The organism is Candidatus Eisenbacteria bacterium (assembly GCA_016235265.1).
GTDB lineage: Bacteria > Eisenbacteria > RBG-16-71-46 > RBG-16-71-46 > JACRLI01 > JACRLI01.
Window position 1 is genome coordinate 57,672 of the sequence record JACRLI010000006.1, and the last position, 57,671, is coordinate 115,342.

A 57,671-nucleotide genomic window follows, 5' to 3' on the forward strand; every position below is an offset into this window, starting at 1 on the left:
GCACGCGGAGCACGACGTCGTTGTTCCCGGTGCGGAAGTCGGACCACGCGGCCAGTCGCGCGGTGGGCTCCTGGTCGGTGCCGAAGGCGACGGTACGCGGGTAGTTGCGCCGGACCAGCCCACCGCCCGAGTTCAGGCGCTGGCTGGCGGAAAGCGGCGCCAGGGCGGCGCTCAGCAACCGCTCATGGACCGTCTGGGCCCCTCCCGCGGACTGGGCGGCCAGCCACGAGAACGTCAGGCTGCCGTCGCGGAGGCGGGCCAGAGAGGGCGACGTGGCCCCCAGGCCGGTGGAGTCGCTCACCACCACGCTGGCGGTGGAACCGGCCCCACCTCCGCGCAGCCAGGCGGAGGCGGCGATGCGGCGGGCGCGGATCACGCCGGGCGAGACCAGCGAGTCCACCCACGCCAGGGTGAAGGTCCCCGAGGTGTCTCCGGCCGTCGGCGGCAGCAGCGCCGGGCGGGATGCGGCGCGCACGTCCAGCGAGTCCCCCCGGGCCCGGTCGTCGAGCAGGACCATGTTCAGGTCCAGCGGCGCGCCCTTGGTGGCATGGAAGGTGGTGAACATGCGGCCGAAGATGGAACGCTTGCCGCCGCGGCCCACCAGGTTGCGGGCCTGCCACGCCACCATGAAGCTCGAGTCGCCCGGGATGTTGGTGAAGGCGATCGCCGGCAGGGTGGAGTCGAACGGCTTGTACAGCAGCTTCTCCGGCGTGCCCACCGCCACCGAGACCTGGAACGGGGTGATCTTGACCCGGTTGGCGCTGTCGAAGCGCACGGCGAAGATGTCGGTGGTCACGGAACTGCGGTCGTCCGCCCACGCCACCACGACGTTGCCGACGTCGTCCATGGCCACCGCCGGGCGAGTGTGGGTGAACTTGGCCTCGTCGTCACGGCCCACGTTGCACTTGAGGTTGGGGCCCACCGCGGAGCCGTCGGCCAGGAATCGCTGCATCCACACGTCGCTGGCACCCTGGCGGCTGTCGGACCACACCACCACGAAGTCGCCCTGCGCGTTCATGGCCACCGCGGGACGCTGCTGGTCCACGTACTGGGCGTCGTCGTTCACCAGCCACGCGGGCTCGGTGCGCCCGTGCGGCACGATGGGCTGACCGGAAGGATCGAGCAGCAGCGCGCGCACGTCTCCGTCGCCGAAGCGCACGTCGCGCCACACCACGACGATGTTGCGGCCCGGGTACGAGGCGGCCGCGACCTGGTCCTGGTCGGTGCCCATCGTGCCGGTGGTGTCGTTGATGATGCCCTGCTCGCCGGCGACGGCCGCCGCGGCGGGGCGGGCGAAGGCGCCGGCCGCGTGGACATCGGCGCTGCGGTCCCGGTCCAGGGACTGGCGCCAGCGCCAGGCTTCAAGGGCACGGGGCGTGACGTGGACCGGTTCCACCGCGCCCGCGCGGCCCGCGGCGGGCCCGGCGACGGAGGCGGCGCCGGACACGCGGGGCAGACCGAGGATTACGGCCAGGGCCAGGGCCAGCCGGAAAATGACGGAACGCGACGACATAGTCCCCCTCGCGAGAAACCTGCTTCTCATGCTCGACGTCGTAGAAATCCAGTGCAGGGCGCCCAGTCTACGAATGGCGCAAAACCCTGTCAATCCGCGCGCAAGGTGCCATCGGCACCCGGTGCGCGGGCTGCGAACGTGGAACCTCAGGGAGGGGTAGGAAATCAGGACGCGGAAGCTGGCACGGAGACCTGCGAGAAATCCCAACCGCCCAGCAGCAGCCTCTGGGTGCGGCGCAGCAGCTTCAACCGCCTGTCCCGCACGGCCGGGTCCTCGGCCATCACCAGGACATCCAGGAAGAACTGGTCAATCGGGGCGCGCAGGCGGAGTAGTTCGCCCAGCGCCTCGTCGTAGCGCCGACCACGGTAGCATTCTAGCACCCGCGGGGAGACCTCCTCAAGGGCGTCCCACAGCTTTCGGTCCCCGGGCTCAAGACCGTCCTCGGTGCCGTCGCTTGGGTCTAAGTTGCTTTCTTTCAATATGTTGGAGACTCGCTTGTACAGCGTGGACAGGCCGTAGAGCTCCTCGCGGGCCCGGGCGTCGGCGCCCCCACCGCCCAGGAGGTCGTGCATCACCCGGGCGCGGGCGGCCGCATCCAGCGGATCGAACACCTCGCCTTCCAGGATTCGGCCGGCCTCCAGCGCGGCGTTGACCGCCTCGGTGGAGTAGTCGGCCAGAAACGCGCGAAGCCGCGCGGCGAGGAACGTGAACACCTGCGCGGAGAGCCCGGGCAGCGCATCGGCGGGCACTCGCTCGCCATAGCCGCGCAGGGCCTCCTCCACGTGCGCGCGGGGCAGCGCCATGTGGTCGGCCAGCAGCAGCGCCACCAGCCCGTTGCCCGCGCGGCGCACGCCGAAGGGGTCCTCGGAGCCCTTGGGGATGCGACCGGCGGCGAAGAAGCCGGCCACCGAGTCCAGCTTGTCGAGCAGCGCCAGCGCGCGCGCCTCGCGCGTGGAGTGCAGCTTGCTCCGCACCTCCGCGGCTCCCGCCGCGGCTTCCCCCCCGGTGACCAGGAAGGCGCGGTCCCCGGCTTCGGTCACCGACTCGCGCGGCAGGTAGTGCTCCGCCATGGGCCCGGTCACCTCGGCCGCTTCCCCGCAGCGCTCGGCGTACAGCGCGCCCATGCGGCCCTCGAGGCTGGTGAACTCCTTGCCGTCCTTGATCATCTCGGCGGTCAGGTCGAGCTTCATCAGCCACGCCGCGCGCTCCAGCGCGGCCACCGAGCCCGGCGCCACGCCCGCCGCGGCGCCGATCGAGCGCGCCAGGCGCGACACGCGCCCGGCCTTCTCGTGCACGCTGCCCCAGCCCTCCAGCCACACGATGCCCTTCAGCGGCTCCGCCTGCTCCTCGGCGGGGGCGGCGACGGTCTTGCGCCAGCGCGCGAGGTCGGTGTCCCAGTAGAAGCGCGCGTCGTCGAGGCGCGCCTTGAGCACGCGCTCGTTGCCGCGCGCGATGGGTGAGAGCACCTCGTCCAGCGCCGAGAGCGTGGTCTCGCGCGCCCGCTCGGGGTGGCGCTGCACCTCCCCCAGCGCGCCGGGCTCCGCGGACTCCAGGATGGCGTGCAACCCGCGCGCCAGTCCCCCGGCCACGTCCTGTCCCAGCCGCTCCTCCAGGTACGCGCGGCAGGCGTTGGCCACGCAGAGGAACGCGGGCTTCAGGCTCCCGCCGGCGTCGAGCACCGCGAAGTAGCGCTGGTGCTCGCGCATGGCGGTAACGATGACCTCGCGCGGCAGGTCCAGGTAGGCGGGGTCGAACCCGCCGCACACCACGGCGGGCCACTCCACCAGGTCGGCTGTGATCTCCACCAGTTCCTCGTCCTCGAGCAGCGTCCCGCCGGCGGCGGCCGCCAGGCGGCGCAGCCCGGCGCGGATCTCGCGGCGGCGGTCCGCGGCGCTCACCATCACGCCGCGCTCGCGCAACGCGGCCAGGTAGCCCTCCAGCAGCTTCTCCCCCGCCGCGCCGCGGCCCAGGCCCTTCAGCTCGAAGAAGCCCGGGTGGAAGAAGCGGTGGCCGGCGGTGCGCACCCCCGAGGTCACGTCGGCGAAGGACACTTCCAGCGGCCGGCCGTCCAGCAGCGCCACGATCCAGCGCACCGGCCGCGCGAAGCGCGCGCCCGTGGGCTCCCAGCGCATGGTCTTGGGAAATGACAGCGCCGCCAGGGCCTCGGGGATGGCTTTCTGCAGCGCCTCGCGCACCGAGGCGCCGGTGCGGGTCACACGCGCGGCCACGTACTCGCCCTTGGGCGTCTGCACGAAGTGGATCTGCTCCAGCGACACGCCCTGGCCCTTGAGGAATCCCTCCAGCGCCCGCGTCGGCCTGCCCTCGGCGTCGAAGGCGACCTTGCGGCCCGGGCCGGTGACTTCCAGCTCCTGGTCGGGGTGCTTTTCCGGCACGCCCGCGGCCACGATCGCCAGGCGCCGCGGCGTGTACAGCCCGTGCTCCGCCCCCAGCATGCGGAACGCGCCGGCCCCGCCGAGCGCCTCGGTCAGCGCCCTCGAACGCGCCAGTTCCTGCCACGCGCGCCGCACGTAGTCCGCCGGGAGTTCCTCGACGCCGATTTCCAGCAGGAAGTTCCCGCCGCTCATGCGCCCACCGCCCCTTCCGCCCCGGCCGCGCGCCGCTTCGCCGCCGGCGGGGCCGCCGGGAGTTCCGCCGCGGACCCGCCCCGGCCGTCGGCGCGGCCCAGCGGGAAGCCCATCTCCTCGCGCTGCTTCAGGAACCCCACGGCCGCCTTGCGCGCCACCTTGCGCACGCGCGCGATGTAGCCCACGCGCTCGCTCACCGAGATGGCGCCGCGCGCGTCCAGCATGTTGAAGGCGTGCGAACACTTGATCACGCAGTCATAGCCGGGCATCACCAGGCGCAGGTCCAGCAGCCGCTGCGCCTCCTTCTCGTAGAACTCGAACATGCGGAAGTGCTGTTCCACGTCGGCTTCCTCGAAGTTGTACTTCGAGTACTCCTGCTCGTTCCGCAGCCACAGGTCCTGCCACGTCACCCCCCCGCCGGGCCACGCCGGGTCGCGCGCCATCACCACGTCGTGGACGCGCTCCAGCCCCTGCACCTCCAGCGCGATGCGCTCCAGCCCGTAGGTCAGCTCCGCGGAGATCACGTCCAGGTCAATCCCGCCGCACTGCTGGAAGTAGGTGAACTGGCTGATCTCGGTACCGTCCATCCACACCTGCCAGCCCAGGCCCCAGGCGCCCAGCGTGGGGCTTTCCCAGTCGTCCTCGACGAAGCGGATGTCGTGGAACTCGGTGTCGATGCCCATGGCCTTGAGGCTCTGGAGATAAAGGTCCAGCACGTCCGCCGGCGCCGGCTTGAGCAGCACCTGGTACTGGAAGAACTGCTGGAAGCGGTTGGGGTTCTCCCCGTAGCGGCCGTCCTTGGGGCGGCGCGAGGGCTCCACATAGGCCACCTTCCACGGCTCGGGGCCCAGCGCGCGCAGGAACGAGGCCGGGTTGAACGTGCCGGCGCCCACCTCGCTGCTGTAGGGCTGGGCCAGCACGCAACCGCGCTCCACCCAGAAGCGTTCGAGGCCCAGCAGCATTTCCTGGAACGTGGGCGGCGTGGTGCGGGTCATGGGCTCGGTTCCTCAGGTGTTGGGATCGCTGGCCCCGCCGGCGCGGGGCCCGGTTCGTCCCGGACCTCGAGACGCTTGAGCATCTCGAGCGATTTGAGGCCGCGGAAGTTGTGCAGGTGCGCGGCCAGGAACAGCTGGATCAGGCGCGCCGCCTCGCGCAGCGCGCCGCGGTCCCCGCCCGGCATGGGCGGTTCGGTGGCGGTGTCGCCGTTGAGATATCGCAGCCAGTCGGCCGCGCCGGCGGACACCGTTTCCAGCGGGCCGCGCGAGGCGGCGCACGCGGCACACACCAGCGCGCCGTCCTCCGGGTGGAAGCGCAGCCTCTCGCGCGCGCTCGAGCCGCACCCGGGGCACGCCGCGAAGGCGGCCCGGTAGCCCAGGCACGCCGCCACCTCCAGCTCGAAGGAGGCGAAGATCAGGCCCAGGCGGTCGCGGCCGGCGTGCTCGAGGCGCTCCAGCACCTCCGCCAGCAGCGCGAAGCACTCCGGCCCGGATTCCTCCCCGGTCACGCCCTGGTCGCACAGTTCCAGCGCCGCGCTGCCGAAGGCCAGGTGGGCCGCGTCGGCCCCCAGCCCCGGGTGCACCCGCAGCGGGTCCGCCGATTTGAGCAGCTGCAGCTCGCGGCCGGCCTTGTCGTAGTACACCGCCTGCACCACCGAGAAGAGCTCCAGCTGCGAGCCCATCCGGCTGCGCGGTCCGCGCACGCCCTTGGCCATCACGCGCATCTTGCCGCGGTCACGGGTGAGCAGCACCGCGATGCGGCTGGTGTCGCCGAACGGGTAGGTCCGGAGGACGATGGCTTCGGTCGATAGGATCAAGGGTGGATAGACCTGCGTTCGCGGGATCGGCCGCCTTGTGACTGGCGCGATTCTAACAGGAGGAGCGGCGCGGAGTCCATCGGGGCTGGGGTCGGGAAGGCGCGCGGCGTCCGTGGAAAGCCGGAGCGTCCCGAAATCACGAACGGGAGCGGCTGTGGGGCCGCCCCCGTTCGCATCCTGCAACCTGCGTCCGCGTCGTGGATCGCGCCCCGGCCTACCGTGCGCCCGAGAGGAAGGCCCTCCGGATCCGGCCCCACGTCTGGGCCTTCACCGGGGTCGGCGCGGGCACGTGGACCAGTCCCACGAATCCCGGGTAGAAGTCCGGGTCGCCGTGGACCTGGCAGAAGTAGGGATGGTCCCCGGAGACCAGCATCTTGCTCACCTTGGTCGCGTTGGCCGCGATCAGGCCGGTGTCGAACACCCCGTCCTGGCCGCCGTTGAAGTCGCCGCTCGAAGCCGTGTGGATGAGGGTGGTGCTGTTGGTCCACTTCACCGAATCGCCCAGCTGGGCGGTGACGGTGGCGGGAGTGAACTTGAAGTTCGTCACTCCGTTCTTGAGGATGGAAACAGGGATGGTGGCCGCGGGGGCATGGGCCGCCACCGTGAGCGCGAGGGCCGCGAGGGCCGATGCAGTAGCAACACGACGGTTCATGGATCGGATCTCCACTGGGCACGGGGCGAAGACGGACCGACCCGGCTCGAGGCGGGCGCACGCTCCGTGCTCGGGAGCGGATCGGGCGGCCGTTTCAGGATCATGTTCCGGGCACAGGGGGGAGCCCGGGGACCAGGGGGGTGGAGCATCCGGACTGATTGCGCGGCCCGGAGTCGTGACCTTATGGAGTTGGGATGCTCCCGCGAGTGGTGTGGATGCTGGCTAACTCAAGTAACTTCAGTACCGATAGGCCGTTACCAAGTTCCGGCCCGGGCCTCATATCTTCCCCTCCCGCTCCAGCCGCTCGTGCTGCACCCCGATCTCCAGCAGGTGGAGCTCGTGGGCCAGCTTCCGGGGGGGATGCGGGCCCAGGATGGCCCGGACCTCCCGGCGCAGGGCGTCCATCCCGGAGGTCAGCCCCAGGCCTTCCAGCGCCTCGTTGCGGATCCTCGGGCACTGGTGCGCCCACCGGCGGAACAGCGGGGCGTCCGTGGAGTCCCCGATCCGTCCCAGGGAAAACGCCAGCGCCTGGAGGAGCGCGTAGGGAATCCGGCGGCACGGCCCGCGGGCCATGGCGCGCAGCAGCGGCGCGGCCCGCGAGTCCGTGAGCGCGCCCAGCGCGCGCACCGCCTCGACGCGCGTGGTGAAGTCGGGGTACTTCGTGAGCTCGCTCAGCGGCCGCAGGGCGGCCGTGTCTCCCACGGCCCCCAGCATGCGGATCATCGCGTAGGCCTCGGCGGCCATGTACTCCCGCCCGTCGGCCAGCTCCCCCGCCTCCAGACGCCGCAGCGCCAGGGGAACCGCGGCGGCGAGCCGCCGCCGACCCGCCTCGGCGTAGCCCCACTCGCGGGCCGCGAGCGAGGAGTCGCCTAGGGCCGCCAGGACCGCCGAGTCCGGCGGCTCCGGGACGGTCTGCGCCACCAACGCCCCGGCCTGCGACGTTTTCGCCCCGGTCTGCGCCGCCGCCCCGGCCTGCGCGGGAGGCGCCGGGCCGGCCCGGCCGGTCCCGGCCGCAAGACTGGCCCCCGCGACGAGGCCCGCGCCCACGATCCAACCGGCGCAGCCCCGCGCACGCCCGACCCACCGCAACCCGGCGGTCACCGCGCCTGCACCCGGATCCGTTCCAGCAGGGCGCGGGCCTGGTCGGCGTCCCGGCCCGCGGGAGTTCGGCGGAGCAGCTCGCGCAGCTGCGCCTCGCCCTCGGCCGGGCGGCCGCCCAGGCCCAGCAGCAGCGCGTAGCGAAAACGCAGCCACGAATCGTCCGGGTAGAGCGGCACCACCGTCTCGAGATGTTCCAGGGCCGCGGCGCGGTTGTCGCGGCTCAGCATGCCGGTGACCATGGCCCGGTGCGCCTCGGGGCCGCGGCCCACGATCAGCACGCGGCCTTCGCCGTTGTACAGGAACACGTCGAAATCGCCGTGCTCGGGCAGCCAGCGGTGGGTGAATGAGACGGTATCCAGGGACGGGTACAGCATCCGCAGCGCGCGACCGTCGTCGAAGGCCTCCTGCGCCAGGTCGTAGGTGCGGTGCCCCGGCGCGCCGGCCTGGACTTGCTGTCCCGTCACAGTATCGAATGCCTTCTGCGAACCGCGCGGCACGAAGAACAGCGCCTTCACGTGACCGCCCTTGAGACCCCGGCCCACGTCGGCTGCCATCCGGCGCGCCATCTCGCTCTTGCGGAAGTAGGGATCGGCCGGCAGGTCGATGCCCTGCAGGCGCGCACCCGCGCGCCGGGCCAGCAGCCGGTCGGAAACGATGGCGTGCGCCAGGACCGCCGCCGCGACCGCCGCGTACACCCACGCCTCCCGGGGCACGGCCCCGCGGGCAGGGGACGGCGGCGCGGCCCCCTCCCCGTTCGAACCCTTTGCCCCGCCACGCGCCTCCCTGCCCCCACCACGCCTGCCCTTCCCGCCGGCGCGCTCCGCACCGGCCCCTGCGGCGACGCCCGCACCGCGCGGCGCCGTCACCCACTCCAGCACGCCCGCCGCCGCGAGCGCCGCGCCCGCCAGCGGCGTGTACAGGTAGTACAGGTAGCTGTGGTGCAGCAGCGGCAGCACCGGCGCCAGGGCCAGCAGGAACCACGCGCCGCCCGCGGCCGGCAGCGTGGTGCGCCGCCACGCCAGCGCCGCCACCGCCGCCCACAGGATGGCCACCAACGCCCCGGTGCGCCAGGCGTCGAACGAGATCCGCCCCGCCGCGTCCGGCGCCACGCCCGCGAGGTCCACGATCCACGCGCAGTACGTCATCAGGTTGTGGAACAGGTTCCCGCCGAAGCCCATGGCGTAGGCGCTGCCGGCCAGGCTGCCGGTGCGCACGTGCGTGAGGCCCAGGTAGAGCGCGATCAGCGCCCCCGGCGCGAGCAGCGCCGCCACGCGCAGCCGGGCGAAGGCGGGCGACGGCGCCCCGGAAACCGCGGGCCCGGCCGCGGCCGGCAGCAGCAGCACCAGCGGCAGCAGGAGCACGTTCTCCTTGCACAGCAGCGCCGCGGCGAGGAGCGCCAGGGGTGCCGCCATCCCGGCCCACCCCCGGGCTTTCGCCGCCAGCGTGAGCGAGCCCAGGACCAGCCCCAGCGCCAGCAGCTCGCCCACGCCGGTGGCCGGGTACACCGCCGAGAAGTAGAGCCGGCTGGTCCCGAACAGCCCCGCGGCCAGCGCCGCCGCCGGCACGCCATGCCCGCGCGAGCGCGCGAAGGCGAACAGCAGCGCCACATTCAGCCCGTGCAGCAGCCAGTTCACCAGGTGATAGCCGAAGGGCGCGACGCCGAAGGCCGGAGCGGCGGCGCCGAAGTAGGCCGGCCCGGACAACAGCCGCCACGGCGAGACCGGGTTGGGGAGCAGCCCGCGCGCCTTCTCGAGCATGATGAAGTCGTCGGGCGAGAAGTAGGCGCCGAGCGCGCCGCGGTACACCCACAGCGCCGCCGCCACGCAGGCCAGGACGGCCGCGAGGGCCGCGCCGCGCTCGCGGCTCATCGGGGCGCCGCGCCGCGCACGAAACCGCCGCGCCACGGGCGGACGAGGCTCACGCGCCGCCCTCGGAAGTCTGCCGCAGCCGCACCTGCTTCACCCGGCGCCGGTCGGCGATGGTCACTTCGATCTCCACGCCCGGCAGCGCCAGCCTCTCCCCGCGCCGCGGGATCCGCCCCATCCGCTCGAGCAGCAGCCCGGCCAGCGTCTCGTAGTCGCCTTCCGGCAGGGCCAGGCCCAGCTGCTCGTTCACCTCGTCCACCTTGGACTGCGCGTCGGCCAGGAACACCCCCGGCCCCTCGGAGCGCAGCTCCTGGCCGGTCTCCTCGTGCTCGTCGGCGATCTCGCCCACCAGCTCCTCCACCAGGTCCTCGAAGCCCACGATGCCGGCGGTGCCGCCGTACTCGTCCAGCACCACCGCCATGTGCACGTGCCTGAGCTGCATGTCCTTGAGCAGGTCGTCGCACTTGCGGGCCTCGGGCACGAACAGCACCGGGTGGATGACCGTCTCCACGGTCTGGTCCCAGTCCTCCACGCGGAACAGGTCGAATACGTGCACCATGCCGACGATGCGGTCGGGGTGCTCGTCGTAGACCGGCATGCGGGAGAAGCCGTGGCGCCGGAAGGCGTGCAGCGTCTCGCGCAGCGTCTCGGTCTTCTCCACGGCGGCGATCTCGGTGCGCGGCACCATCACTTCCTCGAGGCGCGTCTCGCCGAAGACGAACACGCTGGAGAGGATCCGCCCCTGCTCGGGCTCCACCGCGCCGGCCCTCTCACTCTCGCTGACCAGGGCCTCCAGCTCGTCGCGCGTGAACAGGAAGCGCGCGCTGCCGCGGCCGGCGCCCAGGGCGCGCAGCACCGCCCGGGCGCTCACCGTCACGGCCCAGGTGAATGCGTACAGCGCGTAGTAGAAGGCGTACAGGACCGGGATGAGGCCCAGGGCCAGCCGGTCGGCGTGCTTGCGGCCGTAGAGCTTGGGCAGGATCTCGGCCAGCACCAGCACCACCGGGGTGAGCACCACTTCCGCGCCCACCGGGCCCCAGCGCCCGAACCGCTCCAGGGACCACAGCGTGGCGGCCGAGGACGCCACCACGATGCCCAGGTTCACGGCCACCAGCGTGGTGCCGGGCATGAGCATGGGATTGCCCAGCGCGTGCACCACCGCCTGCCCGCGCCGGCGGCCCTTCTCGGCGAGGTGCTTCATGCGGTAGCGGTTCACCGAGAGCAGCGCGGTGTCGAGCGCGTCGAAGAGCGCGGTGACCGCCAGCGCCACGACCACGAGCACCAGGATCACGGCTGCCTCGTCACGCGCACCGCGCGCACCTGCCCGCCGACCACCGACTCGAGCGCGAGCTCCACGCCGCCCGCCCGCGCCGACTCGCCCTCCACCGGCGGGCCCGGCAGGAGGTTGCGCACCAGGTCGCCCAGCGTGCGGCCGCGGTCCAGCGGGAGGGCCAGGCCCAGCAGCCGGTTGACGTCGCGCAGGTCCACGCGCGCCTGCACCAGCGCGTCGCCGCCCTCGAGCATCTCCACCGCGGGGGTCTCCCCCGAGTACTCAGCCTGCAGGTCGCCCACCAGCTGCTCCAGCACGTCCTCGAGCGTCACCAGGCCCAGGGCGCGGCCCTCCGGGTCGGTCACGATGGCCACCTGGCTGTGCTGCGCCTGCAGCTGGCGCAGCACGTCGTCCACGGGCATCCCGGCGGGCACGTAGGTGGGCTCGATCATCAGGTCGCGCACCGGGACGGTGTGCGCGTCCCGCTCCAGGTAGGGCAGCAGGTCCTTGGCGCGCACGATCCCGATCACGCGGTCCAGCGTGCCCTGGTACACCGGCAGTCGCGAGTGCCACGTCTCGCGCACCGTGGCCACCACCTCGTCGCCGTCGGCGTCGGCCTCCACCGCCACCATGTCCTCGCGGCGCACCATCACCTCGCCCGCGCGCACCTCCCCGATGCGGATGGCGCCCTGCAGCAGGTCCCGCTCGCCGGCGTCCAGCGCCCCCTCGCGCCCGCCGGCCTCCACGATGGTCTTGAGCTCCTCCACCGTGACCAGCTCGCCCCCGTGACCCACGCGGCCGAACAGCGCGTCCACCGCGAGCCAGCGGGACACCGGGCGCGCCACCGGCCCCAGCAGCCGCGAGATCAGCCGCATGGGCCGCGCCAGCTGCAGCGCCAGCCTCTCGGCGTGCGCCAGCGCGAACATCTTGGGCGCCATCTCGCCCAGCACCAGCAGCACGAAGGTCACGATCAACGACTCGACCACCAGGAAGGTGCGCGGCCCCAGGCGCTCCCCGAACACCGCGTGCAGCAGGATGGCGCCCACCACGGCCACGTTGATATTCACCAGGGTGACGCCCAGCACCACGGTGACCACCAGCTCCTGCGGGCGCGCCAACAGCCCGGCCAGGGCGTCCACCTCGGCGCCGGGGCGGCGCTCGGTGACCTGGCGCAGCCGCACGCGGCTCATCGAGAAGAACGCGGTCTCGAACACCGAGAAGAATGCGGCCAGCGCGAGCAGGGCCGCGAGCGCCACGCATAGGTTCAGGATCACGTCAGTTCTTCCGGCGGGTGAACAGCGGGCGGGCGGGGTCGTACAGCTCGCGCAGCAGCGCACGCTCCCGGGAGCGCATGCGGGCGCGCTCCCCGGCGCGGTGGTGGTCGTGGCCCAGCAGGTGCAGCGTGCCGTGGATCAGGAGGCGGGCCAGCTCCTGCTGCGGGCTCACCCGGTACCGGCGGGCCTGCACCTCCACGCGGTCCATGGACACGTACAGTTCCGCGGGCGCCTCGTCGCCGGGGCCGGGGGGCGGGTCGAAGCTCAGGACGTCGGTGGCGCGATGGATGCCGCGGAAGCGGGAGTTCAGGCCGCGCAGCAATGCGTCGTCGGCCAGCACCAGCGTCACCGGCCGGGCGGGCGCGCCTTCCGCGCGAAGCACGCCGCCCACGAGGCGGCGCAGCGCGGCGGCGTCAGGCTTCGCTGCGGGGCAGCGATTCGCGATCTCGGTGGGCATCGCCTTCGCGACGGCGCGGTTCGATCACGGGGTAGCTGATGCGCGGGTGGTGCACCGCGGTCAGGATCGGGATGAAGGCCTCGCGCACCTGGGCCAGGTCGCGGAACGTCAGGCCGCAGTCGTCCAGCTGCCCGTCGCGGGCGCGCTCGTCGAGGATGCGCGTCACCACGCCGCGGATGCGGCTGGGCGTGGGCTCCACCAGCGAGCGCGACGCCGCCTCCACGCCGTCGGCCAGCATGACGATGGCGGTCTCGCGGCTGCGCGGCCTGGGGCCCGGGTAGCGGAACAGGTGCTCGTCGGCCGAGCCCTCCTGCTCCAGCGCCTTGTGGTAGAAGAACGCCATCAGCCCGGTCCCGTGGTGCTCGGCGATGAACGGGCGCAGCGCCCGCGGCAGGCCGTGCTTGCGGGCCATCTCCAGGCCCTCCTTCACGTGCGAGGCCAGGATGAGCGCGCTCATGGTGGGCGCCAGCTTGTCGTGCGGGCTGCGCGAGCTGCCCTGGTTCTCGCGGAAGTACTCGGCCCGCGAGATCTTGCCGATGTCGTGGTACAGCGAGCCCACGCGCGAGAGCAGGTCCTTGGCGCCGATGGCCTTGGCGGCGGCGTCCGCCAGCTGGCTCACCACCACGCTGTGGTGGTGCGTGCCGGGCGCCTCCAGCAGCAGGCGGCGGAGCATGGGCCGGTTGAGGTCGGTCAGTTCCAGCAGGGTCACGTCGGTGGTCACGCCGAAGAGGTTCTCCAGCAGCGGCAGCACCAGGATGGCGATGGCGGTGGACAGCACGCCGTTCATCACGCCCCAGCCGATGTCGGTGAGCAGTCCCTGGCCGGGGCCCTGCGTGCCCAGGCCCAGGGCGGTGACCGAGAGGACGTAGGCCACCGAGACGCCGGCCATCACCCGGTAGAAGTCGGAACGCCGCTGCAGGCGGGCCACCGAGGCCACCGAGGCCAGCACGCTCACCGCCGAGACCGCCACGAACGGCAGCCCCAGGTCCGCCACCGAGGCCACCAGCACGCACAGCAGCAGCCCGGTGAACAGCGCCAGCTGGTGCTCGAAGAGCAGCGTGACCAGGATCGGCAGCACCGCGGTGGGGATCAGGTACTCGGAGATGTAGAAGACCCGCACCGCCAGCGAGGCCACCGCCAGCACGAACAGCGTGATCACCGCCAGCAGCGCCAGCAGCGAGGTGTCGCGGTAGATGGTGGGCCGGTACAGCTTGAGGTACAGCACGAACACCACCAGCAGCAGCAGCGTGGTGAGGGCGCGCCCCAGGCGCGGCCACCAGCCGGCCAGCGCCGGCGCGGACATGGGCCGTTCCTGGCTCAGGGCGTAGTCCAGCGAGCGCAGCTTGAGATAGGTCTCCTCGGTGACGCGCTCGTGGGCGTCAATGACCTTCTCGTCCTGCAGCACGCTGCTGGTGAACTGGCCCACGCGCGCGGCCGCCTCGGCCCGGCGGGACTCCAGCTCGCGCAGGTCCACCGCGGCGTTGGGGCTCACGAAGGCGCGGACCACGTCGGCCACCGCCTCGGCCGCCGCGGAGCCTTCCCCCCAGACCTGCCCGCCGGCCACCCGGGCCTCGGACACCGCGTCGTCCTCGTCCATGAACCGGTTGCTGGGCTGGTGCCGCTCGGCCTGGCCGGGAACCAGCACCGCGGCCTCGGGCGCGCGGCGGACCTGCCTCAGGTCCTGCCCGTTGAGGATGCCGTGGGCGTAACTCTCCGCCAGGGAGCGGCGCGCGGTCTCGGTGACCGCCGCGGCCAGCCGCGGCGAGGCCAGCACCTGGCGCGAGGCCGGCGAGAGGCGCGGGCCGAGGTTCTGCAGCGCGGCGGCGCGCGCCTCGGTGGTCAGGCCCGGGGTGCGGCCCAGCGCCCTCACCTGCGAGGCGTAGGCGGCCAGGCGGCCCAGCGCGCCGTCTGCCGCGGCGGAATCCAGCGACACCACCGCGGGCACCGCGTTCTCCGCGGCGCGGCGCTCGGCCTCGAGCTGCTCGGAGGACTTGAACACCCGGAAGGACACCGGGGCCACGATCTTGCGCGGGGACACCTGTCCCACGCGCATCCGCAGCAGCGAGTTGGGCCCGTTGCCGGGGAACAGCAGCATCACCCCGGCGAACGTGGCGAGCGAAAGCAGCGCCCGCACCAGGTGGTAGCGGCCGATGTCCGAACGGGGCGACCAGCGCCCCGTGGCAGCCTTCAAGCCCCCGCTCACGCCGTGCTCACTCCCCCCGCTTCGCGTCGCCGTTGGAGGCGGCCGCGTCCGCGGCGGCCTTCTCCACGCGCTCGAACGCCAGCACGATGTCGCGCACCAGGCGGTGGCGCACCACGTCCCGCTCGTGGAAGTGCAGGAACCGGATGCCCTCCACGTCGCCCAGCACGCCCTCGATCTGGAGCAGTCCCGAGGACGCCTTGTTGGGCAGGTCAATCTGGGTGATGTCGCCGGTGATCACCGCCCGCGAGTGCTGGCCCAGGCGCGTGAGGAACATCTTCATCTGGTTGATGGTGGTGTTCTGCGCCTCGTCCAGGATCACGAAGGCGTCGGAGAGGGTGCGGCCCCGCATGTAGGCCAGCGGCGCGATCTCCACCACGCCGAGGTCGATGTAGCGGCGCAGCTTCTCCATGCTCATCATGTCCTGCAGCGCGTCGTAGAGGGGCCGCAGGTAGGGATCCACCTTCTCCTGCATGTCGCCGGGCAGGAAACCCAGGCTCTCGCCGGCCTCCACCGCCGGGCGCACCAGCACGATGCGCTCGATCAGCCGCCGCTTGAGCGCCTGCACCGCCGCGGCCACCGCCAGGTAGGTCTTGCCGGTGCCCGCGGGGCCGATGGCGAAGCAGATGTCGTGATCTTCCATCGCGCGCAGGTACGCCACCTGGTTGGGGGTGCGCGGCTTGATGGTGCGCTTGTCGAAGGCGTAGGTGATGGGCCGCTCGGCCAGCTCGCTCATGGCGGACTCGGCGGAGGCGGGATCCAGGAGCTGCTCCACGTCCATGGGCTCGATGAGCTTGCCGCGCCGCACCAGCTCGATGAGCTGCTCCAGGAGCCGGACGACCTCGTCCACGGGCTCCCGGTCGCCTTCGACCTTGATGTGGCTGTCGCGCAGGACGATGCTGACCGGCCGCCGCCGCTCGATCACGCGCAGGTTGGCGTCCGCGTTTCCCAGGAGACTCAGCGGATCAATGGTGCCGAGGGCGAGTCGCTGTGTGTAACGTTCCACGGCAGTTCCCCGAACCGGCCGTCAGGCCGAAAAAGCGCAAAACTCTTGGCCCCTCCCGGTGAAACCCGGGCAACCAAGAGCTAAAATCTGCAGGCCCAGAGGGTTGCGAATACGATGTCCGTTTCGATTCACTCCCTTTCCTACGGGCGACGGGCACGCCCTGCTATAGTGGACGCTATCAGGGCCGACAGAGGGGGTCAAGGTGGATTTGATGCGGTTATCGGCGGCGCGGTGCCCCCGGATCAGGGCTTTTGCGCCAGGTCGGAAGCCATTGTGAATCAATCAACTAGCCGGCCGGTCGTGCACCCGGGGCCGCGGGCCGCGCACCTCGGGGCCGCGGCCCTGCTGGCGCTGGGGGCGGGCCTGGGCTCGGCGGCCCTGTTCGACCCGGACGAGCCCGTCTACGCGCAGGCCGGCCTCGAGATGCTGCGCCGGGGGGAATGGCTGGCGCCCTTCTACGGCGGGCAGCCGTGGTTCGACAAGCCGGTGCTGTTCTACGCCCTGGAGGCCGCCTCGCAGGCCGTCCTCGGGCCCACCGAGACGGCCGCCCGGCTGCCCTCGGCCCTGGCCGCCGCGGCGCTGGCCGGGCTGCTGGCGTGGGGGGGCCGCCGCTGGTACGGGCCCGGCACCGGCGGCTGGGCGGCGTGGATCTCGCTCACCGCCGTCTACTCCGCCGTGGTGGCTCGGGCGGCGGTGACCGACTCGGTGCTGACGCTGTTCCTGGCCGCGGCGCTGCTGGGTTTCGGGGAGCTGCTGGCCGGCCGCATCCGGATCGGCTTCCCGCTCGCGTGCCTGGGCCTGGCGCTGGCCACGCTCACCAAGGGCCCGGTGGCGCCGGCGCTGCTCGCGCTGCAGGTCGCCGCCTACGCGGGGGCGGCGCGCACCTGGGCGCCGCTGCGCAACCGGGCCGCGTGGCTCGCGGGGCTGGCGGGCGTGGGACTGGCCGCGCCCTGGTACGCCTACATGGAGTGGCGGTTTCCGGGGCACTTCCTGGACGCCTTCCTGGGCCAGCAGAACCTGGTGCGCTTCCTCCAGCCGGAGCACGCGGGGCGGCCGCTGGCCTACTACCTGCCGCGGCTGCCGCTCATGTTCCTGCCCTGGACCCTCTTCGTGCCCCTGTGGCTGCGGCGGACGGGGTCAACTCCGGCGGGCGGCTCCTTTCGCCCGGGCGCCTACCTGTGGACGTGGGTGGCGGTGGTGACGGTGTTCTTCTCACTCTCCGCCACCAAGCTGCCCACGTACGTGCTCCCGGCGATCCCGGCGCTGGCGTTGCTGCTCGCGCAGCGCCTCGGCCGCGCCGGGGGCTTCGCGCGCCGCGCCGCGTGGGTGGCCGGGGGCGTGACCGCGGTGGCGCTGGCCGCCGGGGCCACGCTGCTGGCCCCGCGGCTGGTGTGTTACTATTCCGCGGCCAGCATCGCCCCGGAATTGCGGCGGATTCCCGCGGCCGAGCCGCTGTTCGTGTTCCGCGGCGGGCTGCCGGGCACGCTCTACTACGCCGGGCGGCGCAACGAGCCGCTGGACGACCCGGACGAGGTCCGGCTCGCGCTGCGCGGGGAGGGCCCGTGCTGGCTGGTGGTGCGCCAGCGCCACGCCTCCAAGCTCACCGCCGAACTGGCCGCTCTGCAGAGGGTGGCGGCTCCATCCGGACCCTGGGGCAATGGGCTCCTCCTGTACCACAAACCCGCAAAGGCGGCCCCGTGAGCGAGAGCGTCTCCTTCGTCTTCCCGATGTACAACGAGAAGGACAACATCGAGGAGATGATCTTCCGCACGCTGGCGGTGGCCCCCGAGCTGGCGGACGACTTCGAGATCGTGGTGGTGGACGACGCCTCCACCGACGGCTGCGGCGAGATCGTTGAACGCATCGCCCGCACCCACCCGCAGGTGCGCTGCATCCGCCACCCGGTCAACCGCAAGCTGGGCGGGGCGCTGAAGACCGGCTTCGCGGCGGCGACCAAGGACATCGCCATCTACACCGACTCCGACCTGCCCATCGACATGAACGACATCAAGCTGGCGCTGCCCTACCTGGGCGAGGCGGACCTGCTCATCGGCTACCGGCTGGTGCGCACCGAGGGGCTGCGGCGGCGGGTGATCTCGAAGGCCTACAACTGGATCATCCGGCGCCTGTTCGGGCTGCGCGTGCGCGACGTGAATTTTGCGTTCAAGGTGCTGCGGCGGCGGCTGCTCGAGGTGATCGAGCTGCGCTCCGAGGGCAGCTTCATTGACGCCGAGATCATCCTGGAGGCCCTGCGCCACGGCTTCCGGGTGCGGGAGGTGGGCATGATGTTCTACCAGCGCACCGCGGGGAAATCCAGCCTGGCGGGCACCGGCGTGATCCTGAAGATCCTGGCCGAGATGTGGGAGTACCGCGGCCGCACCCGCGGCTCGCGCCGCGACGCGGGCTCCGTCGTCTCCGCCGCATGAAGTCCCCGCCCGGGCGGCGGCGCCTGCTGTGGACCGCCGACGACCTCGGCTACTCCGGGCCGGTCAACGAGGGCATCGCCCTGGCGCACCGCCAGGGCCTGGTGCGCAACGCCTCGCTGCTGGCCGGCGGCCCCGCCTTCGCGGGGGCGGTGCGGCTGGCCCGCCAGATGCCCGGGCTGAGCCTGGGGGTGCACCTGGCGGCGGTGGAGATGCGCGCGGTGGCACCCGCCGCGCGGCTGCCCGGCCTGGCCGGGCCGGACGGCTCCCTGCCCCGCGACTTCCTCCGCTTCTTCGCCCGCTATGCCACCGGCAGCATCCGCCCCTCGATCGTGGCGATCGAGTGGGAGGCGCAGATCGCCCGCGTCCGCGACGCGGGCCTCGAACCGCTCTACCTCGACAGCCATCAGCACCTCCACCTGGCCCCCGGGCTCTTCGAAGTCACCGTGCGCCTGGCGAAGCGCTTCGGCATCCGGGCGGTGCGCGCGCCGGCCGACGCGGCCCCCGGCCGGGCGGGCCCCATGCGCGCCGCGATGCTGCGCGCGCTCTTCGGCCTCGGCCGCCGGGCCCGCACCGCCGCCCGCCGCGCGGGGCTGTTCACCCCCGACGGCACGGTGGGCGTGGCCGAGGCCGGGCGCCTGCGGGCCAGCCACCTGCGCGCGGCCCTTCCGTGGATGGGGCCCGGGGTGTGGGAACTGGTCAGCCACCCCGGCATGGGCGAGCCCGCGGGCAGCCCCGCCGGCGAGTGGGGCGACCGCCCCGCGGAGCTGGAGATGGCGCGCGATCCCGCCCTGGCGGAGGACCTGCGCCGCGCGGGGGTGGAGGTGGTGGGCTACCGGGATTGCCTGTAGGGCGGGCCTTCCTGCCCGTTCCGGACGGGGGCTGACACGGGAGCCGCGCCCCCACTTTCCAAGGCGGCACTGGCGTAAATCCAGAAAACGCGATACAATCTGGCAACTTTCGGGCGCACGCGGAGCCCCCTTCCTGCGGCCCGGCGCGTGTCCTCTAGAGCCTGAACGGATCCGATGCTCTTCAACTCGATCCAGTTCCTCATCTTCTTCGCCGTTGTCACCGCGCTGTTCTTCGGACTGCCGCACCGGTTCCGCTGGGCCATGTTGCTGGCCGCCAGCTGCTGGTTCTACATGGCGTTCATCCCCGTCTACCTGCTGATCCTGGTCTTCACCATCGTCATCGACTACTTCGCAGGCATCGCCATCGCGGGCGCCTCCGGGACGCGGCGGAGGTGGTTCCTGGTGGCCAGCATCGTGGCCAACGTGGGGGTGCTGGCGTTCTTCAAGTACTACAACTTCCTCAACGACAATCTGGCTCACGCGCTGGGCCTGGCGGGGGTGTCCAACCCGGTGCCCTTCCTGAGGATCATCCTGCCCATCGGGCTCTCCTTCCACACCTTCCAGGCCATGAGCTACACCATCGAGGTGTACCGCGGGCACCACCCGGCGGAGCGACACTTCGGGATCTACGCCCTGTACGTGATGTTCTACCCGCAACTGGTGGCCGGGCCCATCGAGCGGCCCGGCAACCTGCTGCACCAGTTCCACGCCAGGCACGACTTCGACCCCGCGAGGGTCTCCGACGGGCTGAAGCTCATCCTGTGGGGCCTGTTCCAGAAGGTGGTGGTGGCGGACCGGCTGGCGCCGTTCGTCAACCAGGTCTACGACCGGCCCACGCAGTACGAGGGCCTGCCCCTGGCCCTGGCCACGTTCTTCTTCGCGTTCCAGATCTACGCCGACTTCGCCGGCTACTCCGACATCGCCATCGGCGCCGCGCAGGTAATGGGCTTCCAGCTCATGACGAACTTCCGGCGCCCCTACTTCGCGCGCAGCATCGCCGAGTTCTGGAAGCGCTGGCACATTTCACTCAGCACCTGGTTCCGCGACTACCTGTACATCTCGCTGGGCGGCAACCGTGTCGCGAAGGGGCGCTGGCTGCTGAATCTCATGATCACCTTCGTGGTGAGCGGGCTGTGGCACGGGGCAAAGTGGACCTTCGTGGTGTGGGGCGGGCTCAACGGACTGTACCTGGTCTCGGAAATCTGGGCCCACGACCTGTGGAGCCGCTTCCGGATGGGGTCATGGCCCGCGTGGCTGCGCCACTCCTCCGCCGCGCTGCGCATGCCGCTGACGTTTGCGCTGGCGTGCCTGGCCTGGGTCTTCTTCCGGGCCAACAGCACCTCCGACGCGCTGCACATCGTGGGGCACCTGTTCTCCGGGCTGGGCGGCTCGCTGTCCCGGCTGCACGACCGGGAGTTCCTGAAGGCCAACGTGCTGCTGGACCAGGGCCCGTCGGAGTTCCTGTGCGCGCTCGCGGTGATCGCGGGCCTCCTCGCGGTGCAGGTGTACCAGGAGCGGGTGCACCAGCAGGGCGGCCGTGTCCGTGATCGGCTGGCCGCCCGCCCGGTGGCGCTCCGCTGGGCGGTGTACTACGTGCTGATCGCAGCCATCCTGTTCCTCGGGGCGTTCAACCGCTCCCGGCAGTTCATCTACTTCCAGTTCTAGCGCCGCCCCGCGGGGCGGCGCGGGGGGATCCTGCGGCGTGAGACGCTTCCTGGCCCGGTTGCTGCTGTTCTCGGTGCCGCTGATGGCCTCTGGCGTGGCCATGGTGCTGGTGGACCCGTACAACTTCCTGGGCGTTTCGCACCTGGTCCCCGACGAGGTGAAGGCCCGCACCTCCGCCAAGCTCAACTACCCGCTGTGGGAGATGCTGCGCTTCCGGCGCCGGCCGAAGGCGGACATCCTGCTCGGAGACTCGCGCATGATGACCCTCAAGCCCGAGGCGATCCGCGCCGCCGGGGGCGCGGACTGTTACAACTTCGCCTATGGCGGCGGGTCGGTGCCCGAGATCATGAGCACGTTCTGGTTCGCCGACTCCGTAACCCGGCTGCGCTCGGTGGTGGTGGGCGTAAACTTCAACATGTACAACGCGCGCGCGCGCCACGACCGGACCGCCGACTACCGCGAGCTCACCGAGAACCCGTGCCTCTATTTCGTGAACCGAACGGTGGTGCGGGCGGCGTTCACATGCGTGCGGGCGATGGTCACCGGGCGCGTGCCGCAGATCGAGCGCCCCCCCATGAACCACGAGCAGTTCTGGGCCTACCAGCTCAAGGTGACGGCCGCGGACAGTTACCGCCACTACGCCTATCCCGTGGAGTTCCGCGAGGGCCTCCGGGGGATGGCGGACCGCTGCCGCGAGCGGGGCATCCGGCTCACGTTCATCGTGTTCCCCACGCATGCCGACCTGCAGTCGCGGGTGGCGGACTTCGGGCTGCTGCGGGAACAGGAGCGCTTCCGGGCCGACCTGCGCTCCATCGCCACCACGCATGACTTCGACGTCCCGGGCGCCCTCACCCGCGAACGCGCGAACTTCGAGGACCCTTACCACTTCCGCGAGCCGGTGATGCGGCGTATCGTGAGAGAGGTTTGGGGGACGTCCGGGATTGAAGAACCGGCGCCCGTCCGCCGATAAGGAGCCGATGAAGCCCAGCACCGCGCCGACCCCCCCCCAGCCCCGGCTGCCGGTCCGGCATCACCCCGGCAGTGGCCGCTGGTGGACGAAGATCATTCCCGTCGCCGCCCTGCTGGGCGCGGCGTACTACATCGGCCTGCTCATCCAGAGGCCCGAGCGGCGCGTCATCCAGTCCGCTGCGGGCGCGCTGCTGCTCTACCTCGCCTTCCGCCTGAGCATCTACCAGAGTCTCGCGTTCTTCCTGGTGGTGTACCCCTACCCGACATTCACCAGCGTGGGCAGCACCAACACCCTGATTCTCTTCGTGATCGCGGTGGTGTGGGCGGTGCGCGTCACCACCGGCGAACTGAAGATGACCTTCCGCGGGCTGCTGACACCGGTGTTCCCGCTGATCATCCTGGGCTACCTGCTGTCCACCTATTCCATCCAGACCGAGGAGCACCTGCAGGGCAGCATCGGCATCCTGTTCGACGTGCTCTCGTGCCTGATGCTGTACTTCATGGTGGTCAACTTCGTCACCGACGAGAGATCGCTGCGACGGACGCTGTACTTCTTCGGGATCTCCTCGATCCTGATCCACTTTGTGGCCGTCTACGAGGTGCTCTTCCCGGGCCGGGCGTTCCTCCCCGGATGGCTGATCTCGGAGCGCACCACGTTCCTCAACGCCCGCTTCGGGGTGCGCACCGGCGGGCCCTTCCGCGACTTCGAGCTGCTCTCGGAGTACTGCGCCGTGACCATCCCGCTGGTGCTGTTCCTGTGGCTGCGCTCGCCCCGCGGGGGCCGGATGTTCTGGGGCGTGGTGCTGGGCCTGACCGTGTTCTCGCAGTTCGCCACCGTGACCCGCGGCGGCTTCGTGAGCCTGATCCTGGGCCTCGCCTACCTGGCCTGGATGTTGCGCAAGGAGCTGGGCGTGGTGAAGACCGTCACCGGCTTCGCCACCGTGCTGGTCCTGCTCGCGGGAATCGGGGTGGTGCTGCCCAGTATGTTCCGCATGGAGTCGCTGTTCGAGCGACTGGAGCGCACCAAGCTCGAGAAGGGCCTGCCCGACTCGCGCGCCTTCACCTGGACCCAATCGTGGAAGCGGGCCCAGGAGCACATCTTCCTGGGCCATGGGCCGCAGTTCACCTCCGGCAGCGGGCTGACGAGGTACTACTGGCCGCACAACGGCTACCTGTTCCTGTGGGTGACCATCGGGCTGACCGGCCTGGTGGGCTACGTGGCGGCGTTCCTCACCTGCTTCTTCGCCACCGGCCGATACCGAGGGCCCTACATGAGCGGCGACTTCGTGCCCGGCCTGCTCACCGCGCTGCACGTGTCGTGGCTGGTATTCATGGTGGACCAGGCCAAGATCGACTTCGGCCGCAACCCGATCTACTTCCAGTTCACCTGGCTGCTCATGGGGCTCACGTCGGCGGTGTGGGCCATCGCCAGGCACGACGCGCGGGCGCGCGAGGCGGCGGGGATCCCGGCGGGTGTCCCAGGTGTGGCGGGTTCGGCGGCTTTGGCCGGTGCGGCGGGCGTGCCCGGTGCGGCAGGAGTGGCGGGCGCCGCTCCCGGAGCGGAACCCGTGCCGGGCGCGGGCCTGCCTGCGCCCGGGCCGGGCAGGACTCGCAAGATCATGGGCCCCGCCTAGGCCGTCGCTTCCGGGCCGTCGAGCAACTCGCGCACCGCGCGCACCAGGGCCTCGGTGTGGAAGGGCTTCTGCAGCGCCCGCGTGCCCGGCCCCGGTTCCCAGCCCTGCACCACCGCGTCCGCGGAATAGCCGGACACGTACAGGGCCCGCAGCCCCGGCCGCGACGCGCGCAGCCGCCGCACCAGCTCCGGCCCGCCCGTGCCGGGCATCACCACGTCCGAGACCACCGCGTCAATCCGCAGCCCCTCCGCCGCGCGGGCGAACGCCTCGTCGCCGTCCGCGGACTCGATCACCGCGTAGCCCGCCTCGCGGAGCACCGCGGCCGCCAGGTGCCGCACCTGCTCCTCGTCCTCCGCCAGCAGGATCGTCTCGGACCCGCCCGCGACGGCCGCGTCTCCCCCGCCGCGGCCCGGCTCCACCGGGTCCGGGCAGCGCGGAAGGTACACCGTGACGGTGGTCCCCCTGCCCGGCGCGCTCTCCACCTCCAGCGTGCCGCCGCTCTGCTCCACGATCCCGAACACCGTGGACGCCCCCAGGCCCGTGCCCTGGCCGGGGCCCCGCGTGGTGAAGAACGGTTCGAACATGTGTTCCAGGGTGGCGGGGTCCATGCCCGCCCCGGTGTCGCGCACGCGCAGCGCCACGTAGGGGCCCGCCGGGGCGGCGATGCGCAGCCCGGGGTGCCCCTCGGACAGGTCCACGTTGGCGGCCTCCAGGGTGAGCCGGCCGCCGCCGGACATGGCGTCGCGGGCGTTGAGCGCCAGGTTGAGCACCACCTGCTCCATCTGGCCCGGGTCCACCCGGACCGGCCACAGGCCCGGGCCGGTGGTGCAGGTGAGCACCACGTGCTCCACGATCAGCCGGCGCAGCATGCGTTCCATGCCCGCCACCACCTCGCCGACGTCCAGCACCCGCGGCGTGAGCACCTGTTGCCGGCTGAACGCGAGCAGCTGGCGGGTCATGGCCGCGGCCCGCTGGGCGGCGCGGCGGATCTCCTCCACGTCGTGCAGCAGCGGGTCGGCGGCGCCCATGCGCTCCAGCAGCAGCTCGGAGTAGCCGCTGATGACCGTGAGCAGGTTGTTGAAGTCGTGCGCCACCCCGCCGGCCAGGCGGCCGACGGCCTCCATCTTCTGCGTCTGGCGGAGCTGTTCCTCCATCCGGCGCTGCTCGGTGACATCCATGAGCAGGCCGATCACCGCGGCGCGGCCGTTGTAGATGGTCCTGGAGCCGTGGACCTCCGCGACGCGCACCTGGCCGTCGCGGCGGACGATGCGGAAGCTGTAGTGCGCGCTCCGCGTTTCGCCCTCCACGCGCCGGCGGATGTTCTCCAGCACCTTCGCGCGGTCCTCCTCGTGCACCACTTCGCCCACGGTGAGGGTGTCCACCATCTCCCCCGGAGTGGTGCCGAAGATCTCGGCCAGCTTGGGGTTCACATACGCGAACCGCCCGTCCTGGATGATGTAGATCCCGGCCATGGACTGTTCCACCAGCACCCGGTAGCGCGACTCCACCGCGGCCAGGCGTTCCTCCGCCAGCAACCGGGCGGTGATGTCCTGCAGGGCGCCGATCATGCGCCGGGGCGTGCCGCTGGAGTCGCGGAGCACCGTCCCGCGGCCGGCCACGCGCGCATAGGAGCCGTCGCGCTTGAGGAATCCGAACTCGTCGTCCCAGCGCGTTCCGCCATCCATCACCGCGGCGCGGATTCCCATGCGCACGCGCATCCGGTCGTCCGGGTGGACCCGCTCGTAGAACCACGACGTGGGCAGCGCGTTCTCCTCCGGGGCGTAGCCGAACAGCGTGGCCAGGCCCTCGCCCCACCACACCACCCGCGTGGACAGGTCCTGGTCCCACACCGCGTCGTTGGTGGCGCGCACCACCAGCCGCAGCCGTTCCTCGCTCTGCTGCAGGATGTCCTGGGCCGCGAGCCGCTCGGTCACATCGCCCACGGCGCAGCCCACGCCGGTCACCTCGCGGGCCTCGTTGAAGAGCGGGTAGCAGTTCATGGACCACGCCCGCGGCTCGCCGGGCCGGCCGGGGGCCTCGCACCGGATGACCTGGCCCAGCACCGGGGTGCGGGTCTCCAGGGTGCGGCGGAGGTTCGGTTCCACGATCGGGGCCAGCTCGGGGATGACTTCCCCGGGGGTGCGCCCCAGGTGGTCGGCCGCCGGGACGCCGTTGATGGCCGCCAGGAGGGGGTTGATGTAGGTGTAGCGGAGCTCGAGGTCGAGCAGCGCCGCACCGAAGGGGGCGTGGCCCAGCAGGATCTCCGCCTGCGACGCGGATTGGGGCCGGCGGGATTCCGGGAGTTCCGGGCTTCCGGATGGCACCATTACAGGTCTCCGGGAGGACAGGATGCCGCGTGCTGACCGCGGGGGGATCCGGACCGCAGGGCCCGGAGGGATGCCGGCCGCGCCGCGGATGCGGCGGGCCGGGAGGCCCGGGAGCGTCGTTCCCGGCCGGGTGGAATCGCATGAGCATACCATGCGCACGGTGCTTCGACACCGTCTCCCCGGGGCGACTATGATCCCGGGCATGGATCCGTCCCACGCAGACCCCACCCCCGACGGCCACCCGGGGGAAGCACCCACGGCCCGGGAGGAACACGCCGGGAATCCGCGCGTGCTGGTGAGCGGCGCGTCCGGCCTGGTGGGCTCGCGGGTGTGTGCGCGACTCGCGGCCGCGGGAGCGAGCGTGACGGCCCTGGGCCGTGACCGCGGCGGCCCACCGGCCGCGGGCTTCCTGCCCTGGGATCCGGAGCGCGGCGAACTGGATGGACCCGCGCTGGAAGGCCTCGACGCCGTGGTGCACCTGGCCGGCGAGAACATCTCGGCGGGGCGCTGGACCGCGGAGCGCCGCCGGCGGATCCGCTCCAGCCGCGTGGACGGGACCCGTCTGCTGGCGGGGCGCCTGGCCGGGCTGGCCCATCCGCCGCGCGTCATGGTGTGCGCCTCCGCGGTCGGCTACTACGGCGACCGGGGCGCGGAGTGGCTCACCGAGGACAGCCCGCCGGGCCAGGGGTTCATGGCGGAACTGTGCCGCGACTGGGAGGCCGCCTGCGGGCCCGCCGGGCGCGCCGGCATCCGCGTGGTCTCCCTGCGCACCGGCGTGGTGCTCACGTCCGCAGGCGGCATGCTGCCGCGGCTGATCCCGCTGTTCCGGCTGGGCCTGGGAGGCCGGCTGGGCGGCGGCGGCCAATACATGCCGTGGATCGCGATGGAGGACCTGCTGGAAGTGATCCGGCGCGCCTTGACCGACGACTCGCTGCGCGGGCCGGTGAACGCCGTCGCGCCGCAGGCCGTCACCAACGCGGAGTTCACGCGGGCCCTGGCCGCGGCGCTGCGCCGCCCGGCGGGGTTCGCGGTTCCGGCGTTCGCGCTGCGGCTGGCGCTGGGGGGGATGGCCGACGGGCTGCTGCTGGCCAGCGCCCGGGTGCGCCCGGCGCGGCTGGAGGCCGCGGGGTACGACTTCCGGCTCCCGGGGCTGGACGCCGCGCTGGCCGGGGACTCCTAGACCCGTTCCTCGTGGTCCGGGCCCGGGGGGGCGGTGCCGCCGTTGGCGTGGGTCTTGCGCGAGCCCGGTCGCTCCAGGAAGCGCATCCCCCGCAGCACGATGAGCGCGCACACCGTGCCGGACAGCCCCAGCTCCCACAGCCCCGATCCCACCGACGCCCCGGCCGCGCACACCAGCCAGATGGTGGCCGCCGTGGTCAGCCCGTGCACCGAGAAGCCCGACTGCATGATCGCGCCCGCTCCCAGGAAGCCCACCCCGGTCACCACGCCCTGTGCGAGCCGCGTGGGATCCACAGAGAACTGCATCGAGAGGTTGTGATGGCGCACCCACAGCCGGGGCCCCTCGGTGGCGATGAGCAGGAACATGCACGAGCCCAGCGAGACCAGCGCGTGGGTGCGGATGCCCGCCGGCTTGTTGGCGCGCTCGCGCTCCCAGCCCACCAGGCCACCGAGGAAGATCGAGAGCAGCAGCGGCCAGGTGATTTCCCAGAAATCCGCGAACATCCGTGGTTCTCCATGCCGTGGGACAGCAGTGCGCGGGCCGGCGGCGCAGGGCGCGCGGGGCGGATCCGCGTCCCGGATCCGTCCGGGACAGGCACACTCTGCGCCCCGCCCCGCCCGGCGTCAATGGGAACCGCGGTGGCGCATGCGGTCCGCGGCGGAAGATTGCGCAAGCGCCTCAGGGAGTCCGGTGCCGCCCGGCTCCCCCCTTGCCCTCAATCAGCCTGCTGCCGGAGAGAAACCGCGTCTTCTTCCCGTGCCTGTTGAGCCCAACGACGAATGGAGGGGGCGAACTGCGGAGAATGCGTCCCATCAAGGAGCGTGCAGCTATGAAGGCGTCCGCCATCTCCTGCGCGGTCAGGTTCCCGTGAGCCAGTTGAAAGACAGCCAGCCGGAAGTCTGCGATCGCCTGCCTCTCGATCGTCCGGTAGCGTGTTCTTGAGTCCTTGCTCAGCACGACCCAGCGATTCTCCGAAGCGAGTTTGAATACTTCCTCGTCCGGAATCCCGGTACGCGTGCTTTCGATTTGGCACACCACGTCGAACCCGGCGGAACGGAGTTGCTCGGCCACGCGTCTCCCGAGCGACTCCTCCACGAGGAAGGTGAAGCCTTCAAGCGGCTTGCTGGTATTGCTCGCAGCGGAGCGCTTCTTCAATCTCTTGCACTTCTCTGCAGTAGTCCGCAGCCAGAGTCTGTACGGACTCCCCGGCGGCCCAGCGCTCATACACGATTGAAGTTGCGATTCTACTTCCCACCAGGGCGGGGCGCCCAAACAGGATGCACGGGTCCAGCACGACCACGCGAGGGGAATCCGTGGGTCTCTCGGTTCTCCAAGTGAAGGGGAACAGTCTGTGTGCCAGGCCTTGCTCGTCAAACTCGACGCGCTTCAGGTACAGATTCAGGATCTCGCGAATTGCCACCTGACCGGGCTGGGTCAGATTAATGAGGCTGCTCGCGCGTTCCACGAACAGCTCAACTCCAGAAGTGGCGAAGCTATTCTCGATCAGCGGATGGGTACGTTCCGGGAACCACTCCCTCAAGTGGTGAATGGCCGATCGAATGCGCTGGAAAGGAATATCGTGGACGCGCCTGAGCGCGTCACAGACATGGGCCTCACATATGTTAGTGAAGGAAAGCAAGTTCTCTCCGGTCCTCGGAATCCCGATGATCGGATTGAAGTCCCTCCACTCGCCATCACGCCTGTAGTGCTGCCCCACGGTCCACGATCTCAGAGTGGAGACCGGGATGCCCAGGTATCCTGCGGCCTCAGCGATGCCGTAGACCGGAACGTCCCTTGGATTGAGGCCCCCGTAGAGACTTCGCCCTTCGTTCCTCATTGCCAGAATCTCCCTCCAAGCTTCGGAGAGAACCTCACCTCTGCAAGTACTCCCAAAGCGAGGTTCGCAGTCCACTGTGCGTGATCGGTGCCGCACCACAGGGCCGAAAATCAGCCCGGGCCTGCCAATGAGCCGACCCGACAACTGCGCCACCTTATGCCAGAACCCCGATCCCAAGCATACTATACATTTGTGCAGTTACGGCGTCAATGTCGAACTTCCCCCAAGACGACGCTCACGCCGAACTCGATTCGCGGCGGCTCCACCTCCGCTGGCCCCAGCCCATTGACGCACTCCGCCCCTTCCCCGGAAGATGGCCCCCGGAGGGTCGGAATGACGAAGTTCCTGGAATCCATGCGCGGCTGGAACTGGCACGAGGTGCTGCTCACCGCCCTGATCGTCGCGGGCGCGTGGCTCTCCGGGCGCCTGCTGGTGTGGCTGGGCCGCCGCGTGGGCGGGCGGCTGCTGCGGCGCGCCGACAGCCCGCTGGCCTACGACGTGCTGGTGGGCGCGCTGCACCCCACCGCGTGGCTGGTGTCGCTGGTGGGCGTGTACCTGGCGCTTCACCGCTACCGCTTCGGCCTGCTGCAGGCCCTCGACGGCGTGCTCTACGTGATCAGCGTCATGCTGGTCACGCACCTTGCGGGCAAGGTGCTCGGCGCCGCGCTGCGCTCCTACGCGCAGCGCGGGGCGCAGGGGTGCGGCGACGAGAAGCTGGCCGCGGAGATGATCCCGTTCGCCGACCGCCTGGGACGGCTGGCGCTGCTGGGCCTGGGGCTGCTGGTGGCCCTGGACCACTTTCACATCGAGATCCGCTCCATCCTGGTGACCCTTGGCGTTGGCAGCCTGGCCATCGGCCTGGCGCTGCAGGAGACGCTGGCCAACATGTTCGGCGGGTTCGCCATCCTGGTGGACCGGCCCTTCCGCGTGGGCGACCGGGTGGTGCTGGCCACCGGCGAGACCGGCGACGTGCAGGAGATCGGGCTGCGCAGCACGCGCATCCTGACCCTGGACCATCACATGCTGATCGTGCCCAACTCCACGCTGGTCAAGACCACGGTGACCAACCTGAGCCTGCCCAACGCGCAGTCGGTGCTGCAGGTGCAGGTGGCGCTGGCCGCGGACGCCGACGTGGAGCAGGCGCGCCGGCTGATGCTGGAGGCGGCGCGCGACGCGGCCATCCTCACGGATCCCGCGCCATCGGTGTTCCTGCGCGGGCTCGAGGACTCGCTGCCGCGCCTGCTGCTGATCTGCCGCGTGGCCAGCTTCGAGGACCGGCTGACGGCGGCCGACCGGCTGAACCGGGGCATCCTGGAGAGTTTCCGCGCCGCGGGCGTGCGCATGGCGAACCCGGCGGCGCCGGTGGTGCAACGGGCCGGGCCGTGAGCGGCCCCGGCCGGCCGCCGCACGCCGTGATCGTGGGCGGCGGGTTCGCCGGCCTGCGCGCGGCGCGGGTGCTGGCGCGCCGCGGGGCGCGCGTCACGCTGGTGGACCGCAACAACTATCACCTGTTCCAGCCGCTGCTCTACCAGGTGGCCACCGCGGGGCTCTCTCCCGCCGACATCGCCACGCCGCTGCGCGCCATCCTGCGCCGCGAGCGCAACGTGAGCGTGCTGCTGGCGGAGGCGCGCGAGGTGGACGTCGCGGCGCGCACGGTCCGCCTGGCCGATGGCGCGCTGGGCTACGACACGCTGGTGCTGGCGGCCGGCGCGACGCACGCCTACTTCGGCCACGACGAGTGGGCGGGGCGCGCCCCGGGGCTCAAGGGCCTCGAGGACGCCCTGGAGATCCGCCGGCGCATCCTCACCGCCTTCGAGCGCGCGGAGCGCTGCGAGGACGAGACGGAGCGCCGCGCGCTGCTCACGTTCGTGGTGGTCGGCGGCGGAGCCACCGGGGTGGAGCTGGCCGGGGCGTTGGCTGAAATCTCGCGCCAGACGCTGGCGCGCGACTTCCGGGCCATTGACCCCGCGCAGGCGCGCGTGGTGCTGGTGGAGGGCGGTCCGCACCTGGTCCCGGCGTTCCCGACGGTCCTCGGCGAGCGGGCCCGCGCGGACCTGGAGCACCGGGGAGTGGAGGTGCTCACGGGCACGATGGTGACGCGGATCGACGAGGGGGAGGTGGAGCTGGCGGAGCCCGGGAAGGCCGCGCACTCGTTCGGGCATGGCGCGGACACCCCCGGGCCCGGCGGGTTCGTCCCGGGCGTGCTGCGAGCGCGCACGGTGCTGTGGGCCGCCGGCGTGGCGGCCTCCCCGCTGGCGCGCTCGCTGGGCGCGCCGCTGGACCGTTCCGGGCGCGTGATGGTGGAGCAGGACCTCTCCGTTCCCGGACACCCGGAGGTGTTCGTGGCCGGCGACCTGGCCTGCTTCGCCCATCCCGGGGAGAGTCCGCTTCCGGGGCTGGCCCCGGTGGCGCTCCAGCAGGGCGGGGTGGCCGCGGAGAACGCCTGGCTGCGCCTGGGCGGGCGCCCCACGCGGGCTTTCCGCTACGTGGACCGCGGCACCATGGCCACCATCGGCCGTCGCGCCGCGGTGGCGGTGATCGGGAGGGTGAAGCTCGCCGGCCTGGCGGCCTGGCTGGCCTGGGTGCTGCTGCACATCGTGATGCTGATCGGGTTCCGCAACCGGATCCTGGTGATGATCGAATGGGCCTGGGCGTACGCGACATTCCAGCGCGGCGCCCGGCTCATCACGGGCGAATGGAAGGAGACTCCCCGATGAAGATGAACCTGCGCCTCGCGCTCCGCGCCGTGTGTCCCCTCGCGTCCTGGCTGGCGCTGGCCGTCGCCGCGTCGGCGGCCACCGCACCCGGGACGGCCGGAACAGCCACCACACGCGGGACGACCGGAGCAGCCACCGCACCCCCGCCAGCCAGGACGGCCACCGCCGTCCTGGCCACCGCCACGCCCACCCCCACCCCGGATCCCGCACCGCCACCCAATCCCCACGCGCCGAAGCTGCTCACCGAGGTGACCCCGGTCATCGAGCAGCAGGCGGAGCTGGTGGAGACCGTCCCGGTGGAGTCGGGGCTGGGCTTCCCCATGCTGCGCTCCGCCCACGAGGTGTGGGTGGAGGCGATCCGCACCGCGCGGTGGCGGCTGGACCTGGCCGAGTTCTACTTCTCCGACTGGCCGGGCGAGCCGCTGCAGGACGTGGTCCGCGAGATCGTGCGCGCGGGGCAGCGCGGGGTGCGGGTGCGCATCCTGCTCGACGCGCGCATGCACCGCACCTACCCCATGCCGGCGGACTCGCTGGCGAAGCTGCTCAACATCGAGGTGCGCGAGCTGGACATGTCGAAGTACGGCGGCGGCGTGCTGCATGCCAAGTACTTCGTGGTGGACGAGCGGCGGGTGTTCCTGGGCAGCCAGAACCTGGACTGGCGGGCGCTCAAGCACATCCACGAGCTGGGAGTCTGGATCGCGGAGATGCGCACGGCGCGGGTGTTCCAGGACCTGTTCGAGCAGGACTGGGAACGCGGCGAGCCCAACCCCAGGCCGGACCCGGCGAGGCTGCGCTCCGGCGTCACCGACCAGCCGTGGTACCGCTTCCCCTTCCGCATGGTGCCGACCCCGGGCGACACGCTGGCGCTGATGCCCAGCTACAGCCCCCGCGGCCTGCTGCCCGATTCCACGCTGTGGGACCGCGACGCCATCGAGCGCATGCTGGACGCCGCCGACGAGGAGATCGTGCTGCAGCTGCTCACCTACTCCACCGCGGGCCGCGGCCAGTCGGATTCCACGCTGGACGAGGCCCTGCGGCGCGCCGCGGAGCGCGGCGTGAAGGTGAAGATGCTGATTTCCGACTGGGGCACCGGCCCGCGCGAGATCGAGGCCCTCAAGAGCCTCGCCCGCGTGCCCAACATCGAGGTGCGGATCTCCACGGTGCCGCAGTGGAGCGGCGGGTACATCCCCTTCGCCCGCGTGGAGCACTGCAAGTACGTGGTGGCGGACTCGGTGTGGACCTGGGTGGGCACGAGCAACTGGGAGCCGGACTACTTCCACCGCTCGCGCAACGTGGCCGTGACGCTGAAGAGCGTCCGCCTGGCCCTGCAGGCGCGCGAGGTGTTCCGCCGCAGCTGGGATGCCCCGGGCGCCGTGCCGCTGGACCTCGCGAAGGAGTACAAGGTCCCCGAGCACGGCGAGACCCCGCCGCCGGGAATGAAGAAATACGGGGGCTGAGCGCACGACCCCCGGCAGAGGGCGGCGAGGAATTACGGCTCGATGCGGATCCGGAGGTCGCGCAGGTCCTGCGGCTCCACCTCGGCCGGCGAGCCGTCCATGGGGCAGGCCATGCTGGTGGTCTTGGGGAACGCGATGGTGTCGCGGATGCTGTCGCGGCCGGCCATCAGCATGATCAGGCGGTCCACGCCGGGCGCGATGCCGCCGTGCGGCGGGGCGCCGTACTGGAACGCCTCGAGCAGGAAGCCGAACTTGCGCATGGCCTCCTCCATGCCCAGGCCCACCACCTTCATCACCCGCTCCTGGATGTCGCGGCGATGGATCCGGATGGAGCCCGACGCCAGCTCGGTGCCGTTGCACACCAGGTCGTAGAGCTGGCCGCGCACCGCGCCGGGGTCGGTCTCCAGCCTGGGGAGGTCCTCCTCGAGCGGCATGGTGAACATGTGGTGCATCGCCGCCCAGCGCTGGTGCTCTTCGTCCCACTCGAAGAGCGGGAACTCGCGCACCCAGGCGAAGCGGAAGTCGTCGCGCTTCAGGCCCAGCTCGCGGCCCAGCAGCGTGCGCACCGCGCCCAGCGCCCGGGCGGCCACCGGCATGGGGCCGGCCACCAGCAGCAGCAGGTCGCCCTCGGCGGCCCCCGCCGCGGCGGCGGTCTCCTGTTGCAGCCCGGCGGGGAAGAACTTGCTCACGCCGCCGTCCCACGCCCCCGCGACCCGCGCCCATCCCAGCCCCTTCGCGCCCAGCTCCCTGGCCACCACCTCCCAGCCGTCAATCTCCTTGCGGGTGCGCGCAGCACCCCCGGGCACCACCAGCGCCTTCACCCGGCCGCCCGCGGCGGCCACTTCCTGGAACGCGCGCATCTCCGAGCGGGAGGCCTGCGCGGTGAGGTCCTGGAGCTCCAGGCCGAAGCGCAGGTCCGGCTTGTCGGTGCCGAAGCGGTCCATGGCCTCGGCGTAGGTGAGGCGCAGGAACGGCACGGGCACGTCCACGCCCAGCACCTTGCCGAACACGTGCCGCACCATCCCCTCGATGACGCGGAACACGTCCTCCTCCCCGACGAAGCTCATCTCCATGTCAATCTGGGTGTGCTCCGGCTGGCGGTCGGCGCGCAGGTTCTCGTCGCGCAGGCAGCGCGCGATCTGGTAGTAACGGTCCATGCCCGAGACCATCAGGATCTGCTTGTACAGCTGCGGGGACTGCGGCAGCGCGTAGAACTTGCCCGGGTGCAGCCGCGAGGGCACCACGAAGTCGCGCGCGCCCTCGGGCGTGGGCTTGACCAGCATCGGGGTCTCGATCTCGAGAAAGCCCTGCGAGTTCAGGTTCTCGCGCACCGCGGCCACCGCGCGGTGGCGCAGCTCCAGCACGCCCGCCAGCGAATGCCGCCGCAGGTCCAGGTAGCGGTAGCGCAGGCGCAGGTCCTCGTTGACGTCGGTGTCGTCCTCCACCGCGAAGGGCGGCGTCTCGGAGGCGTTGAGCAGTCCCAGCGCGGTGGCCACCACCTCCACCGCGCCGGTGGCCAGGTGCTCGTTGACCATGTTCGCGGGGCGCATCCCCGCCTGCCCTTCCACCACCACCACGAACTCGGTGCGCAGCTCCTGCGCGGCCGCGGCCAGCTCCGCGGAGGGCTCGGGCCGGAACACCACCTGGGTCAGCCCGAAGCGGTCGCGCAGGTCCACGAACACCACGCCGCCGTGGTCGCGCACGCGGTGCACCCATCCGGTCAGGGTCACGCGCTGCCCGGCGTGCTCGGGACGCAGCTCCCCGCAGGTGTGGGTGCGGCGCCGGCTTCCCAGGTTCTCCAGCTTCAGGCTCATCGTGCCCTCAATTCCTCCAGTGGGACTTCCTTCTCTTCGTGGGTATCCATGTCTTTCACCCGGGCGACCCCGCGCGCGATCTCCTCCGGGCCCAGCACCACCACCTTCGCGGCCTTCAGCGAGTCGGCACGGCGAAACTGCGCCTTGAGGCTGGAGCCGGAGAGGTCCGCCTCCGCCCAGTGGCGCGCCCGCAGCGCGGCCAGCAGGCGCAGGGCCTCGGGGCGGGCTGCGGCGTCCACGGTGGCGACGAAGTACTCGGGCCGGCTCACCGGGGCCAGCGCCACGGAGCCGCCGGCCTCCATCGAGAGCAGCACCCGCTCCAGGCCGGTGGAGAAGCCCACGCCGGGCGTGGGCGGCCCGCCGACTTCCTCGACCAGTCCGTCGTAGCGCCCGCCGCCGCCCACCGCGCTCTGCGCGCCGAGCGCGTCGTCGTGCACCTCGAAGGCGGTCTTGGTGTAGTAGTCCAGGCCGCGCACCAGGCCGGTGTCAATCACGTGGGGCAGGCCCACGGAGTCCAGGTGGGCGCGCAGCTCGTCGAAGTGGGTGCGGCATTCCTCGCCCAGCGAGTCCAGGATCGCGGGCGCGCCCGCCAGTTGCTCCCGGCAGGACGGCACCTTGCAGTCCAGGACGCGCATCGGGTTGCGCTCGTAGCGCTCGCGGCAGTCGCCGCACAGCCGCTCCAGGCGCGGCGCCAGAAACTCGCGCAGCCGCTCGCGGTAGACCGGCCGGCACACCGGGCAGCCCACGCTGTTGAGCTTGAGCGTGAGCCCGGTGAGTCCCAGTTCCATGAGCCAGGCCCAGAACACCTGGATGGCCTCGAGGTCCGCCAGCGGTGAGGCGCTGCCCAGCACCTCCACCCCCATCTGGTGGAACTGGCGGTAGCGGCCCGCGGCGGGGCGGTCGTAGCGAAACATGGGGCCCTGGTACCAGAGCTTCACCACCCGGCCGGGCTGCAGCAGGCCGTGCTCCACGGCCGCGCGCGCCACCGAGGCGGTGCCCTCCGGGCGCAGCGCGAGGTCGCGTCCGCCCTTGTCCTTGAAGTCGTACATTTCCTTGCGCACGATGTCGGAGCCCTCGCCCACGCCGCGCACGAACAGCTTCAGCTCCTCGAAGACCGGGGTGCGGATCTCCTCGAAGCCGAAGCGGCGCATCAGGTCCTGCGTGCGGCGCTCCATCGCGGCCCACCGCCCGCTCCCGGGCGGCAGGATGTCGTGCGTGCCGCGCGGGGCCTGGATCTTCTCCCGCTTCGCGCCCTTCGGCGCGGCGCCGGCCGGAGCGCCTCCGCCCGGGGCACCCGCGCCCGGGGCCGGGCCTCCCTCCGCCCCCTCTCCCCGCTGCCTGTCCGTCATGCCAGGACCTTCCTGTTCCGGTCCCTGCCGAGGCGGAACCACAATTGCCACAACATCACCTGCGAGACCACGCCGGCGGAGGAGTCCGTGAGCCAGTCGAACACGTCACACTCCCGCCCGGGAACGAACATCTGGTAGTACTCGTCCGCGGCCGCCACCATCATCACCAGGGCCACCGTCATCACCACCGCGGCCACCGGCGAGAACGGTGCCACCGACTGGCGCAGGGCGCGGCCCAGCAGCAGGCCCAGCAGCAGGTACTCGGCGAAGTGCTCCAGCTTGTCCGCATGCTCGAAAGTCAGCGGCGACGGAGGGCTGCTGAGCGACGAGACGTAGAAGATGGCGCTGACGTATGCCAGCACCGGCACCCAGTAGAACACCACCTGGCGAAAGGCGCTCCGGGGCCCGGGAGTGAACATGGGTCGGTCGAGCAGCGGCGGCGGGCCCGCAGGCACGTTTTCGGGGTTCACTCGGTGGCGCCTCCCAGCGTCAGGAACTTCAGCTCGTTCAGGATCAGGCGGGCCGTGGCGTCGCCGGGGTTGAGCTCCACCGCGCGCTCCAGGTGGCGCACCGCATCCTCGGGGTCACCGAACTCGGTGTACTGCAGCACGCCCAGCTCGTAGTGCGCCTCGGCCAGGTCCTCGCGCAGCTCCAGCGCGCGGGACAACTCCGCGCGGGCGCGCTCCAACTGGCCCAGGTCGGCCAGCACCGCGCCCAGCTTCAGGTGCGCCTCGGCCTGCTGCGGGGCCACCGCGGCGAAGCGCGCGTAGCACTCGGCGGCGCCGTCCTTGTCCCCGTGGCGGCGCAGGACGTCGCCCAGCGCGCGGTGCCCGGCGGGGAACCGGGGGTGCTCCGAGGTGATCTCGCGCAGGATCTCCTTGGCGCGATCCGGGTGCCCCCGCTCCTCCTCCACCTGCGCCATGTAGTAGCGCGGGGCGATGTCCTCCGGGTCGGCCTCGTGCAGCGCCCGGTACACGTCCAGGGCCTCGCGGTACTGCTTGGAGCGCCGCAGCAGGTCGGCCGCGTGGTAGAGCGCCAGTCCGCACGACGGGTTGGCGTGGTGGGCGCGGCGGAAGTGCGCCAGGGCCTCCATGTTGCGGATCTCGATTTCCGAGAGCTGCCCCAGCAGCACTTCGGCGTTGGCCAGCGAGGCCTCCAGGCCCAGCGCGTGCTCCAGGCTGGCGCGCGCCTCGTCCAGCTTGCCTTCCAGGAAGTACGTCTGCCCCAGGTAGTAGCGCGCCATGGCGTGGCCGGGGTCGAGCTCCACGCAGCGCAGGAACTCCGCCCGCGCCCCTCCCAGGTCGCCCTGGTTGAGCAGGGCGATGGCGTGGTACAGCCGCTCGCGCAGCGTGCCGCGCATGGGGCCACGCTCGGCCAGCCGCGTGCCGCACTCTCGGCAGTAGCGGTGCGCGTCGGGGTTGATCGTCTGACACCGGGGGCAAATCATCGTGGTTCCCCGCCGCGTCGGGCGCGGGAGTGGGGTCGGCCCGGGAACGCCCGGGCTACAGAAAGCGGCCTTCGGCGTCCCGGAGCACCTGCATGAAGGACTCGGCGTCGGGGGCGCCGCGCAGCGCGGCGCGGACCGTTTCCTCCTTCATCAGGCGGGAAATATTGGCCAGGGCCTTCACGTGCGGCCCGCGCACGTTCTCCGGCGACACCAGCAGGATGAACAGGGCGGCGGGCTCGCCGTCCACCGAGTCGAAATCCAGTCCCTCGGGCGAGACGCCGCACGCGGCCACCAGGCTCTCCACCAGGCGGGACTTGCCGTGGGGTATCGCGACTCCGTTCCCGATCCCGGTGGACATCATGCTCTCGCGGCGCACCACCCGGCTCAGGATGTCGCCCTCGGTCTTCAGTCCGTGGGCGGTCTCGAGCACCTCCACCAACTCCCGGATGGCCTCGTCCTTGCCACTGGCCTGCAGCGGGATCCGGATGGCCCGGACATTCAGAAGTTCCGAAAGCATGCGACCCCTGCGAGGCGCCCGGAGGCGGGATAGAAAAAAGCCGACCTGACCTCAAGAAAGCCCCAAGTCAGCATGGCAGTTGATGTTGCGAGGGCAGCATAGCAGACCGCGGGAGAGCGTCAAGCGGATTCTCCCTCGGGCCTTGACCCCGCGGCGGACCGAACTCTATACTGACGCCACTGTGGCTGCCGGAACCCCTTCAGGCAGGGTCTACCGGCATCCGCATTTCTGTTTTTGGACTCAAAGGACCACCGCGCGCCCGGCCCGGGCGCGGCGGGATGCTGGCGCGCACCGGTCCAGTACCGGGGGCGCCGTGGAGGGTTGAGGGTGAAAGGCGCACGTCTCGGGGCCCTGGGGTTGCTGCTCCTGGTGCTTGTCGTTACGGGCTGCAGCAAGCAGCCCGGTGCTCTGCTCGCGCCCGAAGGCGCCAGCCCGTCGAAGGCGCGGGGCACGCTCGCGCTGACCGCGCACGTGATCCCCGCGGTGGGAGCCCCGGACTCCATCGCCGTGCCCTTCGGCGCGGGCATGGACCTGCGGGTCCAGGTGCTGACCTCCACCGGGGCCGACACCTCCAGCAGCACCTGGACGTACTACTGGTCGGCGAACACGGACGTCATCTTCCTGCTCAACACCGTCCGGCTGGGCGACCCGTCCAACTTCTTCTACCTCGAGGGCACCAACGACAACCTGACCCGCTACGTGCCCATCACGGTGTACGTGGTCCAGACCGGGACCACCAACGACACGCTGGCCACCGCCACGCTCAAGGTGACGCTGAAGCGCGCCCCGCCGCGCGACGTGACCGCGTTCGTGTGGATCTATCACATCACCCGGTCGCTGGGCGGCTCCATCTCGGCCAACTCGGACTCCGCGCGGGCCTGGTTCACCAACAACGACGCCGACAACACGCTGCTGCGCGCCGGGAACGTGACCATCGGCGGCACCGCCATGATCGAGAACCACACCCCCACGGGCCAGAACTACAGCGGCTCGCTGCTGTTCAAGATCCCCAGCGTATTCGAGGTCTCCACCACCGGACCCGAGCGCGACCCGCGCTCGCAGGTCATGGGCTCGGTGCTGGACCTGCCCGGACCGCAGAATGAGCTGGTCCTCACCTACCCCAACAACCGCGACCAGGTGAGCAAGAACATCGACCTCGACCTGCAGTGGAGCGGCGGCATGGGGGACGCGGTGCGCTTCGCGAGGAGCCCGGGCACCGAGGTGCTGAACGGCCCCGGCTGCGCGTCCAGCCCGGACTCGGTGTGCGTGGAGGTGGTCCTGAGCCTGCGCCTCACCGACTCCGCCGGGCACACCTTCCAGATCCAGACCCTGGACAACGGCCGGTTCACGGTGGCGCGCAACCAGATGTCCGAGCTGGCGCCGGGGCTGGTGGAGGCGGTGCTGCGGCGCGAGCTGGTGTACCCCACGGTGGTGCTGCGGGGCAGCAGCTCCCGCCTGGAGACCAACGCGCACATCGTGGAGGAGAACCACTCCTCGTTCTTCCTGAAGTAGCCGGATTGGGGCCGCCCGGCGAGGCCGGGAGCAAGAAGAGCGGGGGGTCGGCCGGGGCATCGGCCGACCCTCCGACTGTTTGACCCCGGATCGGCCATCCTGAAGCCGGTCATGGAGTTACCGTCGGACACATTCTTCGAACCACAAGGGGCCGGCTGAATGGGCCTCAGGTTGCGAAATATTCAGCAATCGGTATCTTCGGACACCCGGTTGTGGTAGAATAATGCCGAGCACGGCGATCACCACCGACACGGGAGTTCCGCCAGCACACGATGCCGCGCCAGCCGGTCACCTTCCAGCGCGTTGTTACGGAACTGCTTACGCAGTTTCGACTTAGCGCGCCCCTCCAGGATCAGATCCAGCACTCGCTGGGCCGGGGCGACATCCCGGGCCTGGAACGGGCCACGCTGCTCGCCCTGGAGGAACTGGCGCGCTCCGGGGTCCTCCTGACGGACACCCGCGGGCTGGAGCCGGGCCAGCTCCGCTACTACCTCCCCGACGGCACCGCCATCGTGGTGGTGGGCGAAGCCCGCGCGGCCTCCGGCCCCAACCACCGCTACAGCCCCGGAACCCGCTGGGGCCAGGAACCCTCCCCCGAATCGCTGCGCGAACTGCTCCGGATCCACGAGGAGCTGCTGACCCGGGACCATTCCTCCCTGCGCAGCCCCAACGAGCTCATCCGCACCCTGCTGGACCACGCCCGCAACCTGCTGGAGGCGGATGGCGTGAACTGGGTGCCCTCCACCGAGTGGGGCGCCGGCGGGGAGTGGGATCCCTCCGTGGTGTCCTCCCCCACCGATCCCCGGGAGCTGGAGAGGGTCTACCGCGAGGGCCACATCGCGGTCTGGGACGACATGCATGCCACCGGCGTGCGGGCCGGAGGGGGCGCCGGAAGGACCCCGACCGCGGGGACGGACGCCGGTGCCAGCGAGGAAGGCGGCACCGGCGGGCCCCCGGCGCGCGTGCGCTCGCTGGCCGCGATGCGCGTGGGGCGGCCCGACGAAGCCTGGACCGGGGTGCTGGAGGCCTGGAGCCGCCAGCCCGGCTGGTTCGAGGAGGGCCGGCTCTCGCTCCTGGAGACCATCGCGGGCGAGATGGGCGTGCTGCTGCGCCAGCTGCTGCAACTGCAGCGCTTCGTGTTCCTGGACGCCCTCACCGGCCTGTACAACCGCTCCTACTACGAGATGCAGATGCGCCGCGAGCTGGCGCGGGCGCAGCGCGACCGCTCGCCGCTGGCGCTGCTGCTGTGCGACGTGGACAATTTCAAGAAATTCAACACCATCTACGGGTATTCCGGCGGGGACCAGGTGCTGCACGGCGTGGCCGACATCCTGCAGCGCGCGGTGCGGCCCTTCGACTGCGTGGCGCGCTACGGCGGCGAGGAATTCGTGGTGATCCTCTCCCCGCCGGTGGCCCGCGACGATGCCCGCACCATCGCCGAGCGTCTGCGCCACGCCGTGGCGCAGGCCCGCTTCGAGGTCACCGGGCTGGACCGCAGCCGCTCGCTGGTGGGGGTCACGGTGTCCGTGGGCGTGGCGCTGTTCCCCGACGACGCCCAGGTGGAGGCGGACCTGTGGCGCAAGGCGAACGAGTCGGTGCTGCGGGCGAAGGCCTCGGGGAAGAACCAGGTTCACTTCTGGGGGACTACGTAGGGCGGGCCTGAGGCGCGCGGACACCCGGCGATCCCCCCCGGCGGACGCGAGGCCCGCGGAAATTCGGAAGGTCACCCGGCGGGCGCGAGGCCCGCGGAAATCCGGAAGGTCACCCGGCGGGCGCGAGGCCCGCGGAAATCCGGAAGGTCACCCGGCGGGCGCGAGGCCCGCCTGGCTGATGTGCAACTCCCCCTCGCGCGCCTCCAGCTTGACCTCGTTGCCCTCTCCCAGCCTGCCTTCCAGGATGCTCATCGCCAGGGGGTTCTGCACCCGCCTCTGGATCTCGCGCTTGAGCGGCCGCGCGCCGTAGGCGGCATCGAACCCCTCGCGCGCCAGCAGGTCGGCCGCCTCGCGGGTCCAGGAGAGCTTCACGCCGCGCGCCTCCAGCGCGGGGCGCAGGCGGGCCAGCTGGATCTCCACGATGGCGCGCAGGTCGTCCCGGGTGAGCGCGTCGAAGATCACGATCTCGTCCAGCCGGTTCAGGAACTCGGGGCGGAAGTGACCGCGCAGCACCTCCAGCATGCCGCGGCGGCGCTCCTCGCGCTGCTCCCGGGCGTAGCCGGCCAGTTCGGCGGAGCCCAGGTTGGAGGTCATCACGATGAGGGTGTTCTTGAAGTCCACCGTGCGGCCCTGGCCATCGGTCATGCGGCCGTCGTCCAGCACCTGGAGCAGCGCGTGCATCACGTCGGGGTGGGCCTTCTCCACTTCGTCGAAGAGCACCACGGCGTAGGGGCGGCGGCGGACCGCCTCGGTGAGTGCGCCGCCCTCCTCGTAGCCCACGTAGCCGGGAGGGGCGCCCACCAGGCGGGCCACGCTGTGCTTCTCCATGTACTCGGACATGTCCAGGCGCACCATGGCGCGCTCGTCGTCGAACAGGAACTCGGCCAGCGCCCGGGCCAGCTCGGTCTTGCCCACGCCGGTGGGGCCCAGGAACAGGAACGAGGCCAGCGGGCGGTTGCTATCTTGTAATCCGGCGCGGGCCCGGCGCACGGCCTCGCTCACCGTGCGCACCGCGTCCGGCTGGCCCACCACGCGCTTCGAGATCCGCGCCTCCATGTGCACCAGCTTCTGCATCTCGCTCTCCACCAGCCGCGTCACCGGCACGCCGGTCCACTTGGCCACGATCTCGGCGATGTCCTCCTCGTCCACCTCCTCCTTGAGCATCTTCTGGTGCTTCTGGAGTTCCGCCAGGGCGGCGTTTTCCGCCTCCAGCCGCTTCGTCGCCGCGGCGGCGACGCCGTAGCGCAGCTCCGCGGCGCGGTTGAAGTCGCTGGCGCGCTCGGCCTCCTCGGCCTTCTGGCGGGCCTGCTCCAGCTCCTCCTTGAGCGCGCGGATGCGGCCCAGCGCGGCCTTCTCCTTCTCCCAGTGCGCGGTGAGGCCGGCCAGTTCGGTGCGCAGCTCCTCCACCTCGGCCTCCAGCCGCCGCAGGCGCTCCTTCGAGCCGGCGTCGGTCTCCTTGCGCAGCATCTCGCGCTCCACGGAGAGCTGCGCCACCCGGCGCTCGCGCTCGTCAATCTCCACCGGGCGGCTGTCTATCTCCATGCGCAGCCGCGCGCCGGCCTCGTCCACCAGGTCGATGGCCTTGTCGGGCAGGAAGCGGTCGGCGATGTAGCGGTCGGAGAGCGCGGCCGCGGCCACCAGCGCGGCGTCCTTGATCCGCACGCCGTGGTGCACCTCAAAGCGCTCCTTGAGGCCGCGCAGGATGGCCACGGTGTCCTCCACCGAGGGGGGCGCCACCAGGACCGGCTGGAAGCGCCGCTCCAGCGCGGCGTCCTTCTCGATGTGCTTGCGGTACTCGTCCAGCGTGGTGGCGCCCACGCAGTGCAGCTCGCCGCGGGCCAGCGCGGGCTTGAGCAGGTTGGAGGCGTCCATGGCGCCCTCGGCGGCGCCGGCGCCCACCAGCGTGTGCAGCTCGTCAATGAACAGGATCACGCTTCCGGCGGCCTCGACCACCTCCTTGAGCACCGCCTTGAGCCGGTCCTCGAACTCGCCGCGGTACTTCGCCCCGGCGATGAGCGCGCCCAGGTCCAGGGCCATCACGCGCTTGTCCCGCAGGCCCTCGGGCACGTCGCCGCGCACGATGCGCTGCGCCAGGCCCTCGGCGATGGCGGTCTTGCCCACGCCGGGTTCGCCGATCAGCACCGGGTTGTTCTTGGTGCGCCGGGCCAGCACCTGGATCACGCGGCGGATCTCGTCGTCCCGCCCGATCACCGGGTCCAGCTTGCCGGTGCGCGCCATGCGCGTGAGGTCGCGCGAGTACTTCGCCAGCGCCTGGTAGGCGTCCTCGGCGTTGGGGTCGTCGGCGCGCGCGCTGCCGCGCACGGTGCGCAACGCCTGCAGTGCGCCCCCGGCGGTGGCACCGCGCGCGCGGAGCAGCTTGCCGGCCTCCCCGGGCTCCGCGGCGAGCGAGAGCAGCAGGTGCTCGGAGCTGACATACTCGTCCTTGAGCTTGTCGCGCTCCGAGTCGGCCGCCTCCAGCGTCTTGCGCAGCCGCGCGGAGAGGCCCGGCTCGCCGCCGCCAGTGGCGCGCGGCAGCTTCGCGAGCAGGGCCCGCTCCACCTCGGCCGCCAGCGGCGCGGACGGCACGCCCAGCTTCTCCAGCACCGCGGGCACGATCCCGCCCTCCTGGCGCAGCAGGGCCGCGAGCAGGTGGGCGGGCTCGATCTCGGGATTGCCGCCGGTGGCGGCCAGCTGCTGCGCGGAGGCCAGCGCCTCCTGGGCCTTCACGGTGAAGCGGTCGAATCGCATGGGACAGTTCCTTGCGCTCCGGGTCGCGGGACGCGTCGACGGGCCCGGCCGGCGGACATCACCGCGGCGCGCGCGGCGATTCCTCCAACTGAACCGACAGGATCTTCTCGCCCTGCTGGATCCTCTCCACCACGTCCATGCCCTGGGTCACCCGGCCGAAGATGGTGTAGCGCCCGTTCAGGTGCGGCTGGGGCGACTGGGTGATGAAGAACTGGCTGCCTCCGGTGTCCTTGCCGGAGAGCGCCATGCCCACGCGGGCGGGGTCGTAGCCGATCTCGTTCATCTCGCAGCGGATGGCGTAGCCGGGCCCGCCCTCGCCGTCGCCGTGCGGGTCGCCGCCCTGGATCACGAAGTTGGGCACCACCCGGTGCCAGGTGAGCCGGTCGAAGTAGCCGCGCGCGGCCAGGCCGGCGAAGTTGGCCACGGTGTTGGGGGAGGCGTCGGTCTCGAAGGCCACGCGGATGTCCCCGCGCGCGGTCCTGAGGACCGCACCCCGGGGCAACCGCGACACGCCCCGGCCGGGCTGCGCGGCCAGGAACCACCCGGAGCGCGATTCGGGCAGAGGCCGGTTCAGCACCGAGTCGGGCACGTCCTCGCCGGTGGCGGTCTTCAGGCCGCCGGCCGCGGCGGCGCGCACGCGCGGGTCGGGATCGGCCAGCGCGCGGCGCAGGAAGCGCTGCACGTGGATGGGCCAGAGCCTCGCGGCGCCGTCCGCCGCGGCCAGCCGTGCGTCGGCGTTGGCCTCGCCCCGGGCGCGGTCGTAGAGGATCTCGAACTCGCTCACCCGGGAGGAGTCGCCGCTGCCGGCCAGCGCCTGCGCGGCGGTGGCCGCCAGCATCAGGTCGCGGTCGCGCAGCGCGCGGAGCACGATGCGCATGGCGTGGCCGTCGCGCATGGCGCCCAGGAAGTTCACCGCGGCGGTGCGCATGCGCGGCCGGCCGCCCTCGAAGGTGGCGGTGGCGTAGCTCCAGGCGTCGCGGCAACCCGCCTCGCCCAGCGCCTCCAGCGTGGCGGCGCGCACGGACTCCGTGGAGTCGCCCAGGAAGACGCGGCACGCGGCCAGGGCGCGCTCGCGCAGGATCCGCGCCGCGGCCGTGCCGGCCGCCGCCCGGCAGGCCGGCGAGGGATCGTCGCGCATCGCCAGCAGCCCGGGCAGCACGCCGTGGAAGCGCATCGCCCCCAGCGCCGTGGCCGCGGTCGCCCGCACGTAGGCGGAGGAGTCGGCCAGGACCGCCGCCAGCGCCGCGCCGGCAGAGGAATCCGCCAGCGCGCCCAGCGCGGCGGCGGCCTGCACCCGCACCCGCCACGAGGGATCGGAGAGCGCGGCCTTGAGCGCGTCCTGGGACAGGAGGTCGCGCATGCGGCCCAGGGCCCGCGCGGCCACCCAGCGCACCGTCTCGGAGGTGTCCCGCAGCAGCGGGCGCACCGCCCCCGGCGCGCGCCGGCTGCCGCCGCGCTCCAGCGCGTACGCCGCCCGCCAGCGCAGCTCGGGGTCGCGGTCCGCGAGCAACGGCAGCGCGGAGTCCACCGCCGTGGAGTCCTGGAGCCGCCACAGCCCCACGGCGGCATCGAGGCGCACCTCGCGGGCCACGTCGCGCAGGCGCGCGGCCACCGCCGGCACGGCGCGGCGGCTGCCCAGCTTCGAGAGCGCCTCCACGGCGCGGCGGCGCACCTCGGGGGAGGGATCCCCGGCGGCGCGCGCCAGCGGTTCGAGCGCGGCGCTGTCGGCCAGCAGGCCTGCGGCGAAGGCGGCGCCGGCGCGCACCGTGATGTCGGGATCGGAGAGCAGCGGCAGGAGCAATCCCAGGCCGGCGCGCGAACCGATGCGGCCCACGGCGAGCGCGGCGCGCGCGCGCACCGCCGGCGCGGGATCCGCCAGCCAGGTGCCCAGGCGCGGGTCCCCGGCGGCGCGGCGGTCCTCGGCCACGGCGATGTCGTAAAGTGTGCCCGCGGCGATCCCGCGCGGCGGCGCGGGCAGCGCATAGACGGGGGCGGGCTCCCGCTTCCAGCGCGGCAGGGCGGAGGCCGGCTGCTTGGGGGCCGGCGACGCGCCGATGATGCCCTCGGGCTTCTGGAGCAGCGGCCGCGTGCCCTGCCACACGCCGGCGGACGCGCCGCCGGGAAGCAGCCCCGGCGCCACCACGGAAACCACAAGCAGGAACGCCGCGCGCCACGGCGCGCGGGGGATGCCTGGATTGTTCATCGGCTTATTCGACCTTCACCATCCGGCCCAGCTGGTCCAGCGACTGCGCGCCGGATCGGACCGTCAGCTTGAAGAGGTACACGCCGTTGGCGAGGGGGTCGCCGTCGCCGTCGCGGCCGTCCCACGCCAGCATGTGGGTGCCCGCGTCCAGCAGGGCGGCATCCGCGCCGGACCCCGCGGCCACCCGGATTTCCCGGATCAGCCGGCCGGACAGAGTGTAGATGCGCACCGAGAGGTCGTCCACCGCGCGACTCAGGGCGTAGTGGAAGCCGGTGGCGGCGGCGAAGGGGTTGGGGTAGTTGATCACCTCGGAGAGCGCCAGCGCCTCCCCGGCCACCACCCGGAAGCTCACGCGGGTCTCCGCGGTGGCCCCTCCGGGCCCACCCACCACGAATGCGAGCTCGTTGAGCCCGCCGGGGAAGGTCTGTCGCAGCGTCGCGGTCCAGCGTTCCAGCCCGCCCTGCTCCGGCGGGTCCGCGGCGCGCGTCACCGAGGTGGGCTCCAGGGTGTGGCCGTTGAGCCGGAAGCGGAACAGCGAGGAGTCGGCGCCCACCGAGGTGGCGAAGCCCACCTGGATCCGCTGGTCGGCGGGCAGCGCGTGCGCGGGGTCCAGCGGGCCCTTGTCGCTGGTGAACGTGGTGAACTCCAGCACCCGGCGCACCGGCGAGTAGGACTCCACGCCGTCCACGTTGCGGGCGCGGAAGTCCACGAAGTAGTCCTCGAAGTGCGGCACGGTGCGGAAACTGATCCGGAAGCGGCGCGCATGCGTGGCGGCGGGATCGCCCTCCCGCGTGACGCTGTACGAGCCCGCCGGCACCGCCCGCACCGCGCCGTCCGGAAGCCGCTCCTGCACCCACGCCGAATCCAGCCCCACCGGGCTCTCCACCAGCGCCGAGAGCGTGACGCTGTCGGGCCCGGTGGTGCGGAAGTACTGGAACGTGTCCATGGGACGTCCGTCCTGGCTCAGCGTGAAGAACGCCGTGCCGGGGTCCATGCGCAGCGCGGGGTCGCCCAGCAGGCAGTAGGAGAACACCTCGTAGGCGTTCAGGTTGCCGCCCATGAGCGGCGGCTTGGACTCGAAACCGCGCCAGGCGACGAACGAGCTGTCGGTGTCGCGCGGCGCGCCCATGAGGCGCAGCAGGAAATTGCTCTTGGCGTCGCGCAGCAGGTCGCCCAGGATCCACTTCACGCCCCGGTCGCCGCCCACGTCCGGCGTGGGCGGGCGCACGAACATCGAGCGGACCACCTCGGTGCCCAGGTCCGGCTCGCCGCCGTAGGGCAGCCACTCGTAGCCGGTGGACGCGAAGCTGCCGATGGTTCCGGAGCGGGCCTTGCCCAGCAGCCGCTCGGCGTTGCTCTCGCCGTAGAAGCCGTCGTTCTCGCGGTAGAAGTCGTACCGGTTCACGTGGCAGGCGAAGGCCATCAGGAAGAACGGCCGGTCCTGGTTGCCGATCTGCTCGGCGTCCTGGTTGCTGCCGTCGCCTTCCAGGATGCGCTCGTGCGCCCACAGGCGCGAGTTGGCGTGGCCCTGGTAGTCCACCATCAGGTGACCCTGCCCCATCTTCTGCCACAGCTTCGGCCCGATCAGCGCGTGCCAGTCCCGGGTGGTGGTGATGCAGTTGTAGTCGCGCTGTGCCACGTTGCCGGACACGTCGCAGGAGTGCAGCGTGTCGGTGTACAGCGAGAGGTAGAACGAATCCACGCCGAAGCCCCGGAAGCCGCCGTCGAAGGCGGTCACGCGCTGCATCTGCTGGTTCACCTGGCGGAAGGTGATCTCCCAGTCGTTGCGGGTCAGGACGTTGTCTGCGAAGCCGATGCCGTTGGACCACTGGTCGTCGGCCACCAGCAGCATCCGGCCGCGCCAGGCGTCGGCGGGCTGGACCCTGCCGTACTGCACGATCTTGTCCACGACGGGCGCCAGGTCGGCCGCGGTGTGCGCGGGAATGCGCCCGATGGCCATGCCCGGGAACACCGGCACCCGGTCGGTGGTGTCCAGCCCCGCCACGTACCAGTGGTCCTCGGGGATGACCTCCCAGTGGCTTCCCAGCGGCACCGAGCCGAACCCGCGGGGCGAGGGCAGCAGGTCGCGGTGGCTCTGGAACGTCGGCGGAATGCCGGCCGCCGCGCTCAACCGGTGGAACATCGGGTTCTCGCTGCTCTCGCCCAGCAGCAGCACGTAGCGGGGCGCCGGGCTCCAGCGGTAGAAGGCGCGGCGCAGCATCCGCTTGATGGCCACGTCGGACTTGCGCCCGCCGTCGAACTCGTCGTACACATCCCCCACCCGCGCCACCGCCACCCGCAGGCCCTCGGCCTGGTGCAGGTTGGCCAGCCGCTGCGCCTCGCTCTCCAGCCCCTCGTGGGTGACGATCACCAGGTCGGCCCCGGTGATGGAACCCAGCGCGCTGGGCGTGTCGGGGATCACCACCCCGTCGGGCAGCTGCGGCAGGAACGAGCGGCTGGCGGCGACGTAGGCGTGGGGCATCGCGCCCACGGTGTCCTGGAAGCTGACCTGCCAGGTGGAGCCGGTGCGCTGGGCCGTGGGCGCGGCATCAATGAACACCGGCGCGGCGGAGTCGCTGACGTCGTAGACCTCCACGGTGTTCTCGCGGAACTTCCCGGGGCGCAGCGTGAGCGCTCCCGGCGCGTCGCCGCTGGTGAAGCCGAACCGCCCGGTGGTGCCGGGGGCCAGGAAGCGCCGGTAGTAGTTGACCTCGAACCACTCCATGTAGGCGCCGGAGTTGGGCGCGAAGCCCCCGCCGGCGGGATGCTCGCCCACCAGGCGCAGGACGTTGCGCACCGGGGAGAGCCGCGTGCCGTCCAGCGTGAACCCGGGGTCGCGGTCGCTGTCGTAGAGCGCGTAGTCGCGGGCCACGAAGGTGAACCGGCTCACCACCGGATCGCTCAGCTTGCCGGTGCCCTGCGGCCGCTCCAGCCACATCGAGATCATGTGGGTGCCCAGCGAGACCCCCTCGTTGAACAGGTCGGCGCCCCGGAACGCGGCGCGCAGCCCGATGCGCCGGCTGGAGTCGATCTCGCTGGCCTGGAACGCCAGCGTGTCCTCCATGAGCTTGTTGGTGAGCATGAAAGTGGGCTGGTCCAGGAAGTCGGGGTCGGGCACGAAGAAGAAGTGTTCCTCGCGGTGCACCGTGGCGCGGTAGGACTCCGGCGTGGTGGTGGAGGCCAGGCCCAGAGAAGCCGGCCGTTCCGCCATGCGCGCCGCGGCGGGCCCGCCGGCCGCGCGCCGCGCCAGCCAGTACACGTGCCCGCGGGTGTAGTAGCGGGAGGTGCGCAGGATGTCGTACCACTTCGCGCGGAACCGGTCGGACAGCTCGCGGCCGAAGAACACCACGTAGTCGTCGCCGTCGAAGCTGCCGTTGCCGTCCACGTCCACCACGCGGATGGGCACCTCCTGCGGGTACTGCGTGGGATCCGCCAGCCCGGCCGACTTCGGGAACGGGCCGGGCAGCTGCTCGTAGCAGCGCAGGTCCCCCACCGGGACCGCGGCCAGCTCCGGGTACTTGCGCTGCAGCTGCGCGAAGGGCACGGCGTAGACGCCGGTGGTGTCCACGCGCAGCTTGAAGTCGGGGAAGCCCGCCGCGGGCAGCGCCGCGTCGAAGGCGGGCGCGGGCGGGGGCAGCGCCGGCCGCTGCAGGCGGAACGCGCGGGCCTGGTCGTAGTTGAGCAGCGTGTTGCGGTACATCCCCTCCTGGGAGGCGCTCTCCACCACCGGCAGCGCCCCGCCCGCGGGCAGCGCCGCGCGGTCCTGCGGCGGCGCGCCGGCGTCTTCGAAGTCCACGCGCACCAAGATCCGCTCCGCCACCCACAGCACGCCGCGCGCGGCGTCGTAGCGCACCGGGCGCACCCCCAGCGGCTGCACCCGCTGGTAGCGCAGCATGGCGTCGGGGCCCAGCCCGGCGGTCTCGCGCGGCCACAGGCCGGCGCGCGCGTAGGCCCGCGCATCGGGCCGCCGCTCGGCGATGTTGGTGGGGATGTCGGTGCCGTTCTCCTGCAGCCGGCGCCCCACCACCGGCTGCGGCGGCAGCGCGGGGCGCTCGGACGCCTGCACCGAGAGCAGCGTCAGCCGCGCGCTGCCGCCGCGCGGGATCCCCAGGGCGGCGGTCTCGGAGGGCAGCTCGGGCAGACCCGGCAGGTCGGCGAGCCCGCCGCCGTCAAAGCGGATCCGGGAATAGGCGCGGCCCTCCACCTGCACGGTGTCCACGCGCAGGCCGCGCAGCAGGAACTCCACCGTGGCGCCGCGCGTGTCGGCGGAGAGCAGGCGCGACTCGGCCCCGGCCCGGGCCGCGCCCAGTACCAGGCCCGCCCACAGGACGGCGGCAAAAATGGCAAGGCCGCGGGGTGCGCGGCCGGGGGGTGAATGCGTCATATTCCTCTGAAGTGCGTACCTCACGGTGCCAGTATAGGTTCCCCGCGGCGGGGGGGTCAATGCGACCTCCGGCCTTGCCGGGCGGGGGCTAACCGATTATCCTCAATCCGCTTAGCAACCGGTTTCGGACGTGACTCGAAAGGAGCCCGTAGATGAAGCGTGTCCTGGCCACCCTGCTCGTGCTGGGCTTGGCCCTGCCCGCGGCGGGGCAGGCGTCGTCGGTCCGCAAGCTCCACCCCAAGGGCGGCGCCCAGGCCTCCGGCAAGGCCGCGGCCAAGACCGTCCGGCCCCGCCTGGGCGGCCCGTGGGCCTACCCTCCCGGCAATTCCCCGCTGCTGGCCGACGTGGACGGGCGGCCGGTCACCCGGTCCATGCTGGAACAGGCGTTTCAGCGGCTGGACATGAGCGCCCAGGCTCCCTCGGACGACACCACCGGCGCCCGGCAGCTGCTGGGCAACCTGATTGACAAGGCCTACCTGGGCTGGGTGGTCACCGACCTTGGCTTCGAGCTCAACACCGCCGAGAGGCAGGAGTACCAGAAGCGCCGCCAGCGCACCATGGCCGACTACCTGGGCGCCCTGCAGCAGGAGGCGGCCGCGGAGGTGACCGACGAGGACGCCCGCGCCCTGTGGGAGAAGCAGCGCACCGTCTACGCCTGCCACCGCCTGGGGGTGCGCCGCAAGGCCACCGCCGACAGCGTGGTGGCCCAGCTGCGCGCCGGCGCGGTGTTCGAGTCGCTGGCCGCGCGCAACAACGAGGACCCGCTGACCCAGTCCACGCTGGGCCAGGTGACCACCTACTGGACGGTGGGGTTCATGCCCGACTGGCTCGAGCCGGCGGTGGTCGCCCTCAAGGCCGGGCAGGTGAGCGAGCCGGTCCGCGGCCCCGGCGAGGGGCTCTTCTACGTGGTGCGCCTGGACTCGCTGGAGACGCGCGACCCCGGCCCCTTCGAGATGTCCCGCGACCGGCTGCGCGGCGCGCTTGCCGGCAACCGCGCGGCGGCGGCCCGCTCGAGCATGATGCGCCAGTTCATGGAGCGCCTGCAGCCGGAGTTCAACGACGCCGTGCTGGCGATGCTGGTGGTCAAGTTCGACTCGGCCTACCGCGCCATCCCCGTGGACACCACCAGCGACGTGCCCACGCAGACGATCAGCAACCCGGTCCCCAGGCTCACCGAGGCGCAGAAGGACCTCACGCTGCTGGAGTCCTCCGTCGGGAGCTTCCGAATCCGCGACATGGTGACCCCGCTGGAGCGCGTGGCGTCCTTCATGCGCCCCCGGATGGCCACCGAGGAGGACATCCGCCGCTTCGCCATGACCATGGCGGCCCAGCCGATCATCTACGACGCCGCGGTGAAGGCGAAGCTGGACACGCTGCCGCTGGTGGCGCGCGACCTGTTCGACACCCGCGAAAAGCTGCTGCTGGAGCGCTTCATCCGCACCCACGTGGAGGAGCGCGCGAAGGCCCCGGTGGACACGGTGAAGGCCTTCTTCCAGGCGCACCTGGACGCGTTCGACTACCCCGCCTGGGTCAAGATCTACCTGATCCAGATCTCCGACTCGGCGCGCGCGGACTCGGTGCTGAAGCTGGTGGAGCTGGGCTACGACATCGAGAAGCTGGCCCGCGAGCTGTCCGAGGACCCGGTGACCGCCACCGAAGGCGGTTCGATGGTGTTCTACGCCGGCACCGGTGAGAGCCGCCGCGACACCACGTGGGAGAAGCAGGTGCTGGCCATGGAGGCCGGGGAGCACACCCGGAAGCCGTTCCTGTGGAACGGGTCCTGGTACATCGTGGACGTGATGGGCAAGGCCCCACGGCGCCACCGCACCTGGGAGGAGGCCGAGAAGTACGCCCGGGACGCGGTGGAGATCCCGCGGCAGGAGAGGATCGTGCAGGAGTACTTGCAGAAGGCCCGCGCCCGGCACCCGCTGAAGCTGTACCCGGAAGAGATGGCGAAGGTGGAGCTGCGGCGGAGGTTGAAGCTGAGAGACATGTAGGTTGTGCTTCGAAGAATGTGTCCGGCTGGTAGTTCCTAGATTCCCTCGTTCAGTGCCGCGAGGTAGCGATCGTAGACGAAGCGCCGGTTGCGCTTCATGCCCGTGATTTCCCGGACGATGACCAGGCGCTCCAGCAGGTACATACCCTGGGAAGCTGCGGGAAATGACAGGCCCGCGCGCAGCCCGGCCTCCCGGAGGGGCAGCAACGGCCGGGTCTTCAGCACGTCATGCACACGCAGCGCGGAGCCGGCGCGGCGGCCGAGGGCCAGAACGCGCTCCCGGTCCTGGGCGAAGAGCGTCACGATGCGCCGCGCGGTGCTCACCGCCCCTTCGGCCGTCTGCGCCACGCCCTCCAGGAAGAACATCACCCAGGCCTCCCAATCTCCTTCGGTTCGGACCCTGTCGAGCAACCGGTAGTACTCCGCCCGGTTCTGCTTGAAGTAGAGACTCAGGTAGAGCAGCGGCTCGCGAAGCACGCCCGCATGGCACAGCAGGAAGGTGATGAGCAACCGCCCCACCCTGCCGTTGCCATCAAGAAACGGGTGAATGGTCTCGAACTGGACGTGGGCCAGAGCCGCCTTGATGAGCACGGGCAGGTCGGCCTCGCTCTCGTGCAGGAAGCGCTCGAGATCGGCCACGCATTCTGCGACTTCGGTGTGCGGTGGGGGCACCAGAATCGCATTCCCGGGTCGGCTCCCTCCAACCCAGTTCTGGCGGCGCCGGAATTCGCCGGGTTGTTTGCCTGCTCCACGCCCGCTGGCCAGCAACTTCCCGTGAATCTCACGAATCAGCCTGCTGCTCAGCGGGAATCCGCCGCGCATCCGCTCGAGGCCATGCTGCATCGCGACGACGTAGTTCGAGACCTCGCGGACGTCGTCCAGGGGCGCCCCCGGGGCCTGCTCGATTTCAAAGAGCAGCAGGTCGGAGAGCGAGGACTGCGTGCCTTCGATCTGCGAGGAGAGCACGGCCTCCTTCCGGACATACGCGTACAGGAAGAGGTCCGGGTCCGGCAGAAGAGTGCTGATGCTGTCCAGTCGACCGACGGCGAGATGAGCCCGCTCCAGGAGCGACTGCATCCTTCCGCCGATGGCCAGTCCGGGCTTCGGGGGCAGCCGGTGCGGCACAAACGCGCGGACGGCCTCCCCGTCCGCGACAGTCTTCACGTATTTGCCCGTCAGGCCACGTTTCATCGCGCACTGCCTTGTTCAGGGGAGATTGATTGGGGGATACGCTATTAAGACTTATGGCCTAAGTTTAAATAAGAATCCGGCAGGGGGCAAGGGATTTCGGCTCTGCCGTTGCGGATCCGGAAGGTGAGGTCGGGCGGGAAAAGAGAAGCGGGGAGCCCATGGGCCCCCCGCCGCCGCTCTCAACAGGCCTTCAGCCTGCGCTGCGAAGCCTACTTGTACAGGTGCCGGATCTTGCCCCACGTGGTGCCCTGCACCGGCGTCACATCCGGGCAGCCCGGGCCGGTGGCGGACCAGGTCAGCCACTGGTAGCCGAGGTCGAACGCGCAGTAGTCCTTGAGCGTGTTGCCGTCCACGATCACGATCTTGTTGCCCTGCTCGCCCGTGCCGCAGGGCAGCCGGTAGTTCGGGTTGATGCAGACGCCCGGCGTTGGGGCGACCGCGGACAGGTCAATGACCAGGCCGAACACGCCGTACTCGATGTTCGTGTCGCGGGCCCGGCCCGCGGCTCCCGCGGCGGAGTACCAGAACGTGCCGACGTTGTGCGGAGTCACGCAGGCCGAGGTGCCGGTGAGGCCGTAGTAGAGGTCACCCGTCTGGCTGCTGGACAGCGACAGCGACGGAGACGCGAGCGCGATGCTCGGGAACACGGTGGCCGAGCCGGTGTTCCAGCCGCCCGCCTTCGGCGTATAGATGGCACCCTGCCACTCGAGGGGCAGGCCCGAGGCATCCATGGCGTTGGCAAGCAGCTGCACGTCGGCGCCGCGGAAGGTGTTCACGCCCTTGACCGTCACCAGCAGCTTCTGAGTTGCGGAAACCGAGGTCGAGTTGCGGTCCGTGGAGGCCAGCGTGTTGTTCGTCAGCCAGTAGATGCGGGCGGTGGCACCGGCGTTCTGCCCGGCGGACGCCATCCCGGCAAGCGTGGCGGTGAGCAGGGCCGCGCAAACTGCAGTGCGTAGCAAGTTCTTCATGATGGTGAGTCCTCCTCGGGGATCCAACCCTGGGTCCCGACCGGAATACGACAGCGACCGTAGCCTTGCGGGCTCTTCCGTGACACTACAGACGTAGGGTGGGACTGCCCGCGTAGAGCCGCAACTCAATGGGGATAAAAACACTTCCGGGCCCGGAGCGTCAAGGTGCGATTTTGACGGCCCCTGGCTCTGCTTCTCAGATCGGCCCGCCCGGAACGCGACTTAACGGTTATCTCGTTATCGGTACAGACTCCTGAGCCTGCCCCACGTGGCGCGCTCCACCGGGACGGGGGGGAGACTGGTTCACATGAAGCGGGGCGTTGGCGGCCCGCGGCCGCGCGCAGCATGTCCTAAGTGTAAGGCCATCCGGCCGGATCGGCCCGGGACAAAAAAAACCGCCGGGGCGACTGCTGCCGCCCCGGCGGGTGCTGCGGGCGCACCGGAGTGCGCCGTGAAGCAGGCTGATCTTAGTGGTACAGGTGCTTGATCTTGCCCCAGGTCGTGCTGCTGGTCGGGGTCGAGCCCGGGCAGCCAGGAGCGCTGCCAGGAGCGCCGTAGGTCAGGTACTGGTAGCCGTTCTCGTAGGAGCAGAAGTCCTTCACGGTGGTGGCGTCAACCAGGACCATGACGTTGCCCTTCTCACCGGTGCCGCAGGGGAGACGGTAGTTCGGGTTGATGCACACCGGCACGGTCGGGTCAACGAGGGACAGGTCGATGACCAGACCGAACACGGCGTACTCGATGGCGATGTTACGCGCACGGCCAGCCGCGCCGGCCGCCGAGTACCAGAAGGTACCGACGTTGTGCGGGGTCACGCACGGGTCGAGGTTGTAGTACAGGTCACCGGTCTGGCTGGTCGAAAGCGTCAGCGACGTGACGGCGGTGGCGATGTTCGGGAAGATGGCCGAGCTACCGGTGTTCCAGCCGCCGGCCTTCGGCGTGTAGATCGGGTCCTGCCAGAGCAGCGGCAGGCCGGAGCCGTCGAACGCGTTCGCGAGCAGCTGCACGTCCGCACCGCGGAACATGGCGCAGCCCTTGACCGTGACGAGCAGCTTCTGCGCGGCCGGGTTGCCCGCGATGTTGCGGGACGGGTTGGCCACGGTGTTGCTGGTCAGCCAGTAGATGCGAGCCAGGGCGCCAGCGTTCTGGCCGGCGGAGGCGACACAAGCGATCATGGTGAGCAGCATCGCCGCGACGATCGTAACCTTCAGGAGCTTAGTCATTGTTGCGGTTCCTCCTCAGGGGATCCCGATGTCATTTCTCAGGGGCGGTAACAACCACTTCAGTTCGAGTACCGGTCTGTGGTCGGCCTCACCCCCCTCTGGTGCGTTCATCGCTTCGTCCAGTCGTCCCGGACCCCGAAGCACCGGGTGCGGCCGAATCCAGGACGCGCCCTTGGGGGCACTACGAACGCGGAACTACGGACAGTACGGGGCCGGCGAGCCGGTCTGGTTGGCCGTGAAGATGGCCAGGTCCGACACGTCCACGAGGCCGTCGCAGTTCATGTCCGGGTCGTTGATGAACGAGATCTGGTCGAACGTGAAGATGGCCAGGTCCGACACGTCAACCGCGGCGTCGCCGTTGAGGTCGTCCGTGGAGGTCCCGCCGACGGTGCAGATCTGCACGCCGTCCGCGTACACCTTGACCGAGCCCACGCCCGCGCCCCAACCACGGAACGAGAACGAGACCGTGCCCGAAAGGTTGGTCGTGCCGGCGACCGTCTGGCCGACCGCGGTGAAGCCGGGCTCCTGGCTGGAGCACAGCGTTACCGGCAGGGTACCGAAGTCAACGACCACGTTGCTGCCGTTGATCGGGTTGTTGAACTGGTCATTGACGACCACGGTGAACAGCAGGCCGGGGTCACCGTTGGCGCCGTACGGGCTGAGCACGATACAGGTGCCGCAGGAGGAGAAGGTCGGGTCCGGGACCACAGCGAAGGCCGCGGAAGCAACCATCATCGCCCCGAGAGCAACCAGTAGTGCGATCCTGACGAACTTGGACATCGATGCACCTCCAAAGTTGGATAGAACCTAGTTTCCCCGCGGATTCACTGGCACTGTGTTGCTCGGGAGCGGCCTGCACCTCCTTTCGAACGATTCGTCTTCGTGCGAAGAGAGATAACTTGATGACCCGTAATCCGAGTCCAGCTCCATTCAAATCGACGTAGGAATTATAGCAGACAACGGTTTAGCTGTCAATTACAAAGCTGTCAATTACGGGGTTCCCTACCCGGGCCCCTCCAGGCCCGAACCCCCCTCCGACTCCCTGCAAGACCTGCAACTTCCATTCGACAAGAACGTTAGCACGGTTTTCATAATGAGTCAAGATGAAAATGGGCGAAACAGGATTTGAACCTGTGACCCCTTGCTTGTAAGGCAAGTGCTCTGAACCAGACTGAGCTATTCGCCCACAAGTAGCAGTCATGGAATCACTTCACCATGATGGCTACCGGGAAAAGCACCAGGTAGCCTACCACGAGCAGGACCGAAGCCACATCCAGCTGCTTCGCGCCCAGAAGCACGTAGCCCAGGATCACGACGCCGGCAGCCAAGCCCATTAGATACAAGTTCTTGCGGGAGAATTCCAGCGACGGCTTGTGGAACTCGCCGGACTTCTCCTTGCGGGCCCGCCGCGGGGCTGCACTGGTCTTCAGATCGGCCATGACTCCCTCAACTCCTTGTGGATTTTTCAGTTAGGCTACCGGAACGGAAGCCTTCGAGGTCCAGCGAGACGTACCGGAAGCCCAGCGACCGCAACTCCGCAATCAGAGAGGTGCGCACGCCGGCGTCCAGGATACGGGCCCAGTCCTTCGGGTGAAGCTCCAGCCGGGCGATGTCGCCGTGGTGTCGCACCCGAAATTCCTCCAGGCCCAGGGCTGCCAGGCGGGCCTCCGCCTGCTCGATGGCCCCCAGCTTGTCCACGGTCACCTCCGCGAAGTGCGGGATACGCGAACTGAGACAAGGAGAGGCAGGTTTGCTCCATGTGCATATGCCCCAGGCCCGGGAAAGTTCCCGGATTCCTTCCTTGCCCAGCCCGACTTCCAACAGCGGGCTGCGCACTCCCAGCTCGCGCGCGGCCTGCCTACCGGGGCGCA

The 57,671-nt window shown here is 71.2% G+C and carries 43 protein-coding genes and 1 tRNA gene (2 of these 44 cut by a window edge); 13 read left to right on the forward strand and 31 right to left on the reverse strand.

All coding sequences use genetic code 11. From position 1 onward, the window contains the following. The 12 genes from HZB25_03325 to HZB25_03380 form a co-directional block, all read right to left on the reverse strand. Positions 1 to 1,513 carry the 5' portion of a hypothetical protein gene (locus tag HZB25_03325; GenBank protein ID MBI5836255.1) on the reverse strand. It extends 1,985 nt beyond the left edge of the window, so only the first 1,513 of its 3,498 coding nucleotides appear in the window; its start codon is at positions 1,511 to 1,513; the stop codon falls past the left edge of the window. A 164-nt stretch (positions 1,514 to 1,677) separates the two neighbouring features. Next, positions 1,678 to 4,098: a glycine--tRNA ligase subunit beta gene (locus HZB25_03330; protein MBI5836256.1), complete on the reverse strand. Its 2,421-nt coding sequence runs from the start codon at positions 4,096 to 4,098 to the stop codon at positions 1,678 to 1,680. Further along, entirely contained in the window at positions 4,095 to 5,093 is a 999-nt protein-coding gene (locus HZB25_03335; GenBank protein ID MBI5836257.1) for a glycine--tRNA ligase subunit alpha, read from the reverse strand. The genes HZB25_03330 and HZB25_03335 overlap by 4 nt, the downstream gene beginning before the upstream one ends. Beyond that, positions 5,090 to 5,911, reverse strand: a complete 822-nt coding sequence (gene recO, locus HZB25_03340) for a DNA repair protein RecO (GenBank protein MBI5836258.1) — start codon at positions 5,909 to 5,911, stop codon at positions 5,090 to 5,092. The genes HZB25_03335 and recO overlap by 4 nt, the downstream gene beginning before the upstream one ends. A gap of 214 nt (positions 5,912 to 6,125) precedes the next feature. Continuing rightward, positions 6,126 to 6,563: a hypothetical protein gene (locus HZB25_03345; protein ID MBI5836259.1), complete on the reverse strand. Its 438-nt coding sequence runs from the start codon at positions 6,561 to 6,563 to the stop codon at positions 6,126 to 6,128. A gap of 276 nt (positions 6,564 to 6,839) precedes the next feature. Next, positions 6,840 to 7,664, reverse strand: a complete 825-nt coding sequence (locus tag HZB25_03350) for a HEAT repeat domain-containing protein (GenBank protein MBI5836260.1) — start codon at positions 7,662 to 7,664, stop codon at positions 6,840 to 6,842. Beyond that, positions 7,661 to 9,532 (reverse strand): hypothetical protein, encoded by a 1,872-nt coding sequence (locus HZB25_03355; protein MBI5836261.1) that lies wholly within the window; start codon positions 9,530 to 9,532, stop codon positions 7,661 to 7,663. Before HZB25_03355 ends, HZB25_03350 begins: the two co-directional genes overlap by 4 nt. Positions 9,533 to 9,581: 49 nt before the next feature. After that, positions 9,582 to 10,820: an HlyC/CorC family transporter gene (locus tag HZB25_03360; protein MBI5836262.1), complete on the reverse strand. Its 1,239-nt coding sequence runs from the start codon at positions 10,818 to 10,820 to the stop codon at positions 9,582 to 9,584. Further along, positions 10,817 to 12,073: an HlyC/CorC family transporter gene (locus HZB25_03365; GenBank protein MBI5836263.1), complete on the reverse strand. Its 1,257-nt coding sequence runs from the start codon at positions 12,071 to 12,073 to the stop codon at positions 10,817 to 10,819. The genes HZB25_03360 and HZB25_03365 overlap by 4 nt, the downstream gene beginning before the upstream one ends. 1 nt (position 12,074) lies before the next feature. Continuing rightward, positions 12,075 to 12,530, reverse strand: a complete 456-nt coding sequence (ybeY, locus tag HZB25_03370) for an rRNA maturation RNase YbeY (protein MBI5836264.1) — start codon at positions 12,528 to 12,530, stop codon at positions 12,075 to 12,077. Further along, positions 12,487 to 14,733, reverse strand: coding sequence for an HDIG domain-containing protein (locus HZB25_03375; GenBank protein ID MBI5836265.1), 2,247 nt, complete (start codon positions 14,731 to 14,733; stop codon positions 12,487 to 12,489). The genes ybeY and HZB25_03375 overlap by 44 nt, the downstream gene beginning before the upstream one ends. Before the next feature lie 7 nt (positions 14,734 to 14,740). Beyond that, a complete protein-coding gene (locus HZB25_03380) occupies positions 14,741 to 15,736 on the reverse strand; it encodes a PhoH family protein (protein MBI5836266.1) in 996 nt (331 codons plus the stop codon). A gap of 273 nt (positions 15,737 to 16,009) precedes the next feature. Between HZB25_03380 and HZB25_03385 the strand changes: the two genes are divergently transcribed. The 6 genes from HZB25_03385 to HZB25_03410 all read left to right on the forward strand — a co-directional run bounded on the left by HZB25_03385 (position 16,010) and on the right by HZB25_03410 (position 23,278). Next, positions 16,010 to 17,437, forward strand: coding sequence for a glycosyltransferase family 39 protein (locus HZB25_03385; GenBank protein ID MBI5836267.1), 1,428 nt, complete (start codon positions 16,010 to 16,012; stop codon positions 17,435 to 17,437). 26 nt (positions 17,438 to 17,463) lie between these two features. Further along, positions 17,464 to 18,162, forward strand: coding sequence for a glycosyltransferase family 2 protein (locus HZB25_03390; protein ID MBI5836268.1), 699 nt, complete (start codon positions 17,464 to 17,466; stop codon positions 18,160 to 18,162). Beyond that, a complete protein-coding gene (locus HZB25_03395) occupies positions 18,159 to 19,010 on the forward strand; it encodes a ChbG/HpnK family deacetylase (protein ID MBI5836269.1) in 852 nt (283 codons plus the stop codon). The genes HZB25_03390 and HZB25_03395 overlap by 4 nt, the downstream gene beginning before the upstream one ends. Before the next feature lie 174 nt (positions 19,011 to 19,184). After that, complete coding sequence (locus tag HZB25_03400; protein MBI5836270.1) at positions 19,185 to 20,675, forward strand: MBOAT family protein; 1,491 nt, start codon at positions 19,185 to 19,187, stop codon at positions 20,673 to 20,675. Positions 20,676 to 20,712: 37 nt separating this feature from the next. Further along, a complete protein-coding gene (locus HZB25_03405) occupies positions 20,713 to 21,645 on the forward strand; it encodes a hypothetical protein (GenBank protein MBI5836271.1) in 933 nt (310 codons plus the stop codon). A 7-nt stretch (positions 21,646 to 21,652) separates the two neighbouring features. Continuing rightward, complete coding sequence (locus HZB25_03410; GenBank protein MBI5836272.1) at positions 21,653 to 23,278, forward strand: O-antigen ligase family protein; 1,626 nt, start codon at positions 21,653 to 21,655, stop codon at positions 23,276 to 23,278. On the opposite strand, the gene HZB25_03415 is transcribed toward HZB25_03410, so the two are convergent. Then, positions 23,275 to 25,605: a PAS domain S-box protein gene (locus HZB25_03415; protein ID MBI5836273.1), complete on the reverse strand. Its 2,331-nt coding sequence runs from the start codon at positions 25,603 to 25,605 to the stop codon at positions 23,275 to 23,277. The two genes, HZB25_03410 and HZB25_03415, sit on opposite strands and share 4 nt — an antisense overlap. Positions 25,606 to 25,807: 202 nt before the next feature. Between HZB25_03415 and HZB25_03420 the strand changes: the two genes are divergently transcribed. Next, entirely contained in the window at positions 25,808 to 26,785 is a 978-nt protein-coding gene (locus HZB25_03420; GenBank protein ID MBI5836274.1) for a TIGR01777 family protein, read from the forward strand. On the opposite strand, the gene HZB25_03425 is transcribed toward HZB25_03420, so the two are convergent. The 3 genes from HZB25_03425 to HZB25_03435 all read right to left on the reverse strand — a co-directional run bounded on the left by HZB25_03425 (position 26,782) and on the right by HZB25_03435 (position 28,622). Continuing rightward, complete coding sequence (locus tag HZB25_03425) at positions 26,782 to 27,288, reverse strand: MgtC/SapB family protein (protein ID MBI5836275.1); 507 nt, start codon at positions 27,286 to 27,288, stop codon at positions 26,782 to 26,784. The genes HZB25_03420 and HZB25_03425 overlap by 4 nt on opposite strands. A 175-nt stretch (positions 27,289 to 27,463) precedes the next feature. Next, positions 27,464 to 27,940: a DUF5615 family PIN-like protein gene (locus HZB25_03430; GenBank protein ID MBI5836276.1), complete on the reverse strand. Its 477-nt coding sequence runs from the start codon at positions 27,938 to 27,940 to the stop codon at positions 27,464 to 27,466. Then, positions 27,897 to 28,622, reverse strand: coding sequence for a DUF433 domain-containing protein (locus HZB25_03435; protein ID MBI5836277.1), 726 nt, complete (start codon positions 28,620 to 28,622; stop codon positions 27,897 to 27,899). The genes HZB25_03430 and HZB25_03435 overlap by 44 nt, the downstream gene beginning before the upstream one ends. Before the next feature lie 333 nt (positions 28,623 to 28,955). Here HZB25_03435 and HZB25_03440 point away from each other — a divergent pair, with 333 nt between their 5' ends. Genes HZB25_03440 through HZB25_03450 form a run of 3 tightly spaced genes read left to right on the forward strand, consistent with a single transcriptional unit; the run spans position 28,956 to position 32,796 of the window. Next, positions 28,956 to 30,008, forward strand: a complete 1,053-nt coding sequence (locus HZB25_03440) for a mechanosensitive ion channel family protein (protein MBI5836278.1) — start codon at positions 28,956 to 28,958, stop codon at positions 30,006 to 30,008. A 29-nt stretch (positions 30,009 to 30,037) separates the two neighbouring features. Next, complete coding sequence (locus HZB25_03445; protein ID MBI5836279.1) at positions 30,038 to 31,339, forward strand: NAD(P)/FAD-dependent oxidoreductase; 1,302 nt, start codon at positions 30,038 to 30,040, stop codon at positions 31,337 to 31,339. Continuing rightward, positions 31,336 to 32,796 (forward strand): hypothetical protein, encoded by a 1,461-nt coding sequence (locus HZB25_03450; GenBank protein MBI5836280.1) that lies wholly within the window; start codon positions 31,336 to 31,338, stop codon positions 32,794 to 32,796. The genes HZB25_03445 and HZB25_03450 overlap by 4 nt, the downstream gene beginning before the upstream one ends. A 32-nt stretch (positions 32,797 to 32,828) precedes the next feature. Here the strand turns inward: HZB25_03450 and aspS are convergent, their stop codons facing one another. The 5 genes from aspS to HZB25_03475 are packed head-to-tail and all read right to left on the reverse strand — an operon-like array spanning position 32,829 to position 37,923. Continuing rightward, complete coding sequence (gene aspS, locus HZB25_03455) at positions 32,829 to 34,610, reverse strand: aspartate--tRNA ligase (protein ID MBI5836281.1); 1,782 nt, start codon at positions 34,608 to 34,610, stop codon at positions 32,829 to 32,831. Beyond that, on the reverse strand, positions 34,607 to 35,959 hold the full coding sequence (locus tag HZB25_03460) for a histidine--tRNA ligase (GenBank protein ID MBI5836282.1): 1,353 nt from the start codon (positions 35,957 to 35,959) through the stop codon (positions 34,607 to 34,609). Before HZB25_03460 ends, aspS begins: the two co-directional genes overlap by 4 nt. Continuing rightward, positions 35,956 to 36,429 carry a VanZ family protein gene (locus tag HZB25_03465; GenBank protein MBI5836283.1) on the reverse strand — a complete coding sequence of 158 codons (474 nt, stop codon included), beginning with the start codon at positions 36,427 to 36,429 and terminating at the stop codon, positions 35,956 to 35,958. The genes HZB25_03460 and HZB25_03465 overlap by 4 nt, the downstream gene beginning before the upstream one ends. After that, positions 36,426 to 37,406 (reverse strand): tetratricopeptide repeat protein, encoded by a 981-nt coding sequence (locus HZB25_03470; protein ID MBI5836284.1) that lies wholly within the window; start codon positions 37,404 to 37,406, stop codon positions 36,426 to 36,428. Before HZB25_03470 ends, HZB25_03465 begins: the two co-directional genes overlap by 4 nt. Before the next feature lie 55 nt (positions 37,407 to 37,461). Continuing rightward, entirely contained in the window at positions 37,462 to 37,923 is a 462-nt protein-coding gene (locus HZB25_03475; GenBank protein ID MBI5836285.1) for a PTS sugar transporter subunit IIA, read from the reverse strand. 327 nt (positions 37,924 to 38,250) lie between these two features. Here HZB25_03475 and HZB25_03480 point away from each other — a divergent pair, with 327 nt between their 5' ends. Together HZB25_03480 and HZB25_03485 are read left to right on the forward strand one after the other, a co-directional pair. Further along, a complete protein-coding gene (locus tag HZB25_03480) occupies positions 38,251 to 39,435 on the forward strand; it encodes a hypothetical protein (GenBank protein ID MBI5836286.1) in 1,185 nt (394 codons plus the stop codon). A gap of 272 nt (positions 39,436 to 39,707) precedes the next feature. Then, complete coding sequence (locus tag HZB25_03485) at positions 39,708 to 41,087, forward strand: GGDEF domain-containing protein (protein ID MBI5836287.1); 1,380 nt, start codon at positions 39,708 to 39,710, stop codon at positions 41,085 to 41,087. Between the two features lie 147 nt (positions 41,088 to 41,234). Here HZB25_03485 and clpB read toward each other — a convergent pair whose 3' ends face one another. From clpB to HZB25_03500, 3 genes are read right to left on the reverse strand one after another with little or no spacing between them, the layout of a single operon-like run. Beyond that, the gene (gene clpB, locus HZB25_03490; protein ID MBI5836288.1) at positions 41,235 to 43,835 is read right to left on the reverse strand and encodes an ATP-dependent chaperone ClpB; all 2,601 of its coding nucleotides are present in this window, start codon (positions 43,833 to 43,835) and stop codon (positions 41,235 to 41,237) included. Between the two features lie 58 nt (positions 43,836 to 43,893). Continuing rightward, on the reverse strand, positions 43,894 to 46,038 hold the full coding sequence (locus HZB25_03495) for a HEAT repeat domain-containing protein (GenBank protein ID MBI5836289.1): 2,145 nt from the start codon (positions 46,036 to 46,038) through the stop codon (positions 43,894 to 43,896). Positions 46,039 to 46,042: 4 nt separating this feature from the next. Further along, positions 46,043 to 50,422, reverse strand: coding sequence for a hypothetical protein (locus HZB25_03500; GenBank protein ID MBI5836290.1), 4,380 nt, complete (start codon positions 50,420 to 50,422; stop codon positions 46,043 to 46,045). A gap of 152 nt (positions 50,423 to 50,574) precedes the next feature. On the opposite strand from HZB25_03500, the gene HZB25_03505 reads away from it, so the two are divergent. Beyond that, the gene (locus HZB25_03505; protein MBI5836291.1) at positions 50,575 to 52,419 is read left to right on the forward strand and encodes a peptidyl-prolyl cis-trans isomerase; all 1,845 of its coding nucleotides are present in this window, start codon (positions 50,575 to 50,577) and stop codon (positions 52,417 to 52,419) included. Between the two features lie 35 nt (positions 52,420 to 52,454). Here HZB25_03505 and HZB25_03510 read toward each other — a convergent pair whose 3' ends face one another. The 7 genes from HZB25_03510 to larE form a co-directional block, all read right to left on the reverse strand. Further along, positions 52,455 to 53,609: a Fic family protein gene (locus tag HZB25_03510; GenBank protein MBI5836292.1), complete on the reverse strand. Its 1,155-nt coding sequence runs from the start codon at positions 53,607 to 53,609 to the stop codon at positions 52,455 to 52,457. A gap of 209 nt (positions 53,610 to 53,818) precedes the next feature. Beyond that, complete coding sequence (locus HZB25_03515) at positions 53,819 to 54,577, reverse strand: hypothetical protein (GenBank protein ID MBI5836293.1); 759 nt, start codon at positions 54,575 to 54,577, stop codon at positions 53,819 to 53,821. 467 nt (positions 54,578 to 55,044) lie between these two features. Next, on the reverse strand, positions 55,045 to 55,800 hold the full coding sequence (locus HZB25_03520) for a hypothetical protein (GenBank protein MBI5836294.1): 756 nt from the start codon (positions 55,798 to 55,800) through the stop codon (positions 55,045 to 55,047). Positions 55,801 to 55,995: 195 nt separating this feature from the next. Next, complete coding sequence (locus HZB25_03525) at positions 55,996 to 56,580, reverse strand: hypothetical protein (protein MBI5836295.1); 585 nt, start codon at positions 56,578 to 56,580, stop codon at positions 55,996 to 55,998. 330 nt (positions 56,581 to 56,910) lie between these two features. Then, positions 56,911 to 56,986 (reverse strand) — tRNA-Val (locus tag HZB25_03530). A gap of 19 nt (positions 56,987 to 57,005) precedes the next feature. Continuing rightward, complete coding sequence (locus HZB25_03535) at positions 57,006 to 57,239, reverse strand: hypothetical protein (protein MBI5836296.1); 234 nt, start codon at positions 57,237 to 57,239, stop codon at positions 57,006 to 57,008. Positions 57,240 to 57,246: 7 nt separating this feature from the next. Further along, on the reverse strand, positions 57,247 to 57,671 hold the 3' portion of the coding sequence (gene larE / locus HZB25_03540; protein MBI5836297.1) for an ATP-dependent sacrificial sulfur transferase LarE. It continues 397 nt past the right edge of the window; the window shows 425 of its 822 coding nt (coding positions 398-822); its start codon lies off the right edge, out of view; the stop codon is at positions 57,247 to 57,249.

Coding starts and splice junctions, on each gene's coding strand:
- HZB25_03330 (MBI5836256.1), bottom strand. CDS start 4,098: ATGAGCGGCGGGAACTTCCTGCTGGAAATCGGCGTCGAGGAACTCCCG.
- HZB25_03335 (MBI5836257.1), bottom strand. CDS start 5,093: ATGACCCGCACCACGCCGCCCACGTTCCAGGAAATGCTGCTGGGCCTC.
- HZB25_03345 (MBI5836259.1), bottom strand. CDS start 6,563: ATGAACCGTCGTGTTGCTACTGCATCGGCCCTCGCGGCCCTCGCGCTC.
- HZB25_03355 (MBI5836261.1), bottom strand. CDS start 9,532: ATGAGCCGCGAGCGCGGCGCGGCCCTCGCGGCCGTCCTGGCCTGCGTG.
- ybeY (MBI5836264.1), bottom strand. CDS start 12,530: ATGCCCACCGAGATCGCGAATCGCTGCCCCGCAGCGAAGCCTGACGCC.
- HZB25_03390 (MBI5836268.1), top strand. CDS start 17,464: ATGTACAACGAGAAGGACAACATCGAGGAGATGATCTTCCGCACGCTG.
- HZB25_03395 (MBI5836269.1), top strand. CDS start 18,159: ATGAAGTCCCCGCCCGGGCGGCGGCGCCTGCTGTGGACCGCCGACGAC.
- HZB25_03400 (MBI5836270.1), top strand. CDS start 19,185: ATGCTCTTCAACTCGATCCAGTTCCTCATCTTCTTCGCCGTTGTCACC.
- HZB25_03410 (MBI5836272.1), top strand. CDS start 21,653: ATGAAGCCCAGCACCGCGCCGACCCCCCCCCAGCCCCGGCTGCCGGTC.
- HZB25_03415 (MBI5836273.1), bottom strand. CDS start 25,605: ATGGTGCCATCCGGAAGCCCGGAACTCCCGGAATCCCGCCGGCCCCAA.
- HZB25_03420 (MBI5836274.1), top strand. CDS start 25,808: ATGGATCCGTCCCACGCAGACCCCACCCCCGACGGCCACCCGGGGGAA.
- HZB25_03425 (MBI5836275.1), bottom strand. CDS start 27,288: ATGTTCGCGGATTTCTGGGAAATCACCTGGCCGCTGCTGCTCTCGATC.
- HZB25_03435 (MBI5836277.1), bottom strand. CDS start 28,622: ATGAGGAACGAAGGGCGAAGTCTCTACGGGGGCCTCAATCCAAGGGAC.
- HZB25_03440 (MBI5836278.1), top strand. CDS start 28,956: ATGACGAAGTTCCTGGAATCCATGCGCGGCTGGAACTGGCACGAGGTG.
- HZB25_03450 (MBI5836280.1), top strand. CDS start 31,336: ATGAAGATGAACCTGCGCCTCGCGCTCCGCGCCGTGTGTCCCCTCGCG.
- aspS (MBI5836281.1), bottom strand. CDS start 34,610: ATGAGCCTGAAGCTGGAGAACCTGGGAAGCCGGCGCCGCACCCACACC.
- HZB25_03460 (MBI5836282.1), bottom strand. CDS start 35,959: ATGACGGACAGGCAGCGGGGAGAGGGGGCGGAGGGAGGCCCGGCCCCG.
- HZB25_03470 (MBI5836284.1), bottom strand. CDS start 37,406: ATGATTTGCCCCCGGTGTCAGACGATCAACCCCGACGCGCACCGCTAC.
- HZB25_03475 (MBI5836285.1), bottom strand. CDS start 37,923: ATGCTTTCGGAACTTCTGAATGTCCGGGCCATCCGGATCCCGCTGCAG.
- HZB25_03485 (MBI5836287.1), top strand. CDS start 39,708: ATGCCGCGCCAGCCGGTCACCTTCCAGCGCGTTGTTACGGAACTGCTT.
- clpB (MBI5836288.1), bottom strand. CDS start 43,835: ATGCGATTCGACCGCTTCACCGTGAAGGCCCAGGAGGCGCTGGCCTCC.
- HZB25_03495 (MBI5836289.1), bottom strand. CDS start 46,038: ATGAACAATCCAGGCATCCCCCGCGCGCCGTGGCGCGCGGCGTTCCTG.
- HZB25_03500 (MBI5836290.1), bottom strand. CDS start 50,422: ATGACGCATTCACCCCCCGGCCGCGCACCCCGCGGCCTTGCCATTTTT.
- HZB25_03505 (MBI5836291.1), top strand. CDS start 50,575: ATGAAGCGTGTCCTGGCCACCCTGCTCGTGCTGGGCTTGGCCCTGCCC.
- HZB25_03510 (MBI5836292.1), bottom strand. CDS start 53,609: ATGAAACGTGGCCTGACGGGCAAATACGTGAAGACTGTCGCGGACGGG.
- HZB25_03515 (MBI5836293.1), bottom strand. CDS start 54,577: ATGAAGAACTTGCTACGCACTGCAGTTTGCGCGGCCCTGCTCACCGCC.
- HZB25_03520 (MBI5836294.1), bottom strand. CDS start 55,800: ATGACTAAGCTCCTGAAGGTTACGATCGTCGCGGCGATGCTGCTCACC.
- HZB25_03525 (MBI5836295.1), bottom strand. CDS start 56,580: ATGTCCAAGTTCGTCAGGATCGCACTACTGGTTGCTCTCGGGGCGATG.
- HZB25_03535 (MBI5836296.1), bottom strand. CDS start 57,239: ATGGCCGATCTGAAGACCAGTGCAGCCCCGCGGCGGGCCCGCAAGGAG.